Below are 57,671 nucleotides of genomic sequence, written 5' to 3' on the forward strand. Positions count from 1 at the left end.
CTGCCTTCTAGCGAAGGGCCGCCGTAACAATTTACACATTTGCCGCTAAAGAATGTGACCAGAAAAATGGACACTACAAACATAAAGGCGGTGCACCTCCCCCCCCGTTGCGCAGCAACCAGTTACGGACCACAGGCTCCTCGACCTCGCCTCTAATCCGCGAAACAATCTGCGCCCTCCGCGTAATCCGCGGTAAGCCTCCCTCTTTAAATCCGTGAAAATCAGTGGCCATCCGTGGTGAGCCTCGACCCGTTGCGCAGCAACAACTCAGCGTGCAACACCTCGACCTACAACGAGCGCAGCGAGCATCCCCGCAAATTTGAAATTATAAATTCAATAGTGTAAATTATACTTCACAAACTCTCCCGCTCAATCAACCGAAACGGATTCTTCACCTTCTCCACCCGCTTCTCCAAAATCAACTCCGCGGCCGACCGCCCCATCTGATCGAAATCGGTGGAAATAACGGTAATGCCGAGTAAGTCCTTTAGCGGGGTATCGTTGTAGGAGATGATGCCAATGTCCTCACCCAGCACCATGCCCTTGTCGCGCACTTGTTTTACCAGGCTCACCAGATCCGACTCCTCGATGGTAATAAACAGGTCGCCGTCGTGCATCACCGTATCGTCGTAAATCTCGTCGATGACCTCAAAGGGCAATTTGTTCTCCACGCAGAACCGACGGAACCCGTGCAGAATGCGCTTGGGGTAGGGGTAAACCGACCGCGCCGGATAGGCCATGATAATCCTACGGTAGTTTTTTATTTTTTCTAGCCCCTGCGTCAGGGCGGTATAGATGTCTCCCTCAAAATCCTGGTATACCTCGGCGTACGTTCCCGGTAGCTGCTGCAGATCGTTGTCCATAATGATGAGCTTGCTCTCCGGAATTTTCCCCAGCGCCCGCAGCACTTCGTCGGTGGAGCTGATGTGGTGCAGCGCGGAGGTCTTAAAGTGGGGCATGATGACGTAGTAATCGTACGCCATCGAGTTCTTGGTCAGCAGGTTCAGAAACAACGACTCGTCGCAGTGGTAGATGTGCAGGTCGGTATGGGAATTCCCCCCCAGGCGGCTCACGAACGAGTTGTAGATCCGCATCTTGTACGAACTCAACTTGTTGATGAGGAAGAGTACGTTGACCTTCGAGATCAGCTTGGTGCGTGTGATGTAAAATCCCTTTCCTTTAACGGAGGTAATGACCTTGCGGTCCTTCAGGATGTTGTAGGCCTTTTCCACGGTATCCCGCGAGAGCAGAAAGTGCTCGCTGAGCGCATTGATGGAGGGGATCTTATCGTCGATCTTCAGCTGGCCGCTCGAGATGTTTTCGATGATGCCGTCGACGATCTGCTGGTACTTGGGGATGCGTGAATCATCCTTGATGTGAATGTGATCCGTGACTTTCATTGGTTGGTAAGGTAAAACCGGTTTGGGCGGGCGCGCAGGTGCGAAGTAAATTGGGTTAAAGCCACTTTCATTGGTCACTAAAACCTAACCTGACTCCCTTGATCGAGTGGGGGTAAGGTAGCAGAAGTTTGACCAGTTACTATCCTGCCCCAACGGGGTGTACCCAAAATAAAATTTACATATTGCCGGGCCGGACAGTACAGGATAGGGACGATCACTGGGCACGCTACTTTAGCGGCTGTTACCTCAAATACGCTTCGGAACATGAATACCACCGCCACTAAGTTTAACTACGTAGACTACCTATGGGACGAAGAGGAAGCCGGCCGGCTCGGCGACGACCAGGTCTCCCTCTTCCTCTACCGATCCAATATTCTCGGAGCCGACCTCCGCATCACCAATTATGGCGGCGGCAACACCAGTTGTAAAACAATCGAGCGCGACCCCCTCACCGACGAGGAAGTGGAGGTGATGTGGATCAAAGGCTCCGGCGGCGACATCGGTACCCTCACCCGCTCCGGTATTGCCGGTATTTACACCGAACGACTCCGTAACCTGAAGAAGGTATACGGGGGGCTGCAGGACGAAGACCGCATGGTCGGCCTCTTCAATCACGCCATCTACGACCTCGACAGCAAGGCACCCTCCATCGATACGCCCCTGCACGGCCTGCTGCCCTTCAAGCACATCGATCACCTGCACCCCGATGCCGTCATCGCAGTAGCCGCGGCCCAGGACAGCGAAGCAGTGACCAAGGAAATTTGGGGCAACACCATGGGCTGGGTGCCCTGGCAGCGACCGGGTTTCGACCTCGGCCTGCAACTGGAGCGGTGCCTCGCCGAAAATCCGGGTATCCGGGGCATCATCCTGGGTAGCCACGGACTCTTCACCTGGGGCGATACCTCCTACGAGTGCTACCTGAACAGCCTCGAGGTGATCGAAATGGCTTCCGCCTACATCGAGAAGAAAGTAAAGCAGCAGGGCAAAGTATTCGGCGGCGAAAAGGTTAAATCGCTCGCCCCCGCCGACCGCCGTACCAAGGCCGCTCAGTTGATTCCCCTCCTACGCGGACTGGCCTCTTCGGAAAATCGAATGGTCGGACACTTCACCGACAGCGACACCGTCCTCCAGTTCACTAACAGCTACGACCTGGCCCGCCTGGCACCTATGGGCACCTCCTGCCCCGATCACTTTCTGCGCACCAAGATCCAGCCGCTCGTGCTCGAACTTCAGACGCAGGAAGACCTGAGCGACCCGCAGGCAGTCCTCGACAAACTACGTCCGGCCTTTGCCGAGTACCGTACGGGCTACCAGCAGTATTATGACGTGCATAAGCGGGATAATAGTCCGGCCGTCCGTGACCCGAATCCGGTCATCATCATCTACCCCGGGGTAGGCATGTTCAGCTTTGCAAAGAATAAGCAGACCGCCCGGGTGGCCAGCGAGTTTTACGTCAACGCCATCAACGTGATGCGTGGGGCGGAAGCGATCACTTCCTATACCTCCCTGCCCCGCCAGGAAGCCTTCGACATCGAGTACTGGTTGTTGGAAGAAGCCAAGCTCCAGCGCATGCCGAAAGAAAAACCCCTGTCGCGGAAAGTAGCCCTGGTCACGGGGGCCGGCGGCGGCATTGGTAAGGCCATTGCGGATAAATTGGTGGAAGAAGGTGCCGTCGTGGTGCTCTCCGATATTGCCGAGGAACGCCTGAAAGAGGCGCACGCCACCTACGGATCGGATACCGCAACCTACGCGGTGTGCGACGTAACTGATGCAACGTCCGTTGCCGCCGCCTTCGATACGGCCGCCCTTGAATTTGGTGGAGTGGACATCGTAGTGCACAGCGCCGGGCTGGCCATTTCCAAACCACTCGAAGAAACAACCCCGAAGGACTGGGACATCCTACAGAATGTACTCGTCAAGGGGCAGTTCACCCTGGCTCAGGAAGCGGTGCGGGTCATGCGTGCGCAGGGACTGGGCGGCGACTTCATCCCCATCGCCAGCAAGAACGGACTGGTTTCGGGGCCCAACAACGTAGCCTACGGTACCGCAAAGGCGGCCCAGCAACACATGGCCCGCCTGCTGGCCGCCGAATTGGGCAAGGACGGCATCCGGGTGAATACGGTCAATCCCGACGGCGTCATCATCGGATCCAAAATTTGGGAAGGCGACTGGGCCGAAGGCAGGGCCAAAGCCTACGGCATTACGGTCGACGAACTACCGGCCCACTACGCCAAGCGGAATCTCCTGAACGAGATCATCCGCCCCGACGATATTGCCGACGGCGTATTCGCCTTCACCGTGCTCGATAAATCCACGGGTAATATTCTGAATGTCGACGGAGGCATGGCCAACGCATTCGTGCGGTAAACAAGGAAGCATCATGCAACTGAACAAAGAGCAATTACAGTCCGTCAACAGCGGCGGCCTCGATCGTCACGAGGCGGAATTCGATTTCCTGGCGGATAAGTTGACGGCCGCAGGTACCGACGTGGAAGCCCTCGTCGGCGACCTGGCCGATTTTCAGGTGGCCATCCCCAGCTGGGCCCTCGGTGCCGGGGGCACCCGCTTCGGTCGGTTCTCCTTCTACGGGGAGCCCGGCAGCCTGGAACAGAAGATCGACGACGTCGGTATCCTCCACGCCCTGACCCAGACGGCCGGTGCGGTTTCCCTCCACATCCCCTGGGATACCCCGACGGATTATGTCGCCGTAAGGGAACGCGCCGCAGACCACGGCCTAGCCTTCGATGCAATCAATTCCAACACCTTTCAGGACCAGCAAGGCGCTGCCCACAGCTACAAACACGGCTCGCTGAGCGCAACCGACGAAGCCGCCCGCGAGCAGGCCATCGCCCACAACCTGGAGGTGATCGAGGTAGGCAAGAAACTTGGTTCCAAAAGCCTCACGGTGTGGCTGGCCGACGGCACGACCTTTCCCGGACAACGCAATTTTCAGCGCAGCCTCGTACAGACGGAGGATAGCCTGAAGCAGATCTACGCCGGCATGCCCGCCGACTGGAAGCTTTACATTGAGTACAAACCCTACGAACCCAATTTCTACAGCACGGTGATCCAGGACTGGGGCACCTCCTTCATGCTCGCCAATGCCTGCGGCGAACGAGCGTATACCCTGGTCGATCTGGGCCATCACCTCCCCAACAGCAACATCGAACAGATCGTCTCCACCCTGATGCTGAAGGGCAAGCTCGGCGGATTTCACTTCAACGACAGCAAGTACGGCGACGATGATCTCACGGTAGGCAGCATCAAACCCTACGCCCTCTTCCTCATCTTCAATGAGTTGGTGTACGGAATGCGAAATAATCCCCAGAATCCCGACCTCGCCTGGATGATCGACGCCAGCCATAACGTGAAGGATCCGCTGGAAGACCTCATTCAGTCGCTCGAAGCCATTCAGGAAGCCTACGCGAAATCCCTGCTGGTCGATCAGGATAGGCTATCCGCCGCCCAGGCCGCCCACGACGTTGTCGAGTGTCAGGAGATTTTACAGGACGCCTATCGCACCGACGTACGTCCGCTGCTCCAGCGTGCCCGCCTCAACCGCGGTGGCGCCCTGCACCCGTTGCGGGCCTACCGAAAGTTAGACGTTCGCGATGCCCTCGTGCGGGAACGGGGCAGGAATACGGTAGCGACCGGACTGTAGGATGGGCAAACGGCAGGTCACGGCGGTGTTTGATATCGGGCGAACGAATAAGAAGTTCTTCCTCTTCGACGAAGAGTACCGTGAGGTACACCGCGAATACGTGCGCTTTGCCGAGATCGAGGACGAAGACGGATACCCCACGGAAAATATTCAGGCGCTGCAGGACTGGCTCCGCGAGGTATTTCACCGCATACTGGAGGCGCAAATCTTCGACGTACGGGCCATTAATTTTTCGTCCTACGGGGCCAGCTTTGTACACCTTGATGCCGACGGAGAAATCGTCACCCCCCTCTACAATTACACTAAGCCGCTTGACCCCACCCTGGTCGAGGAATTCTACGCAAAGTACGGACCGGAAGAGGACTTTACCCTCCGCACCGGCTCGCCGAATTCCGGCATGCTCAACTCCGGGATGCAGCTGTACTGGCTTAAACACCGCAACGCGGAAGTGTTTGAGCGCATCAAATATTCGCTGCACCTGCCGCAGTTTTTGAGCTACGTATTTACGGGTATCCCCATTAGTGAATACACCAGCATCGGGTGCCACACGGGCTTGTGGGATTACCAAAAAGGGGATTACCACGACTGGGTGTACGCCGAGGATATTCACCGCATTTTGCCGCCGATCGTTTCCACCGAGACGAGCATCAATATGAATTACAACGGGCGCCGGATCAAAATCGGCGTGGGGATTCACGACAGCTCCGCGGCATTGCTGCCCTACATTCGGAGCGAGAAATCACCCTTCGTACTGGTCTCCACCGGTACCTGGAGCGTATCCCTCAACCCCTTCGGATCGGGTGCGCTAACCCCCCGGGATCTTGGCAGCGATTACCTCAACTACATGCGGATCGACGGCAAGCCCGTCAAGGCCGCCCGCCTGTTTCTGGGACAGGCGTATAAGGAGCAGGTCACCAAACTAGCCATGCACTTCGGGGTTCCCGACGACCGGCACCGATCCGTGCGCTTCGATTACGGCATTTACACGGAGATCATGCGCGACTACCGCCCGTGGTTCCACTTCGAGCAACTCGGGAGAAGCGATAATCCTGCCGTCACAACTATCCCGACTGATTCCTACGACTACGCTTACCATCACTTGCTGATCGAACTGGTGGAGTTGCAGGCCGAAAACATCCGTGCCGCCATCGGGGAATCGGAGGTGACCAAGCTTTTTGTGGATGGTGGATTCAGCGACAACGAGGTGTTTATCCACCTGATTTCCGACCGGTTCCGGAACCTGGAGTTGCGCACTACGGATGCCAGTCTCGGATCCGCCCTCGGAGCGGCCATCTGCATTTCCGACAAGGACCTCAACTCCAAGTTCCTCAAGAAAAATTACGGCCTGAAAAAGCACCAGCCCTTCATCATAAAGGAGGCCGACGCCTGATTATATTTTAACTCACCACGACCATGCTACAACAGGAAACCCAGGAACACATCATCGAAGAAATTGCCGGTGGTGAGTACGAACGCGAACCGGTCCCCGCATCCAAATGGAAGGGGTGGGGGAGCTTCCTGGGGATGTACGCCGGTGAGCACGCCGCGGGCACGGAGTTTGTCATCGGTCCACTTTTCCTCACGGCCGGGGTGAGTGCCTTCGACCTGATCATCGGACTGCTGATCGGCAACTTCCTGGCCGTGCTAAGTTGGCGGTTCCTGACGGCCGAGATTGCGGTCAAGTACCGACTGACCCTCTACTACCAACTCGAAAAAATCTGCGGTAAGAGCCTCGTAAAGTTCTATAACGTAGCCAACGGTATTCTTTTCTGCTTCCTGGCGGGTGCCATGATTACGGTATCCGCAACCGCCGTCGGCATCCCGCTCGACATGGAAATGCCCCAACTGACTGATACCCTGCCGACGAGCGGTACCTACATCGTCATCGTGGTGCTGGTGGGTGCGGTCATCTCCCTGATCGCTGCACGGGGCTACGACACCGTCGCCAAGGCCGCCAACCTCATGTCGCCGATCATCGTACTCGCCTTTCTGGCCTGCGGTATCGTTGCGCTTAGTCAACTGGGGGTAGGCAGCCTGCAGGAATTTTGGAACATCTGGGGCGAAGGCTCCGAGCCCTTCCCCGGCCAAATCAAGTACACCTTCTGGCACGTCGTGATCTGGTCGTGGTTCGCCAATGCTGCCATGCACGTCGGTATGTCGGACCTTTCGGTTTTTCGTTTTGCCAAGAAAGCAAGTGCGGGCTGGACGACGGCCGCCGGTATGTACGTGGGTCACTACATGGCTTGGATCGCCGCCGCGCTGCTCTACGCCGTCTACCTGCGTACCCCCGAAGCCCAGGCCTTCCTCGACCAGGGACTGGCTCCCACCGTAGCTCCGGGACCACTCGCCTTCAATGCCATTGGCGTCTTCGGCATCATTGCCGTAGTGCTGGCCGGCTGGACGACCGCCAATCCCACCATCTACCGTGCCGGACTCGCCTTCCAGGCCGTACTACCTAAATTCTCCACCTTCTGGGTTACTATTCTGGCCGGTTCGCTGGCGACCATTGCGGGGCTGTTCCCGGCCTTTGCGATGAAATTGCTCGACTTTGTGGCGCTGTACGGTTTCATTCTGGCGCCCTTCGGCGCAATCATTGTCTTTCAGCACTTTTTTGCGGCGCGCGCGGGAGTAAGGGACAACTACGCGGAGCGAACGGGGCGTGGCTTCAACCCGGCGGTTTTTTGGGCCTGGGCGATCAGCTTCGGTCTGTTTTACCTCATCTCGTGGCAGTTCGACGTCTTCCTTTCCTTCGTTACGCTACCGGCCTGGTTGTTATGCGGGGTGCTCTTTCTGGTTCTGAGTCGCAGGTGGCAGGATCCGGTGCGCGATGTGCGGTAGCCTTCATCCTCTTTTCGGAAGCAGTCCTACCTTCTGCTGTAATTTGATGATCTCCCGGTTTGGTAAGTGTTCGTTGGGTAGAATGTAGCAGTTTCTCAGCGTATCGCCGTGGTCGGGGGTTAGCCCACTAATTGAGGTCAGCTGGTTGCCGGATACGTACAGGGTGTGCAGTTTGGTCAATGCACGAATTGGTTCCAGACTACTCAGTTGATTGTTTTGTGCATACAGGGATTCTAATTCGGTGAGTGCCTCGATTCCACTCAGGGAGGTCAGCTGGTTATCCTGCACGAATAAACTCCGAAGGTTTCGGTGTCTGGCTAGTTCGGCCAGGTCGCGGATGTGACTATCCGTAACGCTGACAAAGGTCAGTTCCTGTAATTCGGCCAGTCCACTCAGGTTAGTCAGAACAACGGATGTGTTGGGGTAGGGAGCGGTCGGACCGGCGCAGCGAAGTACTTGAGCGGACAGAAGGCTTTCCAACTCCGCATCGGTGGGGGTGCCATCTCCCGGCGGCAGATTTAAGTAGGTTTCGCGGAAAACGCGTTGCCACTGGGTTTCTAGCGCCGTCCACCAGGCGCGCGGATCGGTACCGGATTGCATCTAACAGATTTTTGCGCGTAGACCCCGTTCCGTTGTACTGAGCAGGATTTGTTGCCCACCTAAGCTCAGGTAAGCGATGCCTTCTCCGGTGTGGGTGATTCCACCTACGGGAGTTACGAGGGCGGTAATCACCTCTTCCGGGGTGCTGGTCAGCGCCGATTCCCTTAATTGATACCGAAACTGGCTAAGCAACCTCCGTTCGCGTTCGCGCTTGCCGGTCGTGGCAGTTCCGTATCCGGTACCGGAGGCCGCCAGGAACAGAAAGCCGGCCGAAACAAATTTTCTTCTGTGCATTGGTCGAAGCTATTTTATGGTGACCCACTTTCGCCAGCCGCGGTCGGGGGTCACTGCGGTAAGTAGGTAAATGCCCGGTGCCGAATCCACCTTCACTTCGGTCGTGGTAAGCGTAGCGGTAGCCGTGAGGCTGGGTTTGCCCGACCATACCCTCCGCCCGAGCGCATCGTATAATTCCAACAGCGCATGAGTCGGATGATCGACGAAGAATTGCCCGTCGGTCGGGTTCGGATAGATTTCCAGTTGTTGATCGACGTCCGCCTGCCAAAAGTCGAGCGCGGTAGTGGAAAAGGTATCGATCACCAATAACTCGACCGTGCACGATGCGGAGTTGCCGGACGAGTCGGTCCTTACCTGAAGGCTGGTTACCAATCCGGTGTGTTCGCGCGTAAACAGCACGAATGGATTGCCGAGCTCCCGGGCGGGCGGACAATTGTCGGAGACGATGTCAACCAGGTCACCGATCGCATACTGCCCCGTGCCCGTAGAGTCGAGATACAGGGAGTCCCGGTTACAGACCAGTACCGGCGGCCGCGCATCGACGACGGCCAGGATGAAGGTATCCCTGCCGGTGTTCCCACTGCTGTCCGTTACGATGGCTACGGACGGAATCATGGGGGCGGCAAGGTCGTCGCAGCTTGCTTCGATTCGATCGGCAGCGCTAGTATCGCTTAACCTCGCAAACCGTACGCTCAAATTTTCCTCGGAACAGTTATCCCTCAGATCCGCATTCACCGCGTCGGCGGTCAGCATGGTTGTTCCAAGCTCATCCAGGAAAACGGTGATGGTGTCAAAGGGAACCGTGACCGTGGGGGGAAGCGTGTCCCGGATCGCAAGGGGTACGGCGCATTCAACAAAATTTCCTCCCGAGTCCTCCGCCCGGAAGGTGATATCGAACGGAGCGGTGGGGGGGAGGAGCGTATCGGCGGGCAGGGATTGAGTGATATTGGCGTTTACTAGGTTAGTACCGATGTCCACCGTAAGGTCGGGCATAGCTGCCAGGCAATTGTCCGCGACGAATAGTTCCACCGGTGATGGTGGACATTCGATCGTCGGCACCACGGTCTGGGTGCCCGTCCCACTGAATACGGAGGTATTCCCGCAAACTCCGGCGGCCCATTCCTCCAGGGTGGATGCCGGAGGGTTCGGTCTGGTGGAGAGCGTGTTTGAGTAGTATACCTGCGGAGTCAGTACCTGGCTATCCCGCAGTTCCCACCGCGTGGAGGAATCGTTATAGGCGACCATGAGTTTTAGCGGAGCGTTGAGGTAAATGTTTCGCCCGCTGGTATCCTTCCCCACCGGTAGAAATTTGACGGGAGATGCACTTCCGAAGCATTCCGAAACGACCTCTAGCCCGTCGAAGTCAACCGGATTGGCGTCGCAGTCGGTAGGTATGCCGTCGCCGTCCGGATCGTCCTTATCGTCCCCACCGGGGCACTGATCGTTGTCGTCACAAATGCCGTCGTCGTCGGAATCGCCGCCCTCGTTCTGACACAAATCTTCCGATCCGTCGACGGCTTGCGTACCACTTCCTCCGACCTGCGCCGTCCCCGGGCAGCCATTCGTTCCGGTCCATTCGGTGACGGCGCTATCGGGAGGGTTGGGGGCGAAGGTGTTCGTCTCCGTTGCGTAGAAGACGGTCGTGGGGTCATTGACGACCTGTACCTCCCACCGTGTCGCGGCAGGATTGTAGGCTATGCGCAAACTGGGGTCGGTGTTGCTGTCCCCATCATCGTCGATGTACTGGTTGCGGCCATTGACGGTTTTGTCCAGGGAGAAAGCTCCCGTGAAGCAGTCCGAAGTGAAGGTGATGGTTTGCGCACCCGCCAGGACGGATAGGCAGAGCAGCGGAAGCGCGATTAGTGATCTCATGGTGCTCGATGCTTAACTCCGGGACGGGAAAACACCCTGAAGTGCGATGATCATGTTGATCGCGAGGTAGGGATTACGAATCGCGAAGTCCTGCCCACTACCGGTGTCCTCGACCGAAACTGAATCACTGCCGAGTTTTGAATTGTTGTTAGGAACAGTAGACGTGAAAATGGTTTCACCGGCAGCGTTGAAGGCGAGGTACTCTCCGTCACCGGCCGCGGATGTCCCGATACCCTGCCCAAGATTGAAACTCGCGGCGTGGTTATGGGCCGGCATCATTGCAGCCGTAAGCGTCACGGTTTCCCTTCCTCCTTTTTCCCCCAATCTGATGGGAGTCAGCCCCGGGCCGTTTCCGGGATGTATCGGGAAACGACCACGCAGGTCGGGTAGGGCGAAGGTGGTGCGCCCGTCACCGCCGTAGGTAGTACCGAGCAGGGAGAATAGGGCGGTATTCTGGGAGATGGGGAGCAATTGTCCCTCACAAAGGGCCCAGCCGCGGGGCGCGAAGTTGCCGCCGAACCCGACGATCATGGCAATGAATGGCTCCATGGAGTAAACTAACTAAGGTGAATGAGTATCCCTAGTTAACGAATATTCTGCTTAAAGTGAAGCAGGCAATCACCTATATGGCATAATTGCCAAATAACCCGATTATATCTGTTATTCAGTCAAAAAATGAAGGCTTGAACGGATATATTGACACCAGGCTAGCGCAGGTACAGAATGTAAGCCGCAGCGAACGGGATCACGAAGATGAAGGCATCGAAGCGATCGAGCAGGCCCCCGTGTCCCGGCAGCAGGTTGCCGCTGTCCTTTACCCCGACGCTGCGCTTAAGCATACTTTCGACCAGGTCACCGATCCCCCCGAAGATGCCAACGATGGTAGCGAGCACCAGCCACTGGATAAGTCCGATCTCGTCGAAAACCAGGTGAAGTACGTAGCCGAAGAGGATACAGGTAAATGCACCACCAATGGTGCCCTCCCAGGTCTTATTCGGGGAGATGCGGGGAAAGAGCGGGGTCTTGCCGTACTTGCTTCCGACCAGGTACGCCCCCGTATCGTTGACCCAGGTAAGTAGGAGTAGTCCGAATACCACCCGGTAGTAGAAGGTGTTTCCGTCGAAGGCGATGAAGTCGACCAGCGCAAAGGGTATTCCGATGTAGAACATCCCCAGTATGATGTAGGCGATGTTAACGAAGGGCTCCCGGCTGTTGCTGTAAAGTTCGTAAATGAAAATGGTGAAGATGAAGGGGGAAAACATCAGGCTGGAAAGCTGAATAAAGGTCTCGGGATCGCTCACGTAACCCAGCGACAGCGTGCTAACCAGGAAGAAGGGCAGTAGCCCAACCGTTACGCCCAGGGCCTTACGGAAACGGTCCCGACGCGTGTGACGGTCGAGGGTCATGCCGAAGAACTCATACAGGCAGCCGCCGGTAATCACCAGAAAGAGAAGATTGAAGGTATAGGGTCCGGTGTACATCCCCACGACCATGATGATCACAAAAATTACGGCCGTGGTAAGCCTTCTCCAAAGTCCCTGCATCTGATCGTTTGCTCAATGACATCCCCCGGCAAGCCCGGGAAGGGCGTAAGATAGCCCGGCAAAGCAATCGGTCGGTTAGGGCCGCGTCATTTCCCGTTGCCGAAATAATCGTATTTTTCCGCCAATATTTCCACCACCAACACCCGCCCATGGCTCCCCGTAAATCGGACGACGATCTTAAACGCTACTACTCCATCGGTGAAGTAGCCACCAAACTTGGCGTAAACACTTCCCTGATCCGCTTCTGGGAGAATGAGTTCTCCCACATCAAGCCCAATAAAAATAGCCGCGGAGACCGCCGGTTCACCAAGGAGAACATCAGCCAGTTGCAGGAGGTCTTTCACCTGGTACGCGAACGTGGATTCACCCTGGAGGGCGCCCGCAAGGAAATTGCCGCCGGCACGCAACCCCGCCCCGGAAAGCAGGAGATCATCGATCGCCTTACCGAGGTGCGCCGCCGCCTCGAATCCGTCGTAGGCGAGTTCTAGTTGGCTTACCTGCTCTATTATTTGTTGCTCAGGCCGCTGAGTTTTCTGCCGCTGGGATGGCTATACCGCCTGTCGGACCTCCTCTACCTCATCGGCTACCGATGGATCGGCTACCGGCGGGAGGTCGTCCTGGACAACCTGCGGAGGGCCTTTCCGGAGTGGGAGGAAGAAAAAGTACGGACACAGGCCCGCCGATTCTACCACTACTTCTTCGACAGCATCGTAGAGTCGGTAAAGAACTACAGCATGTCGGAAGCGGAGTCCATCCGGCGGCTACGGGTGGTCAACCCGGAAATCGTAGCCCCCCACGCGGCCGCGAACCAAAGCTGCATCCTCTATGGCGCCCATTACAGCAACTGGGAGATTGGCGGGCTCAGCTTTCCCAGCCAGTTCGCCCCCGCCAACGTAGTGGCCATCTATTCTCCGCTGAAGAACGAAACGATGGACCGGCTGACCCGCCACAACCGGGAACGGACCGGGGTCACCATGCTGTCTCGCCGCAAGGTCTATGAATACTTCGCCGGTGACGAACTGCGGCCGGCCGTCGACATTTTCGTGGCCGATCAGTCGCCCAGCAATGCCGTCTGGCAAAAACTCCACTGGACCACCTTCCTAGGGCGCACCACCGCATTCCTCGCCGGCCCGGAACGCTTCGCGGTGCGCTACGACCGTCCCGTCTATTACATCAACCTCCGCCGCAACGCCCGGGGCTACTACAGCAGTAAGATTTATCGGGTCACGGATACCCCACGCGACGAAGCACCCGGCTACATCACCGAGTGCTTCGTGCGTCATCTGGAGCATGAGATCCTGCGTGATCCCACCCCCTGGCTGTGGACCCACCGCCGTTGGAAGCGGGAGGTACCGCAAGAAGTGGAACGGCTACTGAAGACGCGCCCCTACCTTCCGGCGGAGTACGATCCTATTCCGGACCGGCGTTGACGACCGAATCGTTGGCCGCTTCGGCGTAGGGGGCAAAGTTTTTGTGGAACAACTCGGCCAGTTTGTTGGCCGCCTCGTCGTACTTTTCCTCGTTGCGCCAGGTGTCGCGGGGGTTCAGCATCGCGTTCGGTACGTCGGGGCAGCTGGTAGGCCGTTCGAGACCGAACACGGGGTCGGTGACGTAGGGAACCGCATCCAGTTCGCCGGTCAGCGCGGCCTTGATCATGGCACGGGTGAAGGAGAGTTCGATGCGCGAACCTTCGCCGTAGCCGCCGCCGGTCCATCCGGTGTTTACCAGCCAAACGTTGATCTTTTCTCCGTCCGCTTCGGCATCCTTCAGCTTCTGTCCGAGCATATCGGCGTAGTGGGTGGGATGCAGGGGAATGAAGGGCGAACCGAAACAGGCGGAGAAGGTGGCCTGCGGCTCGGTGATGCCGGTTTCGGTACCCGCGATCTTAGCCGTATAGCCGCTGATGAAGTGGTACATTGCCTGCTCGGGCGTCAGTCGGCTGATGGGAGGCAGTACTCCGAAGGCGTCGCAGGTAAGGAAGAAAATGTTCCGCGGCAGATCGCCCCGGCTGTTGTACATGATGTTGTCGATGTGGTAGATCGGGTAGCTCACGCGGGTGTTCTGCGTGATGCTTTCGTCTTCGTAGTCCGGCGTATGGCCGTCCTCCTTCAGGCCGATGTTCTCCAGCAGGGCACCGAATTTAATGGCGCGGTATATCTGCGGCTCCTTCGACTCGCTCAGGTCGATCACCTTGGCGTAGCAGCCTCCTTCGAGATTGAAGACGTTGGCCTGGCTCCAGCCGTGCTCGTCGTCGCCGATGAGGCGTCGGTCCGGATCGTTGCTCAGGGTCGTCTTACCGGTGCCGGAGAGGCCGAAGAAGAGGGCCGTATCGCCCTTCGTGCCTACGTTGGCCGAACAGTGCATGCTGAGTACGTCGCGACGGGTGGGGAGGACGTAGTTGAGGACGGAGAAAATTCCCTTCTTGATCTCACCGGTGTAGGCGGTGCCTCCGATGATGATCATCTTCTTGGTGAAGTTGATGATGCTGAAGTTCTCCTGCCGGGTGCCGTGAATGGCGGGGTCGGCCGTGACTCCGGGGAAGGCGTAGATGGTCCACTCGTCGGTCATCAGGTTGGTGATGCGCTCGTCGTCGGGCCGTAGGAACATGTTGTAGGCGAACATATTCTGCCAGGGGTACTCGGTAAATACCCGGATGTTGATGCGGTACTTGCGGCTGGCGCAGGCGTAAGCATCGCGGACGTAGACCTCATCGAGGCCCTTGGCGTAGTCCAGGGTTTTTTCGAGCAGGAGGTCGAAGCTCTCGGGGGCAATGGGGATATTGATCTTGCCCCAGTCGACGGTACCGCGGGTAACGTCGTCCTCGACGATAAAGCGGTCCTTGGGCGACCGGCCGGTGAAGGTGCCGGTGTTGATGATCAGAGCGCCGGTGTCGCTCAGGTGGCCCTGTCCCTTCGTGATGGTGTCTTCGACGAGGGCGGCGACCTTCAGGTTTTCCCTGAGGTTGTGGTGTTGCATGCGGTTTAAGCTTTAGTTAGGCACGGCAAGGTACAAACATCGCGTCGGTCATACGCCGGAAAACGCACTGAACCCGCCATCCACGGGCACTACGATGCCGGTGACGAAACTACTGCTGTCCGCGCAGAGCCACACGAGGGTCGACATCAGTTCCTCCGCTTCGCCGAAGCGATTCATGGGGGTGCTCTTAATAATGGTGTTGCCGCGGTCGGTGAGGGAACCGTCCTCGTTCAGCAGGAGGCGCCGGTTCTGCTCGCCGATGAAGAAGCCGGGCGCGATGGCGTTCACCCTCACCCTGCCGTCGTATTTCTTGGCCAGTTCCACGGCCAGCCACTTGGTGAAGTTGTCGATGCCGGCCTTGGCCGCGCTGTAACCCACCACCCGGGTGATGGCCCGGTCGGCCGCCATACTAGAGATGTTGACGATACTTCCGCCGCCTTCGGTCATCAGCTTGCCGAAGATGAGGGAGGGGATGACCGTGCCGTCCAGGTTCAACTTACTTACGCCGGCAAAGTCATCCATCTTAAGGTCGAAAAAGGTCTGGTCGGGACCGATCGTCGCGCCGGGACGGTTGCCACCGGCAGCATTGACCAGAATGTCCAACTTACCCCATTTTTCCAGGATTTCGTCGCGGGCGGATTCCAGGCTCCTGGCGTCGGTTACATCGCCCTTCAGTAACAACACCGCACCTGCGTCCCCGCCCAACGCGTCGGCGGCGGATTTAAGGTTCTCCGGATTGCGGCTCAGCAAGGCGACTTTAGCACCGGCGTTCAGCAGGCCCTGGGCCATTGCGGTACCGAGGGCACCCGTACCGCCGGTGAGCAGCGCGGTTTTGCCGGAAAGATCGAATAGATTGGTCATGGGAAGTAGGTATACAGGGTGTGTGGATGAAGGGGCGGGCAAGAAACGCTAAATCTCCCCCACCAGCAAATTACAACCCCGTACGTCGGAAAAGTCCATGCGACCGAGCACTTCGAAGCTGCCGTCGGCGTGCACCCGGCCCAGGTCGTCGCTGGCGATGAAGCTCACCGTATCCAGGTTGGCCAGGTCGGTCAGGTTAAGCGCGGCGGACCTCCCGTGCGGGGCGGCGGCAAAGGGATCGGTAATGTCGCGGCCGCTTACGCTCAGGGTGGGGGCGGGGAGGAAGCGTCCGTCGCGGGGGGCGTAGGCCTGGGACAGAAGCTCCGTCATTCCGTATTCGCTGTGGATATGCGTTAGCCCAAAGGCAGTGGAAAGGGTAGCGTGCAGTTCGGAACGGGTGAGCTCGCGGCGACGGCCCTTCATGCCGCCGGTTTCCATCACGATGGTGTTTCCCAGTAGTTGGGGATGACGTTCCGCCAGGTCGAGCAGGGCAAAGCTGACGCCCAGCAGTAGGGTAGGGGTGCCGGAATCGACGAGGCCACGCAGGATTCGGGCGAGTCCGGGCAGGTCGTCCAGAAAAAACCCAGAGGCGGGGTGGTTGCTTCGCTCGATGAAATCGTTGGCCATAAAGACCAGGCTGGAACCCGTCCGCTCCAGGTAAGCGGGCAGCAGGGCCAGTACGGCTCGTCCCTGCAGGGGTCCGTACTGCTGTTCGAAGGTGGCGCGGGCTCCCCGACGGTACCACTCGGCATCGTACAGCGGGTGGCGGCTGGTGGCGTCTCCGGTCGTTCCGCTGCTGGTGAAGATGCGCTGCGGCTTCCACGCCCCCGACTGCAGCAGATAGGTTTTGAAGAGGGCGATCGGGAGGTGGGGAATATCGGTCAGGCGGCCTACCTCCCGGGGGTTGACGCGCAACAATTCGAGGTATTGCGCGTAGATTGGGTTACTTACCGCCTGATAACGAAAAACGTCCAGGGCCAGCGCCGCGAAGGTTTCGGGAGTTACCGTTCCAATCCGTTCGGCGAGTTGGTCGCGCGACATAAGTAGTAAGATTATCTGCCATGCAATACACCCGCTTCTTCCTTTGGTTGTTGGCCGCCAGTTTCGTGCTGGCCAGCTGCGTCAATCCGCCCGATTACCCGGACGAGCCGGTGATCGTGTACGAGGGAGTGAGCAAGAATACCATCTATCAGTTTACCAACGGGCCGCGGGACAGCATCACGATCCAGTTTTCCTTTACGGACGGCGACGGCGACCTGTCTACCCAGGACAGTGCCGATATTTTCTACCAGGACAGCCGTTTTCCCGGTCTTCCCCCGACGCCACTTGCCTTTCCGGTAATTCCCACTGAGGGCACGGGCAACGGCATCAGCGGCGACGTGTTTTTCACCCTCATCAACACCGCCCAGGTCTGCTGCGTCTTCAACGATCGCTTCTGCGTGGCCGATGAGCGGTACCCCGTCGACACCCTATCTTACCTCATCTACATCCAGGATCGGGCCGGCAACAGGAGCAATACCATCAAGACCGAACAGATCCAAGTGCTCTGTCTGGGGCAGTAACTGCTTTGGGCGGGGCCGCAGGTGCCGTATTTTTTGGAAGGGAAGCCATCTTTTTAGGTCATGCAGTGCTACGAATTTCTCACCCACATTGCCCACCAGCGCAGGCTGAGTGAACACACGGTGACGGCCTACCGCGGCGACCTGCAGCAGTTCGCCGACTACTGCCGAACGACGTACGAAGTAACTGAAGCCGGTGCCGTGAGCCGGGATATGGTCAAAAGTTGGTTGGCTCAGTTGGTCGTGGAGGGCCGCGCTCCCAGCTCGATCCGGCGAAAATTATCTGCCCTAAAGGCCTATTATCTGTTCCGGCAAACGCGGGGGATGCAATCCGATAATCCGACCCAGCGCATTCCGACACCGAAGATCGGTCGCCGACTGCCGGTGACCATTCCGCGCGACGACCTCAAACGGCTGTTTGCCGGCTTCCCCGATCCGGAGGAGAACGAGGATGTTGGCTTGCTGCAGGACCATGCCCTGCTGGCCTTGCTGTACCAGGCCGGACTGCGGAGGGCTGAGCTGATCGGTCTTAGCGACCAGGACATCGATCTCGACCGGCGTCAGTTAAAGGTTAGGGGTAAGGGGGGCAAGGAACGGATTGTTCCGTTCGGTACCGGCTTGGCATTGCTTTTGGAGCGTTTGCTGCTCCTGCGCGCCGCCGCCCGTCCGTTGTTTCAGACCGAGCGGGGTAGGCCGCTCTATCCCAAGTACGTGTACAATAGGGTAGTGAGCTACCTGGGGGGCGTGACGGCGGAGGAGAAAAAAAGTCCCCACGTGCTCCGGCATTCCTTTGCGACCCACCTGACGGAGGGCGGAGCCGACCTGAACGCGGTGAAGGAGCTCCTGGGCCACGCCAGCCTGGCCGCTACCCAGGTGTACACCCACAACAACCTGGAACGGCTGCGGGAAGTGTACCGCCAGGCGCACCCAGAAGGCGATGGGAAAAAATAGCAGATACTTTCTTTGTCAATTGTACGAAAGAACATACCTTTGCAATCGCTTTGGGAAAACGTCCTGTAGCTGACTTGAAAAACGGTTTAGATTCAGGGATTCCGGCCGGTGTAGCTCAGTTGGTAGAGCAGCTGATTTGTAATCAGCTGGTCGGCGGTTCGAGTCCGTCCATCGGCTCCAATCGCTGGAACACGGGTTCTTGAATCATACATAGGGGGGTGCGCCACAGTTGGAGAGGTGGGCTGGACTGTAAATCCAGTGTTTCGACTGAGTAGGTTCGAATCCTACCACCCCCACACCTTACGGATTGATAATTTACAAGGGGTAAATTGTAAGCCGTACATTGTACGTTTTATACCAGTCGCGGAAGTAGCTCAGCTGGTAGAGCATCAGCCTTCCAAGCTGAGGGTCGCGGGTTCGAATCTCGTCTTCCGCTCTAACTGCTCCACAACGGTGGGGTGAACGATTAATCGCAACCGTGTTGCCGACGTAGCTCAGGGGTAGAGCACTTCCATGGTAAGGAAGGGGTCGTGAGTTCAAATCTCACCGTTGGCTCAAGGGTAATTACTTTTTCAATCCACACGGGTTGAGGAAAGGGGCGGCCGGGGTTGCGGTCGGCACCCTGAATTAGCACCATTTTTTTAATACCAAAATAGGTTATCCTCAGATGGCTAAGGAAAAATTTGCAAGAACGAAACCCCACGTGAACGTGGGTACCATTGGTCACGTAGACCACGGTAAGACCACCCTGACCGCAGCTATCACCACCGTACTGGCGGAGACTGGCGGCGCTAAGAAGATGGATTACGACACGATCGACTCGGCTCCCGAGGAGAAAGAGCGTGGTATCACCATCAACACCGCCCACGTCGAGTACGAGACGGCTAACCGTCACTACGCTCACGTCGACTGTCCCGGTCACGCTGACTACGTTAAGAACATGGTTACGGGTGCCGCCCAGATGGACGGAGCTATCCTCGTGGTAGCCGCCACCGACGGCCCCATGCCTCAGACCCGCGAGCACATCCTCCTGGCCCGCCAGGTAGGTGTACCCAACATCGTGGTCTTCATGAACAAAGCCGACCTCGTCGACGACGAAGAGATGCTCGAGCTGGTCGAAATGGAAGTACGCGAACTGCTGAGCCAGTACGAGTACGACGGCGACAACGCCAGCATCATCATCGGTTCGGCCCTTAAGGCCCTCGAAGGTGACGCCGACGGAAAGCAGCAGATCCTCGATCTGATGAATGCCGTTGACTCCGAGATCCCCGAGCCCGAGCGCCTGGTCGATCAGCCCTTCCTGATGCCCGTAGAGGACGTATTCTCGATCACCGGTCGTGGTACCGTTGCTACCGGACGTATCGAGCGTGGCGTGATCAACGTAGGCGACGGTGTCGAAATCCTGGGAATGCAGGCTGCCGACGCGAAGCCCCTCACTTCCACCATCACCGGTGTAGAGATGTTCCGCAAGCTGCTGGATCGTGGTGAAGCCGGTGACAACGCCGGTCTGCTGCTCCGCGGTATCGACAAGGAAGCCATCAAGCGTGGTATGGTAATCTGTAAGCCAGGTAGCGTAAAGCCCCACAGCCACTTTAAGTGTGAGGTATACGTCCTGTCGAAGGAAGAAGGTGGCCGTCACAAGCCCTTCTTCAACGGCTACCGTCCCCAGTTCTACTTCCGCACCACCGACGTAACCGGTGACATCACCCTCCCCGAGAACGTGGAGATGGTAATGCCCGGCGACAACGTCACCCTGGAAGTGAAGCTGCTCAACACCATCGCTATGGAGAAAGGCCTCCGCTTCGCTATCCGCGAAGGTGGCCGCACCGTAGGCGCCGGTCAGGTAACTGAAATTCTCGCCTAAACGACTCCCCTGAGTCATTTTCGCGATTGCATGGAAAGTTAAGCGTCTGAATGCAGGCGCTTAACTTTTCCATTTACCGTTCATCATATACCATTTTCCCTGCGGGTCACCCCAAATCGACAATGGTACATCCCTAAATGGTAAATTGCACATTCAAACGGGTGTAGCTCAATTGGCAGAGCACTGGTCTCCAAAACCAGGGGCTGGGAGTTCGAGTCTCTCCACCCGTGCATTTTGAAGGATTGAAGAAAATAGGGATTGAAGGGGGGAGGGATTGAAGGAGATAGGAACTGAAGGGTAGTGTAAAGCATACCCGGCTGATGTCCACCATCCTTCACCCCCTCACTCCATCACCCCCTCACCCCCTCATTCCTTCACCCCCCCCCTCACTCCTTCAATCCTTTATCAATGGACAAGCTGGGACTATACTTACGGGAAAGCTACAACGAGCTCGTACACAACGTGACCTGGCCTCCGTATTCTACCCTACAGACGAATACCATCCTGGTACTGACCGGCTCGGCAATCTTTGCCCTGCTGATCCTGATGATGGATTTCGTTTGGAAGAACGTAGTAGACTTCATCTACAGCACGGGAGGTTAAGCATAACATCGGCATGGCAGACAACAAATGGTACTCGCTGCGAGTGATCAGCGGCAAGGAAAAAAAGATCAAGGAACGGATCGAAAAGGAGATCGAACGCAACGATTGGGGAAGCCACGTTACGAAGATCGTCGTGCCTACCGAGAAAGTGTATAAGATCCGCAGCGGTAAGAAGGTCATCTCCGACCGCAACATCCTGCCGGGTTACATTCTGGTGGAAGCCGATCCTTACGCACTCAATGCGGAAGTCGTGGATGCCATCACCAGCCTGCCCAACGTCATTCACTTCCTCGGAAAGAGCGAGCCGGTGCCTATGCGGGAATCAGAGGCCAACCGCCTGCTTGGTAAGGTAGACGAAAGCCTCGAAGCCGGAGACACCATGATCGAGCCCTTCATCGAAGGGGAGACCATTAAGATCATCGACGGGCCCTTCAACGAGTTTGTCGGAGACATTCAGGAGGTGAACGAAGAAAAGAAAAAACTGAAAGTGATCGTCAAGATCTTCGGTCGCGGCACGGAAGTCGAACTGAATTTCATGCAGGTCGAAAAGCAGTCATAACCTATTAACAAAATTCCACACGTCGGAGAGGCGGGCGCGGCAGTCCCTGCGGAATGAGCGCCAACTTCGTAAGTACGACACAAATAAGTCAACATGGCTAAGGAAGTAGAAACCTTCATCAAACTACAGGTCCGCGGCGGCGCGGCCAACCCGGCCCCCCCGGTCGGTCCGGCACTCGGTGCCAAGGGCGTCAACATCATGGAGTTCTGTAAGCGCTTCAACGCGGCTACCCAGGACAGCCAGGGAAAAGTTCTTCCGGTAGTTATAACCGTATACAAGGACAAGTCCTTCGATTTCGTCATCAAGACCCCACCGGCCGCCGTCCAGTTGCTCGAGGCCGCAAAGCTGAAGAGTGGTTCGAAGGAGCCCAACCGCAACAAGGTAGCTAAGGTAACCTGGGATCAGGTGCGCGCTATCGCCGAAAGCAAAATGCCCGACCTGAACGCCTTCTCCGTAGAGAGCGGCATGAAGATGGTAGCCGGCACGGCCCGCTCCATGGGCATCGTGGTCGATGGCACCCCCCCCTGGGAAGCGTAGGGCTTAGTACAAATCATTTAATCAAGTAGGGAGCGCACTCCGGTGCGCGCTATAAACCTCAAACTATTCAATCATGGCTAAACTTAGTAAGGCGCGCAAAGCCGCCGCTGAGAAAGTCGATGCAACCAAGCAGTACAGCCTCGAGGAGGCCGTTGCCCTCGTCAAGGAGGTCAACGTTGCGAAGTTCAATGCATCGGTAGACGTACACGTACGTCTGGGGATCGATCCCCGCAAGGCTGACCAGGCGCTCCGGGGCACGGTCACCCTCCCCCACGGTACGGGCAAAACCAAGCGCGTACTGGCCTTCGTAACCCCCGATAAGGAGCAGGAAGCACTGGACGCTGGTGCGGACTTCGCCGGACTGGACGAGCTCGTACAGCGGGTAACCGACGGCTGGACGGACTTCGACGTAGTCGTGGCTATGCCCCAAACGATGGCTAAGGTCGGTCGACTGGGTCGCGTACTCGGACCCCGTGGCCTTATGCCGAACCCCAAGACGGGCACCGTAACGATGGACGTAGCTAAGGCGATTTCCGACGTTAAGGGCGGTAAGATTGCCTTCCGCGTAGACAAGTTCGGTATCGTCCACAGCAGCATCGGCCGGGTGGAATTCACTCCCGACCAACTGAAGGACAACGCCAACGAACTGCTCGGTACCCTGGTGCGCATGAAGCCCAGCAGTGCCAAGGGCAACTACATGAAATCGGTGACCATGGCTTCGACCATGAGCCCCGGTATCAAGATCGATCCGAAGACCATCGCCTAACCGTCCTAAATAATATCAACCATGAATAAGACAGATAAAGCGGCGGCCATTGAATCACTGAAGGAGCGTTTCCAAAACAACGACTACTTCTACATTGCCGACGCCTCCACCCTTTCGGTAGAGCAGGTAAACCGCCTGCGCGGTATCTGCTACCAGCGTGGCGTATCCATGCAGGTTGTCAAGAACACCCTGGCCCGCAAGGCCCTCGAGCAACTGCCCGAAGAGAACAACTATGCTCCCCTGTTCGACGCCCTCAAGGGCCCGACCGCGATCATGTTCTCCGAAGTAGGAAACGCTCCCGCCAAGGTGATCAAGGAGTTCCGCGAGGACAAGGGCGAGCGCCCCATCCTCAAGGCCGCCTACATTGCCTCCTCCGTTTACAGCGGCGACGATCAACTCGACCTCCTGGCCAAGCTCAAGAGCCGCGACGAAGTCCTCGCCGATATCCTCACCCTGCTCCAGAGCCCCATGCAGAACCTGCTCGGCGGCTTGAAGGGACAGGGCAGCAAGCTTGCCGGCGCGCTGAAGACCCTCGAGGAAAGAGAAGCCTAAGCTTCTCCCCATTCAACCACAGCTTCCAAGCTGATTACGCATGAGTGCCGCCGCAGATTTTGTGGCGATGCTCGTAAATCACTATTAAATACATTTTTATTATGGCAGACGTAAAAGCAATTGCCGACCAGCTCGTAGAACTTACCATTAAGGACGTTACCGAGCTCCTGCAGATCCTGAAAGACGAACATGGCATCGAGCCCGCAGCCGCCGCAGTAGCGGTAGGTGGTGGAGGAGGTGGCGAAGCTGGTGGCGAAGCCGCAGCCGAGCAAACCGAGTTCGACGTGATCCTGGAATCTGCCGGTGGCAGCAAGCTGAAGGTCGTGAAGGAAGTGAAGACCCTGCTCGGACTCGGTCTGAAAGACGCTAAGGAAATGGTCGACGGTGCTCCAGCCACGCTCAAGTCCGGTGTCGACAAGGCCGAGGGCGAAAGCATCAAGGCCGCTCTCGAAGAGGCCGGTGCTACGGTGGTACTGAAGTAATTCAGTCGCTCCCTTCGAAAGGATACAAGCGCGGGGGCGCGGCCACAGCAGTGGTGGCGTCCCCCGCTTCTTCCTTATTTTGTTAGGCTTAGCGGACAACGGTCCGGCTGGGCCATTCGCGTATAAGAAATCATCTGTACGCGAAACTATCTAGGGGCAACTTCTGTTGTGTTTCTTCGCAATGCCCCATACTTCCGAAGAATTTCCTTCGGAGCACATACCATACCACCCGGATTTCAGCCACCGCGGAAGGCTACCCGGGTTAAATATAAAGGAAAACTGCTAATGACGTCAAACGGCCAGATCCTTAACGCCGAAGAGCAACGGGTGAGCTTCGGTAAGATTAAGCTAACCGATCATTCCCCCGATCTTCTCGAAATCCAATTAAAATCATTCCAGGAATTCTTCCAGCTGGAGACCACGCCCGAAAATCGGGCACTTGAGGGTCTCTACCGGGTATTCCAGGAAAACTTCCCCATCTCCGATACCAGGAACATCTTCAATCTGGAGTTCCTGGATTACTTCGTTGATCCCCCCCGGTACAGCATCGAGGAATGTATGCAGCGTGGCCTTACCTACAGCGTCCCGCTGAAGGCCAAGCTCCGCCTGTCGTGTAACGACGAGGAGCACGTTGACTTTAAAACGATCGTACAGGATGTATTCCTCGGAAACATCCCCTACATGACCCCCAAGGGCACCTTCGTCATCAACGGCGCCGAGCGGGTTATCGTTTCCCAATTGCACCGTAGCCCCGGTGTATTCTTCGGTCAGAATTTCCACCCCAACGGCACGGCAATCTACTCCGCCCGTGTCATCCCCTTCAAGGGAGCCTGGATGGAATTCGCTACCGACATCAATACGGTGATGTACACCTACATCGACCGGAAGAAGAAATTCCCCGTCACGACGCTTCTCCGCGCCATTGGTTTCGACTCAGATAAGTCGATCCTCGACCTGTTCGATCTGGCCGACGAGGTAGCTAATACCCGCGAAGCCCTGACCGCCGCCATCGGCCGGAAACTCGCCGCCCGCGTACTGCGTGCCTGGACGGAAGATTTCGTCGACGAAGACACGGGCGAGCTCGTCATTCTCGAGCGTAACGAGATCATCCTCGAACGCGACACGGTCCTGACGGAAGACAATATTGAAGAAATCCTGAGTGCCGACGGCATCGAAAACATCATCCTGCAGAAGGAAGATGTCGGCATGGACTACAGCATCATCTACAATACCCTGCAGAAGGATCCTTCGAGCAGTGAAATTGAAGCGGTGCAGTACATCTACCGCCAGCTACGCGGCAGCGATCCCCCCGATGAAGAAACCGCCCGCGGTATCATCGATAAGTTGTTCTTCAGCGACAAGCGCTATAACCTCGGAGAGGTAGGCCGCTACAAGATCAACCGCAAACTCAACGCCGGCACCGACGACGAAATCCTGGTACTCACCAAGGAGGACATCATCGCTATCGTCAAGTACCTGGTCGGGTTGATGAACCAGCGTGCCGAAATCGACGACATCGATCACCTGAGCAACCGCCGCGTTCGCACGGTAGGGGAGCAGTTGTACGCCCAGTTCGGCGTCGGACTGGCCCGTATGGCCCGTACCATCCGGGAACGGATGAACGTAAGGGACAACGAGGTTTTCACCCCGATCGATCTGATCAACGCCCGTACCCTCTCCAGCGTCATCAACTCGTTCTTTGGCACCAGCCAGCTGAGCCAGTTCCTGGACCAGACGAACCCACTTTCGGAGATCACCCACAAGCGGCGGATCTCCGCCCTCGGACCTGGGGGTCTAAGTCGGGAGCGCGCCGGATTCGAAGTTCGTGACGTTCACTACAGCCACTACGGCCGCCTGTGTACCATCGAAACGCCGGAAGGTCCTAACATCGGCCTCATCTCCACCCTCTGCGTTCACGCAAAGGTGAACAAGATGGGCTTCCTCGAAACTCCCTACCGGGCCGTCGCCGACAGCCAAGTGGTGATGGAAGGCGATCCGATCTACCTCAGTGCCGAGGGAGAAGACTTTAAGAAGATCGCTCAGGCCAACGCGACGATCGACGAAAAGGGTGCCTTCACCAGCGACCGCGTAAAGGCGCGTGACCACGGTGACTTCCCCGTTCTTGAGCCGTCGGAGATCGAATTCATGGACGTAGCCCCCAACCAGATTGTGGGCGTATCGGCCTCGATGATTCCCTTCCTCGAAAACGATGACGCCAACCGTGCCCTCATGGGCTCGAACATGCAGCGTCAGGCCGTACCCCTACTTCAGCCCGCCAGCCCCATCGTGGGTACCGGCCTCGAAGCTAAGGTGGCCCGCGACAGCCGCATGCTCATCAATGCCGAAGGCGAAGGAACGGTCGAGTACGTAGATGCTAACGAGATCATCGTTCGCTACGAGCGTTCGGAGGAAGATCGTCAGGTCTCCTTCGACGACGATACCAAGACCTACCGCCTGACCAAGTTCCTGCGGACCAACCAGGGAACCTGCGTAAACCTGAAGCCGATTGTCCGCCGCGGACAGAAGGTCAAGGAAGGCGATATCCTCTGTGACGGCTACGCTACAGAAAAAGGCGAACTGGCCCTCGGTCAGAACCTCAAAGTGGCGTTTATGCCATGGAAGGGGTACAACTTTGAGGATGCCATCGTACTCAGCCAGCGCGTAGTGCGGGAAGACATCTTCACCAGCCTCCACATCGAGCACTTCGAACTCGACGTGCGCGATACCAAACTCGGTGAGGAAGAACTTACCAACGACATCCCAAACGTTAGTGAAGAAGCCACCAAAGACCTGGACGAGAATGGCATCATCCGTGTCGGTGCCTGGGTCAAGGAAGGCGACATCCTGATTGGTAAGATCACTCCGAAGGGAGAAAGCGATCCGACGCCGGAGGAAAAGCTGCTGCGTGCGATCTTCGGCGACAAGGCCGGTGACGTAAAGGATGCCTCGCTGAAGGCCAGCCCCTCGCTGAAGGGTGTGGTCATCGGTAAGGACCTCTTCAGCCGTACCAAGAAGGAGCAGTCCCAGAAAGATGCCGAAAAGATCGAACTTCAGAAATTGGAGGACGAGCACAAAGTGAACCTCAACAACCTGAAGACCCTCCTCGTAGATAAGCTGGACAAGCTCATCCGCGGTCGGGCCAGCCAGGGCGTCAACACCATCTACGGTGAAGTCGTCGTGCCTAAGGGAGAGAAATTCACCCAGAGCCTGCTGCGTGAAGTGGATTACACCACCATCGACTACAGCGGCTGGACCACCAGTGACGAGCTCAACAGCCTCATCGCCCGCCTGCTGCACAACTACAGCATCAAGGTCAACGAGGAAGTGGGTCGCTACAAGCGCGAAACATTTAACATCAGCGTGGGCGATGAACTGCCCGCCGGTGTGCTGAAGCTCGCTAAGGTCTACCTCGCCAAGAAGCGTAAGCTGAAGGTAGGGGATAAGCTCGCCGGCCGTCACGGTAACAAAGGAATTGTGAGCCGCATCGTCCGCGATGAGGACATGCCCTTCCTCGAAGACGGTACCGCGGTCGACATCATCCTCAACCCCCTCGGCGTACCCTCGCGGATGAACCTCGGACAGATCTTCGAGACCGTTCTCGGATGGGCCGGTGAGAAACTGGGAATGAAGTTCGCCACTCCGATCTTCGATGGTGCAAGCCAGGACGAGATCGAGGAGTACATCCAGAAGGCCAAACTGCCGAGTCTCGGTCAGGCATACCTCTACGACGGTGAAACGGGCGACCGCTTCCACCAGCAGGCTACGGTAGGCGTGATCTACATGCTCAAGCTCAGCCACATGGTTGACGATAAGATGCACGCTCGCTCGATCGGACCCTACTCCCTCATTACCCAGCAGCCGCTTGGTGGTAAGGCACAGTTTGGTGGTCAGCGCTTCGGTGAGATGGAAGTTTGGGCGCTTGAAGCGTTCGGTGCCTCCAATATCCTGCAGGAGCTACTCACGATCAAGTCGGACGACATTCAGGGACGTGCCAAGGCCTACGAGGCCATCGTCAAGGGCGATAACCTCCCCGAGCCGAATATCCCCGAGTCGTTCAACGTACTGGTACACGAACTCCGTGGACTGGCGCTGGACGTCAAGTTCGACTAGTCGGATAGCTGAATTTCCGGCTCCAAAGGGAGTCGATAATTTTTGAAAACTAAGGTTAGGCGGGGACGCAGGTGCATTGCTCCCGCGACCCCGCCCGACCTTCTCTATAAAATCAATTATGGCATTTAAGAAGAGTACAAACCTCCAGAAGCAGGACTTCGATGCGATCACCATCAGCCTGTCGAGCCCGGACGATATCCTGGAGCGTAGCTACGGTGAGGTGCTGAAGCCCGAGACCATCAACTACCGTAGCTATAAGCCGGAACGTGATGGACTTTTCTGTGAGCGCATCTTCGGCCCCGTTAAGGACTATGAATGCTACTGTGGCAAGTACAAGCGCATCCGCTATAAGGGGATCGTCTGTGACCGCTGTGGCGTCGAAGTAACGGAAAAGAAAGTGCGGCGCGAACGCATGGGCCACATTCGCTTGGTGGTGCCCGTCGTGCATATCTGGTTCTTCAAATCACTACCTAATAAGATCGCCTACCTGCTCGGATTTAGCTCCAAGCACCTGGAAAGCATCATTTACTACGAGCGCTACGTGGTCATCAATCCCGGTATCCGGGAGAGTGAGGAGATCATGCACAAGACCCTGCTCACGGAGGAGCAGTACCTTGATATTCTCGAGACCCTGCCCCCCGAGAACCAGCAACTGGAAGACGGTCACCCCGACAAGTTTGTCGCCAAGATGGGTGCCGAAGCAGTGCGGGACCTGCTCGAGGGACTGAAGCTCGACGAACTGAGTTTCCAGCTTCGCCACCAGGCCAATACCGAAACCAGCCAGCAACGTAAGAGCGAAGCACTCAAGCGCCTGCGTGTAGTGGAAGCTTTCCGCGATGCCCAGGAAAACGTAACCAACAAGCCGGAATGGACGATCATCCAGTACCTGCCCGTTGTTCCACCGGAACTGCGCCCGCTGGTGCCCCTGGACGGTGGCCGTTTTGCGTCTTCCGACCTCAACGACCTCTACCGCCGGGTAATCATCCGCAACAACCGCCTGAAGCGCCTGCTGGAGATCAAAGCTCCCGAAGTCATCCTGCGCAACGAAAAGCGGATGCTGCAGGAGGCCGTCGATAGCCTCTTCGACAACAGCCGTAAATCCAACGCCGTAAAGGCCGAGGGTGGACGTGCGCTGAAGTCGCTCTCCGACATCCTGAAGGGTAAGCAGGGCCGTTTCCGTCAGAACCTCCTCGGTAAGCGGGTAGACTACTCGGGCCGTTCGGTCATCGTAGTAGGACCTACGCTGAAGCTGCACGAATGTGGTATTCCGAAGGGAATGGCCGCCGAACTCTTCAAGCCGTTCATCATCCGTAAGCTCATCGAGCGCGGTATCGTGAAGACGGTGAAGTCGGCTAAGAAACTTGTTGACCGCAAAGAGCCCGTAATCTGGGAAATCCTGGAAAACATCCTGCGCGGACACCCCGTCATGCTTAACCGGGCACCAACGCTTCACCGTCTTTCGATCCAGGCCTTCCAGCCGAAACTGATCGAAGGAAAGGCGATCCAACTGCACCCCCTCGTCTGTTCGGCCTTCAACGCCGACTTCGACGGTGACCAGATGGCCGTCCACGTGCCGCTGAGCCAGGCTGCTATCCTGGAAGCCCAGGTGCTGATGCTTTCGGCCCACAACATGCTTAACCCGCAGAACGGTACTCCCGTGACCCTTCCTTCTCAGGATATGGTACTGGGTCTGTACTACATCACCAAGCAGCGTCGCAGCGAAGGCGAAGTGAAGGTGAAGGGCGAGGGACGCAAGTTCTACAGCTCGGAAGAGGTGATGATCGCCTACAACGAGGGACAACTGGACCTGCACGCCATCATCCACTGCCGGGTACCCCAGGAAGACGAGAACGGCAAAATGAAACTGAAGCTGATCGAGACCACTACTGGTCGCGTGATGTTCAACAGCGCCGTTCCCAAGGGCATGCCCTTCGTCAATGTACTCCTGACCAAGAAGAACCTGAAGCTGGTCATCGCCGACATCCTCGAGCGGTCCAACTTTGCCATTACGGCTACCTTCCTGGACAAGATCAAGGATATGGGCTTCACCTGGGCATTCAAGGGCGGACTGTCCTTTAACCTCGGTGACCTCATCACCCCATCCGTAAAGCAAGATGTACTTACCCAGGCCCGCGCAGAAGTGGACGAGGTGATGGACAACTTCAACATGGGTCTGATCACCAACAACGAGCGCTACAACCAGATCATCGATAAGTGGACGTACGCCGATAACCAAATCACCAACACCCTCATGCAGGAGTTGGCCGAGCACAAGCAAGGCTTCAACTCCGTGTACATGATGCTGGATAGCGGTGCCCGTGGTTCCACTCAGCAGATTAAGCAGCTGTGTGGTCTGCGTGGACTGATGGCCAAGCCGAAGAAGTCAAACGACAGCGGCCCGGCGGTAATCGAGAACCCGATCCTTTCCAACTTCGTGGACGGACTTTCGGTACTCGAATACTTCATCTCCACTCACGGTGCCCGTAAGGGTCTGGCCGATACGGCCCTCAAGACGGCCGACGCCGGTTACCTGACGCGCCGTCTGGTAGACGTAGCCCAGGACGTAGTCATCATGGAGGAGGATTGCGAAACCCTCCGCGGTATCGATACCTCCGCCCTGAAGGAGAACGACAAGGTCGTGGAAAGTCTGACCAGCCGCATCGCCGGTCGCTACTCCCTCCACGATATCGTACACCCCGTAACCGATGAAGTGATCGTGAAGGCCGATGAATACATCGACGACCGCACGGCCAAGTACATCGAAGACGAGGGCATCGAAGAAGTGACCATCCGCTCCGTTCTCACCTGTGAGGTCAAGCGTGGTGTTTGCGGTAAGTGCTACGGTAAGAACCTCGCTACCGGCCGTAAGGCAGAAATGGGGGATGCCGTCGGTATCATCGCGGCCCAGTCGATCGGTGAACCCGGAACCCAGCTGACCCTGCGTACCTTCCACGTGGGTGGTATTGCCTCGGTAACCCGTGCGGAAAGCGAACTGGTATCGAAGTTCAACGGTAAGGTAGTCTTCGATGGCGTTCGCGTCGTGACCGCCGAAAACGACATGGGCGATAAGCAGGACGTCGTACTGTCCCGCTCCGGCGAGATCAAGATCGTCGATCCGGAAACCAGCAAAGTATACGCTACCCAGCACCTTCCCTACGGTGGTACCATCCACATTAAGGACGGACAGGACATCAAGAAGGGCGACGTCATCGTAGAGTGGGACCCCTACAACGCGGTGATCATCTCCGAATTCAAGGGTATTGCTCGCTTCAGCGACATTGACGAAGGCGTTACCTTCCGCACCGAGCGCGACGACCAGACCGGCTTCGAAGAGAAGGTGGTCATGGAAACCCGCGACCGGAAGAAGATTCCGACCATCTCTATCCTGAGCAAGGACGGAGAGGAACTCCGCAGCTACAACCTGCCCGTCGGCGCCTACATCAGCATCGAAGACGGTGCCGAGGTGGCCATTGGCGAGAAGATCGTCAAGATCCCCCGGAAGCTGGGTAAGATTGCGGATATCACCGGTGGTCTGCCCCGGGTAACGGAGCTTTTCGAGGCCCGTAATCCGAGCAATCCGGCCGTTGTTTCCGAAATCGACGGCGTGGTCACCTTCTCCAAGAAGATCAAGCGCGGTAACCGTGAACTGATCGTAGAGGCGAAGGACGGGCAGAAGCGCAAGTACCTCATCAACCTGAGCAAGCACATCCTCGTACAGGACCAGGATTTCGTGCGCGCCGGCATGCCGCTCTCCGATGGAGCGATCGCGCCACGCGACATTCTCGACATCAAAGGTCCCTTCGCCGTACAGACCCACCTGGTCAACGGTGTACAGGAAGTATACCGCTCGCAGGGTATCACGATCAACAACAAGCACATCGAGTCCATCGTACGGCAGATGATGCGCCGCGTAGAAATCGTGGACAGCGGCGACACCACCTTCCTGGAAGGGGAGGCTGCCGAGCGCTACGAGTTCTTCGAGCAGAACGACTGGATCTTCGACAAGAAGGTCATCACCGACGCCGGTCAGAGCGAGAAGCTTAAGGAAGGTCAGATCGTAACCATGCGCCAGGTGCGTGAGGAGAACAGCTACCTGAAGCGTAACGACCTGAAGGGTGTTGCTTACCGCGATGCCCAGGCCGCTACTTCCTTCCCGCTGCTGCAGGGTATCACGAAGTCCAGCCTCGGTACGCCCAGCTGGATCAGTGCCGCCTCCTTCCAGGAGACGACGAAGGTTCTTTCTACCGCCGCCATTGCCGCCAAGCGCGACTACCTGGAGGGCCTGAAGGAGAACGTCATCGTCGGCAAGCGGATCCCAGCCGGTACCGGTATGCGCAAGTACGACCGCCTGTTCGTCACCACGAAAGAACAGCAGGAAGCCTGGGAAGCACGGCAGGCCGCCTTCGCCGAGGAGGAGGAAGCCGCCCGCGACGCCGAACAAGCCGAACTGGCTTCGGAAGAGCCCGCCGAATAGGCCGCAACCGACTGAATGAACAACGCCCCGCCGGAAGCTTCCGGCGGGGCGTTTTATGTTTGGGGGGGCGTGATCGCTTAGTTGACCCGCGACAAGGTATAGAGGGCCGTCTGTTGTTGGTAACTCTCCGCACCGTTACCGGTTCGCGTTTCCTCGTGGTCGATCTCGACGGCTAATTCGGTTTCGGATAGGGTCAGTATGGTAGCTTTCCCCGTATTGCCCTGGTCGTCGCTGGTGGTTAGGACGTTGCCGTTCAGTTCCCATGCTCCCGTGCCAAGTATGTCGGACAACGTGATGATCCTGGAGGAACTCTGACCGTTCAAAACCGTCGTAACCTCCATGCTGAACGTGCCTTCGCTATCCGCCCTTCCATCGGGATGAAAAGTGATGACGTAATCAGTGGGCTCTACCAATACATTGGTGAAGTCAGCCCGGTACTCGGTCCCCTGGGAGGTGGTCGTGGAGTAACCGATGGCGCTTCCCTCCTCCATTGACCAACTCCCCGCCAGGGAAGCATCGAAGGAGATGTCGTCGTCGGAGCCGCAGGACTGAAAGCCAAAGCCGGCCAGGCATAGGAATAAAAGGGTGGATAGTCTCATAAGAATTGGGGTTGATGAATGTGTAGATGCGATCGCCAACCATTCTCGATGCGGCATAAGCGCGTCAGAATAGGCGATATAAAATTTCGTGCCGTAAAGATAGACCCGGTAATGAAATATCTATGCGTTTGGCAAATAAGGCGGACGTAAACTGTAGAACTAAGAGAACAACGGTATATGGTGGCTCATGCGGCCGGATCACGGACGAAATGTCGCTCGATGTTATAAACTGAAGGGGATAGCTGAAAAGCTGAATAGCCAAGTATCGACGTAACCCTCACATTAGAGAGGTATTAAACGTCGATTCTATGCAACATCAATTCTCGCTCCGTCGGAGCAACCACGACTTCTCGAAGCTGCCGCTTTTAAATCGCTCGTCCGATGTCATATAACCTGAAAACGGGCGACGTCACCGAATGGGAGATCACCCTGGACGACTATTCCAAAACGCCGAAATACCGACAGCTGGTAAACTCGATCTCCCACGCGATCGAGGACGGACTACTTCGGGTCGGCGATAAACTGCCATCCGTCAATCGATTACTGATCGAGCACGACATCTCGCGGGTCACCGTGGTGCGGGCTTACGACCTGCTCAAGAAAAAGGAAGTGATCGAAAGCGTTCCCGGTAAAGGGTACTACGTGAAACTAAGGGAGGAGGGTCGGCGTCCGCGCATCCTGCTTTTGTTCAACAAACTCAGCGCCCACAAAAAGCTGATCTACGACGCATTTTCCAGGACCCTGGGGGAGGAGGCAAGCATCTACTTCTACGTCTACAACAACGACTTCAACCTCTTTAAGAACATCATTCAGACCAGTCTGGGTAAGGATTATACGCACTACGTACTCATTTCACACTTCCTGGAGGGAGGAGAAAATGCCCTGGATGTGATTGGGCAAATCCCTCCGGAAAAGCTGGTCATCCTGGATAAACAAATCGAAGGGATTAGCGGAGAGTTGGCCAGCATTTACCAGGATTTTGAGCGAGACATCTATTGTGCGCTCACGGAGATGAGGGACAAGCTGTCGTCTTATCAGAGACTCAAATTGATTTTTCCGGACGATACCTACCATCCCGTTACCATCAAAGACGGGTTTCTGCGATTCTGCGCCGAGTACGCCTTCAACGGCTGCGTGGTCAGCGATATCGCTACCGGAGACATCCGTGCCGGAGACGCCTTCATCAACCTGATGGAAGACGATCTGGTCACCCTGATCAAGCGGTCGAAGGAGCTGAAACTAAAGATTGGTGAGGAAGTAGGCATTATATCCTACAACGAAACCCTGCTCAAGGAGGTCCTGCTCAACGGAATCACCACGGTATCCACTGATTTTGGCCTACTCGGACAAACGGCGGCCGAATGCATCCTGCACGGTCGCAAGGAACGAATCGCCAATCCCTTCCACGTCAAGTTCCGCAACTCGCTTTAACGTACCGTCGGCCGTTCGGGGGTGGGTGGTTCCGCCTGAGGTACTTCTTTTGTCGGGAACGCAGGTGCAATGATCGCGCGGCCGGATCCACTCCCCGGGCCATAATGCAGCCCAACAACTCCCAGCTTCCTCCCAACTCATACCGGGGTAATAGCTAGCCAAGTCAGGAGTTCGATTCCAATTATTTGCAGAACAGTGCGGAACAGTTAATATCATTTTGCCGAATACCTTGCATGCAAATAATATTTTGACTGCGGCGCATCAATGTAGTTAGGCACCATACCACGTCAATCAAATTCAGGATTATGAAACCGACAATTTTCGCAACTACCAGGTTAAAGCGCATACTTCTTCTGGCACTCATATTGGGTGGGGTACACACCGCCTGGGGCCAGCAAACGCTATCCGGGTCAGTCTACGACGAAGAAAATGGTGAGCCGCTCATCGGAGCCAGCATCATCATTCCGGGCGGTACCGGACTTGGCACGGTCACGGACATAAACGGTGAATTTGCACTCGAACTGCCGGAAGGGGTGGAGGAAGTCGAAATTTCCTATACGGGGTATGCTCCACAGATAATTTCGACGGTCGGCCGTTCCGAGATCACCGTTAACCTGGCGAGTGGAGCCGTACTCGATGAAGTCGTCGTGATCGGCTACGGAACCCAGAAAAAGGCGGACGTGACCGGAGCGATCGCCAGCTTCGATGCCGAAAATCTGGACGAACGGCCCATCGTACGGGTAGATCAGGCACTTGTCGGACAGATGGCCGGTGTCCGGGTTCAGCAGACGAGCGGCCTGCCCGGTGCCGGCTTCAGCATACAGATCCGGGGCACGGGTTCCATCGGGGCGAACAACGAGCCACTCTACGTAGTCGACGGCTTTCCCCTCGAAGTGTCCGGACAAAGCAGCAGTGGCGGTTTCGGACAGGGCAACCCCCTGGACAATATTAGCCCCAACGACATACAGTCGATCGAAGTGCTGAAGGACGCCGCGGCCGCAGCCATTTACGGATCGCGCGCTTCCAACGGGGTCGTCCTCATCACCACCAAGCAGGGCAATCAGGGCCGGGCGCAAATTTCCTTGAATACCAGCTACGGATTCAATAAAACGGCTAAGAAACTCGACGTGCTCTCGGCAGAGGAGTGGGTGGACCGCGCGCAGGAAGTGATCGACTACAACTGGGTGAACTCCGGCGAGGGGCGTACGGCCAGTCAGACATCAGCCGAGCGGCAGGCCATCATCGGAGGCTTCAACAGCAACCTGATCAAGGATGAGCGTTGGGACCCGCCCGGACATCCCGGATTGACTTACGTTGACTGGCAGGACGAAATGTTCCGTACCGGCGCACTACAAAATTACAGTCTTTCTGCCCGGGGGGGCAACGACTTCGTTCGCTACTATGTATCGGGTGACTACCTCGATTCGGAGGGAATCGCAATCGGCGTAGGCTACAAGCAGTATTCGGCCCGTGCGAACCTGGAAGTGACCGCGAACGACCGCCTGACTCTGGGAGTCAATATTGCTCCATCCTATTCGATCGCGAGCGACCCCGGCGTAGAGGGCAAGGATCAGCAGATGCACATTGCGGCGGGTATGGCCCCCGTGGTGGAGGATTCCGTCGGGCTGGATGCCAATACGGGGCGCTTCGGCGTGTACAACTGGGGCAACTCACGCTCCAGCCCCGTACGGGTGATCGAGAATTCGATCGGGGACAGAAAGATTTTCCGGACCCTTAGCACCGTCTACGCCGAATACCAACTGGCCGAGGGCATTAGGTTCCGCTCTTCCTTCAACCTGGATAACGTCGACCAAAACGACAAAAGCTACGTGCCTGCCTTCGTGACCCGCAACCGCACCGCGGGCGGCAGCTACACCGGCTACCGGCGGCAAACCTTCGTAAATGAGAATACGGTATCCATCGACCGTACCCTCGGTACCATCCACAGCCTGTCTGCGGTACTCGGCACCAGCTATAACACCTCCAAATTTGACAACTTCGCGATCCGGGTGTCCGGCGGCTTTAACTCCGATGTCGTTACGACCCTGAATGCCGCTAATATCAACGCGGGAAGCACCTTCACGGCGGAAACGAGGAATACGCTGGTTTCCTTTTTCGGCCGGCTGCAGTACAGCCTAAACGATCGTTACTTACTTACCGGCTCACTGCGCCGGGATGGGTCATCACGTTTCGGTCCCGATACCAAGTGGGGAATCTTCCCCTCGGTATCCGCCGGATGGCGGGTATCGGAGGAGCCCTTCATGCAGAATGTGGGATTGATCAATACGCTGAAACTGCGCGGCAGCTGGGGGATTTCCGGAAACAACGGCATTGGCAATTACTCCCACGTATCGATTCTGGGCTTTGATAATTACTCCTTCGGGGGTTCCCTGGCACCGGGGCAGGTGCCCGGCAACTTCGCCAACTCGGCGCTGAGCTGGGAAAAGTCCGAAACCATAAATTTCGGTCTTGATCTGGGCTTCTTTGAAAACCGGATTTACACTTCGTTCGACTACTACACCAAGCGCAATTCGGACCTCCTGCTGAGTATTCCCGTGCCGACGGCCGTCGGGTTCTCTTCCGCGCTGACCAACATCGGTGAGGTGCTCAATCAGGGGTGGGAGATCGAGCTGACGACGCGTAACCTCACGGGCGGCTTTAAGTGGAATACGAGTATAAACTTCAGCCACAACACCAATGAGGTCGTGCAACTCGGTCCGGAAAACTCGCCCATCCTCGGTGGAGCCTTCGACATCAACCACAATATTCTGAAAGTCGGGGAACCCATGTACAGCCTGTACGTGGTGCAGCAGGACGGCATTCTGAGCCGCGCCGACATCGAGGCTGGCGTGGCCCTCTACGGCAACCAGGTCGAAGGGGATCCCCGCTACGTTGACGCCAACGGCGACGGGGTGATCTCTCCGGAAGACCGTGTGCTTTCCGGTCACCCGAACCCCGATTACGTGTGGGGGATTACCAACAGCTTCAACTTCAAGGGCTTCGACCTCAGTGTGCTGCTGCAGGGACAGTGGGGCGGCAAGATCTACTCCACCTTCGGGCGGGGACTCGATCGCACGGGTATGGGTTTTGCCGAAAACACCCTCGGCCTGCACCGCGATCGCTGGCGTAGTGCCGAAGATCCGGGGGCCGGACAACGGGGCAAAGCCTACTCCTCCTTCGGACGAATCAAGAATACCGATTGGTTGTACCCAAGCGACTACTGGAGGGTAAGGAATATCACGCTGGGCTACGACCTAGGCTCCCTGATTCAAGTGAACGGCATCAGTAAGGCGCGCATCTACGCCAACGTCGAGAACTACTTCGGTGGTGATAAGTACGACGGCGGTTACAACCCCGAGGCGGTCAATAACAGCGGGGACGACTACGGGGCCTTCCCCTTGTCCAAGTCCGTCGTTTTCGGACTCAACCTCACATTCTAACCGCAAAAATCCAACGATATGTACAAGTTTGCAATACTACCTCTACTATTTCTTTCGCTTACTTCGTGTGAGGACGAGCTCAATCTGGCACCCATCTCGGAAGTTGGCAGCAATGGCTTCTTTACCAATGCCGGCGACTTTGAGCAGGCCGTAAACGGCATCTATGCCAGTCTGGGCGTGACGGGCGGCGGTGATTATCCCAGCATGTACGTCATCCTGGATGAGTCCCGATCGGACAATATTTATTCCCCCGGAAACGCCGGCGTGCGTGACTGGAACGCCATCAACAATTTCCTGCCGACCATCGCTACGCTGGGAACCGTAGAGCGCGCCTGGAATATTGGATTCAACGGGATCATGCGGGCCAATACGGTACTGGACGAACTCGCGGCCAACGGCGGGGTGATCGGTGATGGAGGACTCGCCACCCGCTTTGAAGCCGAGGCAAGATTCCTGCGGGCATTCTACTACTTCGATCTGGTGAAATGGTACGGGCGGGTACCCCTCATCGAAACCTTCGTTACTCCCGATGAGGCACTGGAAATTGCCCGCTCACCGGTAGAGGACGTATATGCGCTGATCATCGCCGACCTGGAGTACGCCATCGCCAACTTGCCCGCTGCCCACTCCGGTTTGGACAAGGGACGGGCAACTTCCCTGGCCGCCAGGGGTATCCTAGCCCGGGTCTACCTGACCCGTTCCGGTCCCGTGCTCCATTCGGAAGGACCCTGCCTAGCCTCCGGTGAATACGACAAGGCCGCCGCACTACTCGATGACATCATCAGCAGCAACCAGTTTGGGATGGTGGATGACTACGGGGCGATCTTCGATTACGACAACGAGGGCAATGCCGAGATCGTCTGGGACATCCAGTTCATCTCCGGTGGGGTAGGGGCAGGCGGCTACTATCCGACCGAATACTACGATGAGGGCTGGGCCCGCGTGAACCTCCCCTTCGCCGGTGGCAATCCCGGCGACGGCTCCAAGCGGGTATCACAGGATCTGCTTAATTCCTACGAAGAGGGCGATCTGCGCGTGGCCGAGACCTTCCTCCTGAATTACGTCAACGACAACGGCGAAACCGTAGATGCCCAGTTCTTCGACAAGTACACCGATGTCGCCAAAGCCGGTGGCGATCGCTTCGATTGGTCGCTGAACTACCCCATCATCCGCTACACCGACGTGCTCCTGTTGCGTGCCGAAGCTACCCTACAGGGGGCTTCGGGAACACAGGAAAGTGTGGATGCCGTAGTAAATGCCGTACGTCAGCGTGCCGGCCTCGACGAAATATCCGGTGTTACCCTCGACGTACTGCTCGAAGAACGGCGCCGGGAATTTGCGGGAGAAAACTTGCGGTGGGACGACCTCGTCCGTACGGGCCGGGTAGTCGATGTAATGAATGATTTCATCGCTACGGAAGACGATAACGACAAGATGCAAACCGTAACTACGGATGACATCATTTACCCCGTTCCCCAACAGCAGCTGGACGTAAAGCAGGGACTGTATAGCCAGAATCCCGGATACTAACCGAAGTACCTACGCTTCGCGATAATCTCACTGCTCCCGTACAACTCCTAATTCTACAGTATGCTTCCAACCTCCTGCATAAAGTTTGGCCTGATCATCGCCGTTCTCGCGGCGGTGTGCGGTGATCTTGCCGCAAAGGTCCGGTTGCCCGATATCCTGACGGATCATATGGTGTTGCAGCGGGATCAGGAAGTACCCATCTGGGGATGGGCGGACCCGGGGGTGACCGTCACTGTTACCTTCGCCGGGCAAATACACCGGACCCAGGCTGATGAAGCGGGCAATTGGTCGGTACGCCTTACTCCCCTGCAAGCATCTAATAAGCCGCGGAATTTGATCATTACCGACAGCGACACCCTGACCCTATCGGATATTTTGGTGGGCGAGGTATGGCTGTGTACCGGACAGTCGAATATGCAGTGGCGCCTCCTCGAATCCGCAGGGGGCGAGGAGGCGATCGCGGCCGCTGACCATCCCGAGGTTCGGCTGTACAACGTCAGCCGGAGCGTCGCCTTCGGCCGTGAAGCAGGAAAACTGGGTGAATGGCAACCCTGTACATCCGAATCGGTTGCTTCCTTTTCCGGGGTAGGGTACTTTTTCGGACTCGAACTGTACCGCCGCCTGGGCATTCCGGTAGGACTGATCAACGCCTCCTACGGCGGGTCGCAGGCGGAGGCGTGGACGCCCCGGGATTACCTGGCGGCATCCGCAGATCTGAAGCCTACCATAGAACGGGAGGAAGTGTGGAAAGCGGAACGTCCGCGGGTGCAGGCGGCTTACGACCGGGAGATAGCCGAATGGAAAGCCGCTAATGCAGAAGCGCGGCAACCGCGCGTCCCCGATGCACTGCGCGACTACCGCATTGCAGGATCTATTTACGGCAATATAATTGCCCCCCTGATTCCATATGCCATCCGTGGGGCCGCCTGGTACCAGGGGGAATCGAACGAGGAACGGGCGGAGCAGTACGAGGAGTTACTCGCTACGATGGTCCGGGCCTGGCGCGAGAAATGGGGGCAGGGAGTTTTTCCCTTTGCCGTTATCCAGCTTCCGAATTTTCGGGCCTCTTCCGCAACCCCGGAAGACCTGGCCTGGAGTCACCTGCGCGATCGCCAACGACGGGTAGCGGAGCGGCTGCCCCATATGGGGCTCATCGTAACCATCGACGTCGGTGAGGCAGACGATATTCACCCCACGAATAAGTACGACGTAGGTATGCGGCTGGCCCGGTACGCCCTCAGTAGCGTCTACGGTGAGGAAGGGGTTGCCGGCGGACCCCGGTTTCAACGGGCGGAATTCAGCGAAGGGACGGCTACTCTTTTCTTCGATCGGGTAGGTGAGGGACTGCGTACACGTGACGGCGGTCCGCCGCAGGAGTTTGCCCTGGCCGGTCCCGACGGAACGTGGCACTGGGCACGGGCGGCAATCGAGGGTCCCGATAAGGTGATCGTACGGTCGCATTTGGTCACTGAGCCGCGAGCGGTCCGCTACGCCTTCAGTAACAATCCCGACAATCCGAACCTGACCAACGAGAGCGGAGTCCCCGCCTCGCCCTTCCGTTCCGACGACTGGCCGGGACCAACCCACGGCAAGCGGTGATCTTACCTAGAAACACGACGAAATTCCTCCCAATGCGATACATCCTTACCGGTATGCTTACCCTCTTACTCGGCCCGCCCGGCCTGACTGCCCAGGCGCAACTCCCCGTGCTGATGACCGGCGGACAAAGCAGCATGCCACCGGAATGGGTAGATGAAACCACGGGGCACCGACTGATCAGGCTGACCGAAGCGGGGAACACGCGCAGCTTCTATTTTCACAACGACCCCTTCCTGAAGAGCGCGGACGGGCAGGATGATCTCATGGTTTACTACGGAGACGTGGAGGGAGTGAGTCAGCTCTTTACGATTAACCTTGGCACCCGCGTTCCCCGCCAAATAACCTCCGCCCCCGGCCGCAAACGCGGGGAAATACTGGGAAAAAAACGGCGGGAAGTGTTTTACCAGGTGCAGGATACGGTGTTTGCCACCCACGTAGATAGCCGCGAAACCCGGAAGGTGTTCGTCTTTCCGGAAGACTTCAAGGCATCCATCACTACCCTGAATGCCGACGAGACGAAGCTGGCCGGCACCTGGGCCTCTCCGGAAAAGGACAGCATTCTGGCCAAGCACCCCAGCAAGGGGGAATTTTTCGACCGCATCTTCGATGCTAAACTGCTGCACAAGCTATTCTACATCGATATCGAGACGGGCGAGTTAGAGTCCATTCACGCCGAACGCACCTGGCTCGGGCACATTCAGTTCTCTACTACCGACCCCGATCTGCTGATGTTTTGTCACGAGGGTCCCTGGCATAAGGTGGACCGGATCTGGAACATCGACATCGCCACCAAGGAGGTAAAAAAGATTCACGAGCGAACCTTGCACCGGGAGATTGCCGGACACGAATTCTGGAGCTGGGACGGAGAAACCATCTGGTACGACCTGCAGATACCGCGCGGCGAGACCTTCTACCTCGCGGGATACGATGTAACAGGGGGGGCCATGAAGAAGTATGCCATGGATCGCAACGAGTGGTCCATTCACTTCAATATCTCTCCCGATCAGCGGCTGTTTGCCGGCGATGGCGGCGACCCTTCCCAGGTAGCCCGGGCCGAGGATGCCCAGTACATCTATCTGTTCGAACCCCGGGGCAACCGGCTACAATCTACCCGACTGGTCGATATGCAGCACCACGATTACCAGCTGGAGCCGAACGTACACTTTACCCCCGACCAGCGGTGGATCGTATTCCGCGCTAACTTCGAAGGAAGCAGCCACATCTACGCGGTTGAGATCGAACCCTACCAAAAATAAGCTTACATGCCTCGATATTCTATCAACCTGAGCCTACTCCTTGGCGTGTGCCTGGTGGTATTTACTACCTGTGGCCGGGTCGTCAGTCAGTCCCAGCCCGTCCCCGAATGGCCGGAAGTGACGAGCGACAACCAGATCTGGACCCGCTGGTGGTGGCATGGCAGTTCCGTCACCGAAGCGGGCATCACTGCGGAGTTGCAATCGCTAAGCGAAGCCGGCTTCGGAGGGGTGGAACTCACACCCATTTTCGGCGTCATCGGGGAGGAGGACAGTTTTGTGGATTATCTGTCACCCCGGTGGATGGAACTCCTTGACCACACCCTGACAGAAGCGAAGCGGCTGGGAATGCAGGTCGATATGGCAACCGGTACGGGCTGGCCCTTCGGGGGACCCTGGATCGGACGGGAGAATGCACCTAAGTACCTTGCCCACCGGAGCTTTGAAGTCTCGGAAGGGGAAAGGCTAACGGAAGAAGTGACCTATATGCAGGAACCTATTTTCCGTCGGGTAAATAACGAGGCCTTGCGCCGCTACCGGTCGGCTGAGTCTGCGACCACGACAGCGAATCCGATTACCATCGACGACATTGATCCGGTGATCGGCAACAACGCCGACTTACAGGCGCTCACCCTGGATCAGGTGCGCTTCGCGGAAGAGCTTCCCCTGGTTAGCCTGATGGCGTACGGCGAAGCGGGGGAGGTCGTCGACCTCACGCAACGGGTAGCTCCTTCCGGTACCCTCGACTGGGTGGCCCCCGCCGGCAACTGGAAATTGTACGCCCTCTTTGAGGGACTGCACGGCAAGATGGTTGAGCGGGCCGCCCCCGGGGGAGAGGGCAACGTGATCGATCACTTTTCTGCGGAAGCCATAGACCATTACCTTCAGCGGTTTGACGAAGCCTTTGCGGGTCACGACGTCAGCGGCATCCGGGCCTTCTTCAACGACAGCTACGAGGTGGACGACGCCCGGGGACAGGCCAACTGGACGCCGGCATTCCTCCAACACTTCGAGCAGCAACGCGGGTATGACCTGCGGCACCACCTGCCGGCCCTCTTCGGAGAGGCGGAGGAGGCGGAAAACACGCGCGTCCTTTCCGATTTTCGGGAGACCTTTTCGGAATTGATCCTGGAAACCTTCACAAAAAAATGGGACGGTTGGGCCGACGCCAAACAGGCCATCATTCGCAATCAGGCCCACGGGTCTCCGGCCAACATTTTGGATCTTTACGCGGCCTCGGACATCCCGGAAACGGAAGGCACCCAGAGCCTGAGAATCAAGTTTGCGACCTCGGCGGCCAACGTGACGGGCAAACCATTGGTCAGTGCCGAAGCGGCAACCTGGCTCGACGAGCACTTCGTGGCCACCTGGTCGGACCTGAAGGCGAACCTGGACCAGTACCTGGTCAACGGCGTCAACCACCTGGTGTACCACGGCACCGCCTATTCCCCCGCCGGTGATCCATTCCCGGGGCGACTGTTCTACGCCGCCTTTCACGCCAATAGCCGCCACCCGATGTGGGATGATCTGGAGGCGGTGAATACGTACGTCACGCGTACCCAGTCTTTCCTTCAGCGCGCAAGTAGCGACAACGACATCCTGCTCTACTTCCCCGTTTACGACCGCTTTGCCACGCCGGGGGCGGAACTGCTGCAACACTTCGATGGCCACGGGCCGAATCTGGAGGAAAGCCGGGTCGCACGGCTCGGCGAAGAGCTGCTTGCGGCAGGGCACACCTTTGACTTTGTTTCGGACGCACAGTTGCAGGCTACCTCCTTCGAAGGTGGTGAAATACGGACCGCCGGGGGAACGTACCGTACCGTCCTGGTTCCGGCCACCCGCTACATGCCGGAGGGGACCTGGGAGGCGCTACTGGAGCTGGCCCGCGCCGGGGCTACGATCGTTTTTCAGGAGCAACTGCCGCCGTCCGTACCGGGCTTGAACAATTGGCGGGAACGCGAGGAGCAACGCGGCGACAGGATAGCAGCGGTTGAATTTGCATCCGCGGATGGGGTCTCCACGGCACGTACCGGATCCGGTAAGCTCGTTGTGGCCGATCGGTGGGAAAAGGCCTTATCCGAAACTGGAATTTCACCGGAACCTCTGGTCGCTTCCGGATTAGCTTTCAACCGGAGAAATTACCTGGGGGGCAAGCTGTATTTCATCAGCAACTGGAGTGATTCCGACGTCGATGATTGGGTGCCCCTCGCCACTGCGGGCGCGGCGGCGGTACTCTACGATCCGATGACGGGAGAACGTGGACTAGCCCGTACGGAAACGGTGGACGAAGCGCTCAGCGTACGCTTACAATTACCGCGCGGCTCCTCGATCATGGTCTGGGTTAGTCCCACCTCACTGGGTACTGACCCCTGGCCTTACTTCGAAGCAGCGGGCCGGCCGACGGCACTCGATGGGACCTGGAAACTGGAATTTCTCAAGGGTGGCCCGGAACTGCCGGCAAGCACCGAACTGGCAACGGCAGAGGTATGGACCGCGCAATCGGATGCTACGTACCGCTTCTTTTCCGGGACGGGGCGCTACTCGACCACCTTCGCCCGGCCGGCCGGGGGGAATAGCGATTACCTGCTGGATCTAGGCAGAGTGTACGAAACCGCCCGGGTGAGCCTGAATGGGAATGCCCTGGGAACCCTTACCGGCCCGACGTTCCGCCTCCGCATTCCGGCCAACTTGATCAAAGATCAGAACACCCTGACCGTCGACGTCTCGAACCGCATGATCAACCGAATGATCAAAATGGACCGCGACCAAGTCTTCTGGAAGAAATTCTACAACGTAAACCTACCCGCACGGCTACGGGAAAACACTGGTCCGCTGGGCGTATTCGATGCTTCCAACTGGGAACCGGTACCCTCGGGACTCGCCGGGCCGGTTACCCTGACGGCTGGTACATCAGCGACCGACGATAATTAAACACTAAACCCTTATCGGGATCACAGCTACTTCACCCCATGCGCACTGCAACTATCCAATACTTCCTGCTCCTACTGCTCCCCGTGCTGCTCAGCGCCTGTCGGACCACCGCCGAACTTCCCCCTCCGGAACGGACGCTGGACCAACTTCGACGCGCCAATGCCTACTTTATGGAAAAGTGGCCGGACACCGGTAAGCGCATCGTGACCAATAAGTCACGGGCCAGCAACATCTGGACGCGGGCCGTCTACTACGAAGGCCTGATGGCCCTGCACCGCATCGATCCCCAACCCGAATACTATAAGTACGCCACGGACTGGGCGGATTTTCACGAATGGGACCTGCGCGACGGGGAAACCTATACCCGCAACGCCGACAACCAGGCGGCCGGACAAACCTACATCGAGCTCTACCAGATCGATCCCCAACCGGAGCGAATCACCGCGATCAAAGCTTCCGTGGACAGCATGCTGCGTACCGATCAAGTAGACGACTGGAACTGGATCGACGCCATCCAGATGGGCATGCCCATCTTCGCCCAACTCGGGGTGATGTATGATGAACCGGCCTACTTCGAGCGCATGTACGAGATGTACCGCTTCACTAAGGAGGAGCACGGGGACAACGGACTATACAATCCGGAAGACCACCTCTGGTGGCGCGACGCCGATTTCGACCCCCCCTACACCGAACCCAACGGAGAGGACTCCTACTGGTCGCGGGGCAACGGCTGGGTGATTATGGCGCTGGCGCGGGTGCTGGAGATTCTGCCGGAAAGCGATCCCCACCGGGAGGAATACATCAAGGACTTCCGGGACATGATGGCCGCCATCGCCAAGGTGCAGCGGGAAGACGGCTTCTGGAACGTGAGCCTGCACGATCCCACCCACTTCGGTGGAAAGGAAACCTCCGGTACGGCCATGTTCGTCTACGGAATGGCCTGGGGCATCAACCACAACTTGCTGGATAGATCCACCTACCTGCCGGCCCTCACTAAGGGATGGAACGCCATGGTAAATGATGCACTGCACGACAACGGATTTCTCGGCTACGTCCAGAGCACGGGCAAGGAGCCGAAGGACGGCCAGCCCCTGAGCTACGACAAAATTCCCGACTTCGAAGACTACGGCCTGGGAGCCTTTCTGCTCGCCGGTACCGAGATCTATACCCTTGAGTTGCGTTCCCGATAACCCCCCCTTTTCAGTACCCCAATACACCTGTTATGATTTATTCCGTGTCGCACGCCTTTCGGTTTTCTGTTCTCGCCGTACTCTTTCTCCTCTTCGGTTCCTGCGGTGCGGAAGAGGAGCCAACTGTCGTTTCCGTATCTACTGCTGACGGAGGCTTTCCCCGAATAGCTCTGTACAACCCCGGCGGAGACTCGGTGGTCATCGAGGCCGTATCCGCTACCGTGGGCAGCATCGGGTTTGATCGCGGTGGCACCACCGTGTGGGTAACCGGGGAGCCCCAGCGAAATAGCAATCAGGACGGAGAAACGCTGCAGTGGGACACGGAAGCCGGGCGGGTAAGTCTAGAGATTCTGTCCCGGGAACAGGACGATCTCGCGCTACGCCTGACCGCCGACAGCGACCTGGAGGGGCACCACCAGTGGATGATCAATCTGGCCGCCAAACCGGACGAATACTTCACCGGCATATTCGAACGCGTGGTGGATGGCACCCAGGATGAATCCTGGAAAGACGGCATCACTACCGGCCTGAACCTGCGCGGCGAACGCATCGAAATGCACCTGAAGCCCACCGTGTCCGCCTACGCCCCCTTCTATATTTCCTCGGCGGGCTACGGTTTTTTTGCCCGGGGCACCTGGCCCGGCGTATTCGACTTCGCGAGTTCTGCCCCCAGTACCGTGCAGGTATCGTTCGAGGGACCCGAACTGGAGGTCCAATTGTACCTCGGCAAAACCGTGAAGGATATCGTGCAGCAGCACGCCCTGGAAACCGGTCCCTCCCTTGTCCCACCCGACTGGGCGCTGGGTCCCTGGCGGTGGCGGGACGAGCACTTCAATGAAGCCACCTACTACGACGGTACGCCCCGTACCGCGCCCTTCAACACCGACATCGTAGAGGACGTACTCATGATGAAGGCTTACGATATTCCCACGACCGCCGTCTGGATCGACCGTCCCTGGGGACCCGGGGTGCGCGGCTTTGACGATTACGAATTCGACACCGAGCGGCTACCCGATCCCGAGGGCATGATCGACTGGCTCAACGACAACGGCATCGAGTTGATGCTCTGGATCGGACCCTTCGTGATGGGAGAAATGGCAGACTATGCCGAGGAGCACGATTACGATCTACAGGGGCACCGCTGGAAGGATTCCCGCCAGGTGCTGATGGACTTTACCAATCCCGAGGCCGTCGACTGGTGGGGGGAGCACGGTCCGGGCAAGCTGGCCAAAATGGGCGTGAAGGGATTTAAACTCGACCGTGCCGACGGCGAAAAACTACAGGACTCGCTGCACCTCACCACCCATGCAGGCACTACCTACCGGGAGAACTTCAACGATTACCCCCGGCAGTACGTGGAAGCCACCCACAAAGCCGTTCAGCCGGTGCTCGGTGATGATTTTGTCCTCTTTCCCCGTGCGCAGTACACCGGTAGTGCGAAGTACGGGAGCATGTGGGCCGGCGATACCGACGGCAAGCCGGAGGGCCTGCGCTCGGCGATCATCGGACTCCAACGCTGCGCGGTCATGGGCTACCCCGTTTGGGGCTCGGACGTCGGCGGCTACTGGGGCGATTTTTCCCAGGAGACCACCCAGCGCTGGTTGGGACTGGGCTGCTTCTCACCGATCATGGAGACGGGGCCTACCAACAACGAGGGCCTTTGGAACAATCCCGACGAGCCCGTCTACGATCCCGAACTCATTGCCACCTGGCGACTGTACTCCAAATTGCGGATGCAACTGGTGCCCTACGTGAGCGATCTGGCCGTCGAAGCACGGGAAGAAGGTACGCCGATCGCACGCCCCCTCTTCCTCGAATACCCCAGTCAACCGGAGGCCTGGAACGACTGGCAAACCTATCTGTTCGGGCCCGACCTGCTCGTGTCCATCATTTGGGAGACGGGAAAGACCGAACACCGGCTGTACTTGCCGGAAGGGACCAACTGGGTCGATGCCTGGAATCCCGAAACGAGCTACGCGGGCGGTCAGTACGTCACCGTGGATGCACCGGCCTATAAAACCCCCGTCTTCGTACGGGAAGGTGCCGAACTGGACCTGGGAGATCTGAATGCCCTCTATACGGAGTCGCTGTCGATCGCCTCCCGGGTACCGAACCTGGCCGAATTGGAAGCGGCGGAAACCTGGAAGTGATGCTCTTGCTGCATTCCACGGCACCTGCGTCCCCGCAAATTATCAAGGACACGGAAACCGTGCTGGCCGTCCAGCCGTTATCCTGCCCAACCGACGCCCATGCTATACATCAAGCTGCACCTGAGTCCCGACGAGATCGACTACCTGCGCAGCGCCACCAAAGGTGAGCCCCTTCACCTCGAACAGGACCTACCCGAACCGGAACGGCAGGCGGCCTTCCGGACGGCGGACATCGTACTCGGGAACCCGCCCGTCGACTGGTTGGCTACGAACAAAAAATTGCAGTGGGTGCAGCTGTCTTCCGCCGGATTTCAGGCGTATACGGTACTGCACGACAGGGACTTATCCTTCTCGCTGACGAATTGCGCTGGCATCTTCGGTACCCCAGTTGCCGAGACGGCCGTAGCCGGAATAATGGCACTACTACGGGGCATCCCCACCTTTGTCGACGATAAGCGAGGGAAGCACTGGCGCGGCGCGGCCATCCGCCCGCATCTGGGAAAACTGACCGGAAGTACCGTAATCATTCTGGGCCACGGAGATATTGGGGGCACGATCTGCCAGCTGCTGGGTGGTTTTGGCTGTGAGGTAGCCACCATGGGGCACCGGGAGGGCACCGGCGCGGACTTTTATACCCGGGAAGAACTCGATGCCCGTTTACCTGCGGCGGATATCGTAATCGCCGCACTGCCGGAAACGAAGGAAACCGTGCAATTTTTCGATGCCGATCGATTGTCCTTGCTGTCCAAAGAATGCATTCTGGTTAACGTCGGTCGCGGCAGCCTGATCGATGAGACCTCCCTGTTGAAGTTGTTACGGGCTGGCCGAATTGGCGGGGCGGTACTGGACGTCACCGGCTCGGAACCACTGCCCCCCGACGACCCGCTCTGGGATGCACCACGCACGATCCTCACCCAGCACAGTGCCGGTGGGGCCTCGGACGAAAATCGACGCATCATCGACCGCTTCGTCGGTAATCTAAAGCGGTACCGCAAGGGAGAGCCGCTGGAATACCTCGTCGATCTAAAGCGGGGATACTAAATCGAAGAGTTAGAGGGGAGGGTCAGTACACGGCCACTTTAGACAGTAGCGGAGCCGCCAGTGCATCCGTGATTTCAATGGTCAGCTTATCGGTGGTGACGCGCTCCACGGGTAGGATCCGTTTGTAGCCGATCGTCGTGCCGTTTCCGATTTCCTGAATTTCCCCGTCTACTTCGGCCAGTACCCGGAATCCCGCCACGCGTTGACCGAGTTTGATGGGTTCCTGTAGCATGACGTAGCCGATCTCGACGGGTTCGGCCAGGGTCAGGGTGAGTGAACCGCTGGTGGCCCCGTCGTCCGTAGCCCAGTAGGTTTCCGAATCGTCGTCGAGTGCCTGACCCGGTGCGTACTCCTCGTGCATGCCGCGAAAGGCGTCTCCCGTGGCCTCCGCACCCGCCGCAAGGTCTTCGGCAAAGGTGGAGTCGATCATCCGCCGCCAGGCGCGGAGGGAGGCGACGTCGTTTTCGTGGATCCGTCCGCGGCGGTCGGGGGGAATATTGAGCAGCAGCACGGAACCCCGTCCAACGGAGGTCAGGTAAATTTCGAAGAGCTGTTCGGGCGTTTTGACGAGGCTGTCCTCCTCCGCGTGGTAGAACCAGCCCGGGCGAATGGATACGTCGACCTCGGCCGGGATCCAGGTATCGGCACCGCGGGTTCCAGTATTCAGGAGGTCGGTAATGCCCGCTTTCCCGGCGTAGAGGGTATCGGGGTCAATGGTGTTCCAGTTCGTTTCCCCGGCCACGCCGCGTTCGTTGCCCACCCAGCGAATATCGGGGCCGGCGTCGCTGAATACGATGGTGTAGGGCTCGGGCTGTAGCTCGCGTACCATGTTGATGGTGGTCGGCCAGTCGTAGTAGTGCTCTCCGTCGATCCGGCGAGTCTCGTCCGCACCGCCGTAGTGACCGTCGCCGCCGTTGGCTCCGTCCAGCCACATTTCGAAGATGGGGCCGTAGTTTTCAAAGATCTCCCGCAGCTGATGGCGGTAGTAGGTGACGTAGGTGGAGTCGCCGTAGTCGGCCCGGTTGCGGTCCCAGGGGGAGAGGTAGGCGCCGAATTTCATGCCGTGGCTACGGGCGGATTCCTCGACCAGTTTTACGATGTCGCCCTGTCCGTCCTCCCACGGACTTTGTTTTACCGAGTGATCGGTGTATTCACTTGGCCAGAGCGTGAATCCGTCGTGGTGTTTGGAAGTCAGAATCACCCCCTTAAAGCCGGTTTCCTGCAGGGTTTCCATCCACTGGTCCACGTCCAGGTCGGTGGGGTTGAAGATGGCCGGACTTTCGTCCCCGTAGCCCCATTCCAGGTTCGTGAAGGTATTCGTAGTGAAGTGAATGAAGGCATTGGTCTCCATTTCGTGCCAGTCCAGCTGGGCCTGTGAGGGGACGGCCCCGAAGGCAGCGGGCGGCTCGGGGGGCGGCGGCGCGCAGGAGCCGAGGACTAGCAAAAGAGCAACGAAAGTGGGTAGGGTGGGGGTAAGCTGGCGGATCATAGAATAAAGTGTGCCACCAAGCTAAGGATTGTCGGTTACAACACGGCGCCGGATCGCAGTTCTTCGACCTGCTCTACCGTATACTCGGGTGTGCCACCCGTCTGCGAAGCGGTAAAGGCCCCCGCGGCTACGGCGAAGTCAAGTGCCTCGCTTGCCGGTTCCCCGGCGAGGTAGCGCGTCAGGAAGGCGGCGAGAAAGGTGTCGCCCGCGCCAATGGTATCCGCTACGGTTACGGCATAGCACGGTTGCATACTCAGCCCCGTAGAATCGAGGCAGGCGGCACCGTCGGCGCCCATGGTCAGTACGGCGGCATGCAGGTCATAGCGCCGGTAAAGTTGTTCGAGCTGTTCTTGCCAGGTCCCCTCCAGGTCGAGCCATTCGGCTACCAGCTCCAGTTCTTCGTCGTTTAGCTTCAGGATGTCCGTCCGACTGAGCAAGTCAAGAATCAGGGCCTTGTCGTAGAACGGTTTGCGCAGGTTGATGTCAAAGACGGCACAGTCCGTCCGCGTCAGCAAATCTCTGAGGAGCCGGCGATTTTCTTCGGTGCGACAGGCGAGGCTGCCGAAGACCAGTGCCGAAGCACCGGCCACCGCTACCTCTATCCCGGGGGAGGACTGCAAATGATCCCAGGCCACGCCCTCCACGATTTCGTAGACCGGGGACACCGGAGTGGGAAAGGTGACGCGTACCGTTCCGGTCGGGCGACGCGGGTCGGTCTGAATAAGTTCGGTATTCACCTCGCTGCGCTTGAGGAAGTCAACCAGATCGCGGCCCAGCTTGTCGTCACCGACCCGGCTGACGACCGCGGATTCCGCACCCAGGTGAACGGCGTGGTATGCGACGTTGAGGGGGGCTCCGCCGATGATGTTGCGATCGGGGAGCATATCCCAGAGGACTTCTCCAAAACAGATGATACGTGGGGAGTTCATGCGTGACGACTTGTGACCACCAAAGGTAAGGAATGCAGAAAACAGGGAAGCTTCCGACTTCACCGGCTTGTGTTTACCTTATCGCCCGAAATCACGCCAACGTATGCAACGAATTCTTTTGCTTCTCCCACTCTTCCTGACTCTCTCCGTGCTATCCGCCCAGGGTCCCGCCGATACCTCCGAGGTCACCCGCTTCTTTGCACCCCTGAAGTACCGCAGCATTGGTCCATTCCGCGGCGGTCGATCGGTCACCGCTACCGGTGTCGTGAACGATCCTCTGACTTACTACATGGGCACCACCGGCGGCGGGGTATGGAAAACGGAGGACGCCGGTCAGCACTGGAGCAACATCAGCGACGGCTACTTCGGAACCGGCTCGGTGGGCGCAGTGGCCGTGTCGCGAAGCAACCCGCAGATCGTTTACGTTGGTATGGGGGAGCACGCTCCGCGCGGCGTTATGACCTCCCACGGCGATGGGGTGTACAAATCCACCAACGGCGGCAAAAGCTGGACCCACCTGGGTCTGAAGGAAAGCCAGCACGTCTCCCGCATCATCATTCATCCTACTAACCCGAATTTGGTCTACGTAGCCGCTCAGGGCCAGCTCTACGGGCCGAATGAGGAAAGGGGCGTCTACCGCTCTACGGACGGGGGCGAAAATTGGGAACGGGTGCTCTACGTCAATGACCTCACCGGAGCGGCCGAGCTATCCATGGACCTCTCCAATCCGAACGTGCTTTACGCGGCGATGTGGCACCACCAACGCCTACCCTGGCAGGTCGTGAGCGGCGGCCCGGGCAGCGGTCTCTACAAATCTACCGACGGCGGCACCAGCTGGGAGGAAATGACGGAAGGCCTGCCGGAGGAGAAGGGTAAAATGGCCATCGCGGTGAGCCATTCGAACACCGACAAGGTCTACGCCCTGGTCGAAAGCGATTCCCAGGCGGACAAGGGCGGACTTTTCGTGTCGGGCGACGCGGGAGCAAGGTGGACCCGAGTGAGCGACGACAACCGGCTCACCCAGCGGGCCTGGTACTACACGGAAGTGTTCGTCGATCCCAGCAACGAGAACGTGGTGTACGTACTCAGCGCTCCCGCCCTGCGCTCCATCGACGGCGGCACTACCTGGGAGACCCTCAGCGGCACCCACGGCGATTACCACGACCTGTGGATCAACCCCGACAATCCCCGCAACCTCTGCATCGCCAACGACGGCGGCGCGGCCATCAGTTTCAACTACGGGGAGAGCTGGTCGACCCAGGACAATATGCCCACCGGGCAGTTTTACCGAATCAATGTGGACAACCAGTTCCCGTACCGCATCTATGCCGGGCAGCAGGACAATACCTCCGTATCCATCGCCAGCCGGTCGCCGGGCAGTTCCGGCATCTCGGAATCCGACTGGCACCCTTCCGCCGGTGGAGAAAGCGCCTTCCTGGCCTTCGATCCCGACGATCCTCGCTACGTACTGGGCGGCAGTTACCTGGGCACCATCGAAGTGCTCGACAACGAATCGATGGCCAGCACCAACATCATGGCCGCGCCGATCCAGTACCTGGGCCGCGCCGCCAGCGATATGAAGTACCGCTTCAACTGGAACGCGCCGATCATCCGGTCGCGCCACGAACCCGATACCTACTACCACGCCAGCCAGCACCTGCTGCGCACGCGGGATCTCGGTCAGACCTGGGAAGAGGCCTCCCCCGACCTTACCCGTAACCAGAAGGACAAACAAATCAAGGGCGGCGGACCCTACACGGTGGAGGCCGTCGGTGCCGAGAATTACGGGACCATCAGCTACGTCACCGACTCCCCCCACGAAGCCGGCGTCATCTGGGTGGGGACCGACGACGGCAAGGTGCAACTCACGCGCGACGGGGGTGAAAAGTGGAGCGACGTCACGCCCTCCGGACTGGAGGAATGCCTGGTCAACGCCATCGACGTGTCGCCCCACGACGCCGGTACGGCCTACATCGCCACCACCCGGTACAAATTCAACGATCACACCCCCCGCTTGCTCAAAACCACCAATTACGGGAAGAACTGGACCGACATCACCGGCAACCTGCCCTACGGAGCGTACACCCGGGTCGTCAGGGAAGATACCGAGCGGCGCGATCTGCTCTTCGCGGGTACCGAGACGGGCCTCTATATTTCCTTCGACGGCGGCAAGGATTGGCAGCGCTTCAACCTCAATCTGCCCCTCACTCCCATTACCGACCTGAAGATCGCCCACGATGACCTCATCGTCGCTACCTCCGGCCGTGCCTTCTGGATACTGGATGACCTGGAGCTGGTGCGGCAGTACCAAGGTGGTGAGCCCCGGGCTGGCTTGTTCAAGCCCGCGCCCGCAATGGTATCGAACACGAGGAGCGGTATGGACGGCAACGGATCGGAGTTCGACGGTACGGACCCGCTGCAGGGGGTAAATCCGGCCGGTGGCGTAGTGCTGTATTACAACTTGCCGGAATTACCCGATTCCGCGGATGTTAGTCTGACCATTAAGAATGCCGCGGGAGAAACGGTTCGGGAGATCAATAATCAAAAAGACGAATCGGTCAAACAGTATCCTGGTGGCCCCCCCGCTCCCGATGTCCTTTCCAGCAAGGAAGGGTTGAACCGATTCGTGTGGGACCAGCGGTACGCGCCCCTGCTCGGTGCGCCGACCGCCTACATCGAGGGAAGCTTCCGCGGACACAAAGTGCCCCCCGGAGACTACCAAATCGAATTGCGGACACCAACACAGATCTATACCACGACCGCGACCATTCGGGAAAATCCAAGCTATGCGCTCACTGCAGCGGACTACACTGCATACCACGAATTCATGATGGATGCCGAGCGGAACCTCAACGAGATGCATACCCTGATCAATAACCTGTTGGAGGTACAGACTGACCTGGAGGAAGTAGCAAAGCGGCCCGGGGTTAAGGATTCGCCGGAGTTGAAATCGGAGGTCGCTGCATTGGTAGCCGATCTGGAAGACTGGGACGAGCGCATGGTGCAACGGAAGTCAAAAGCCTACGACGACGTAGAGAACTTCGAGAACAAGTTTACGGCCAACTACCTCTTCGTCCTTAACCACGCCGAGAGCGACCTGCCCCGCGTAAACACGCCTACCCGCGAGCGATTGGCCGAGTTGAACAAGAAGTGGGAATCATTGCGCGCGGAAGCGCAGGAATTACTTGGCTCCCGCGTTCCCGCCCTAAACAAGAAGCTGTGGAACGTGGGGATCGGAGCGATCCGCGACGTGGAAGTAGGTAAGTAACTTTGGGGAGACCGGATGGAGGAATGCGGTCTAAGTAGGGCAGGATATGTTCAATAGCATACTCCTAAAAATAGCGGAGCCGGTGCTCATTCCCACAAAACTAGCTGGGATGAGCACCGACACTGAGAGAGACACTATGAACAAACACTTCTTTGCATCGGCATTAGCCATGCAACACAATTCCAAATTGCTTAGAATCCCTAGTAAAACCCTAAACTCAGCGAAATAGTATAGCGCCGACAGATTTTTTGCTTTTCGGTACAATTCGGATCGGAGGCCAAAATCAAGGGCCCGGAAAACGGGGGTGATATTGGTGTTAAAAATCTATTTCAACCGGCTTAATTTGGAGGTGAACACCGACGAACACCTCCCCAATGAAATGGTATAATTTTTTTATTCTTGCGGCCCTATTCCAGATTGGCCTGCTGTATGCTTGCCAACCCGACGGCGCGGAAGCGTGCAATTCCCCCCGTGAGCTGGCAGTACCCACCGGACTAACGGAACGGCTTACCGAGCAGGTAAGCTGGCTCAACGGCATCCACCGGCACTACGAAGGGGATATTATGGCCCAACTGCCCGTGGATACCCTGAAGCGACTGGGCCGGATAGCGGATAGCCTGGACAACCACCCCGATCCCCGCTTAACGATCTACTACGCCCGCACCCGCCGACTGCAGGCAATCGACCTGCAAAACCGCCTGGCTTGGGACAGCAGTACGGTGGTGATGGGGGCCTCCGCCGAAAAGCTGGAGCGGGAAGTTGCCCCCTCGCCGGAACGCGACTACGAACTGGCCTACCACTACAATCTGTTGGGCATAGCGTACGACATCACCTTCCGCCCGACCCCCGCGATCGCCTTCACCCGCAAATCACTCGATCTCAATCTGGCCAACGGATACCGGGTCGATGCACTGAAGGACCACCTCAATCTCTCGTCAATCTACTCGCGCTTCAACCGTCCGGACTTACGGAACGACGAACTGGCGGCGGCCTATCGACTGATGGAGTCGAGCATGAATTGCCTGCAGACGAACAACGACACGTCCACCGTCGCGGGCTTCCGTTACCTCAACGCCCGCAACGCTTACTTCAACGCCCGAACCGCCCTGTACCAGGGTGATACGGTACGGGCCCTGGCGCTGGCTACCCGGGCCAACAACGAACTGGCCGAAACTTTCACGGCGGTTCGCCGCCTGGGGCTGGAGGGAGAAGAGCGCTACCTCATGTTAATGAACGAACTGGCGCTACGGCTCGGCAGCGACTTCTACTTCGAACCGGAACTGAGCAGCCTAGGAAGCCAATCCGCCCACTGGGTAAGCGAGCTCTCCATGCCGGAAAGCAGTGTGTTTTACGTCATGGCCCTCGCCCTGCGTGTGCAGCGAATGCTCATCGATGCACGTACGCGGGGGGAATGCGGCTGGATTTCCTCACCCGAGTACGCAACGGTACTGAGGTACCTGGAAGAGACCACCGTAGAGGAGAGCATCCCCGGTCTGCGGCAGTACCGCGTACTGCTGCCCCGCACGCTCGCGCTCCTGCAACGGGACTGTGGACGGCTTCTACGGGATACCCAGTTGCTGCGGATGGCGAGGGAGCATGCCGAAATTGCGGTAAACGACTACGAACGGTTCGTGGCGCAGGTGGAGATGGAGCCCCACCTGGAGATACTGGGGGGCAACTACCGCGAGTACTATTCGGATGCGATGAGCGTGATCGGGTCCGTCGGAGCGACCGCTTCCGATACCCTTGGATTTAACGAACAGCTCTTCAGCCTTTCGGACCGTGCTAAGAGCATGGTGCTACGGTTGGCGTACGAAAAGCGGCAGAACCGATTCGCGCACGGTCAGGAATACCAACGGCTGCAGCAGCGGGAGCAGGAAATGGTGCGGGCGCTCCGGGCGGCGGCGGGTGCCGGCGATGCCGACCAGACCATCCGTTCGAGTCTTCGCATTATCGCCTATTACGACAGTCTTCGTAGCCAGTCCACCGGTCCCGCGCGACAATTGTATACGGATATGCGCTACTTCGATCGCCTCACTTCGGCCGAGGTGCAGCAACGACTGCTCGACCGGGAGACGGCTGCCATCGACTATGCTTACGCCCGGGGGGAGATTTTTATCTCGGTGATCGCCCCGGCGGCTAAAACCCAGTTTCGGGTACCTGTTACCGCTGAGCTGAATGCCGCGATCGGGGAGATAAGCCGAGGGGAGGCCTCCGGCTACGACAAGCTGCGGCAGGCGGAAGTAATTTTTCGTCACCTGGTTGCCGGTCCGCTCGACTGGCTCGCACGTGAGGGAGGGCTCAATACCGTGCTGGTC

General features: G+C 57.9%; 40 protein-coding genes and 5 tRNA genes (1 of these 45 running past the window's edge). 33 read left to right on the forward strand and 12 right to left on the reverse strand.

Annotated features, from left to right (window positions below; all coding sequences use genetic code 11):
* Window positions 1-353: 353 nt before the first annotated feature.
* Entirely contained in the window at window positions 354-1,400 is a 1,047-nt protein-coding gene (locus tag GGR28_RS17760) for a GntR family transcriptional regulator (protein ID WP_183497180.1), read from the reverse strand.
* A 264-nt stretch (window positions 1,401-1,664) separates the two neighbouring features.
* Between GGR28_RS17760 and GGR28_RS17765 the strand changes: the two genes are divergently transcribed.
* The 4 genes from GGR28_RS17765 to GGR28_RS17780 are packed head-to-tail and all read left to right on the forward strand — an operon-like array spanning window position 1,665 to window position 7,899.
* A complete protein-coding gene (locus GGR28_RS17765; RefSeq protein WP_183497181.1) occupies window positions 1,665-3,767 on the forward strand; it encodes a bifunctional aldolase/short-chain dehydrogenase in 2,103 nt (700 codons plus the stop codon).
* Window positions 3,768-3,780: 13 nt separating this feature from the next.
* Window positions 3,781-5,061 carry a TIM barrel protein gene (locus GGR28_RS17770; protein ID WP_183497182.1) on the forward strand — a complete coding sequence of 427 codons (1,281 nt, stop codon included), beginning with the start codon at window positions 3,781-3,783 and terminating at the stop codon, window positions 5,059-5,061.
* A gap of 1 nt (window position 5,062) precedes the next feature.
* A complete protein-coding gene (locus GGR28_RS17775) occupies window positions 5,063-6,451 on the forward strand; it encodes an FGGY-family carbohydrate kinase (RefSeq protein ID WP_183497183.1) in 1,389 nt (462 codons plus the stop codon).
* 23 nt (window positions 6,452-6,474) lie between these two features.
* Window positions 6,475-7,899 (forward strand): purine-cytosine permease family protein, encoded by a 1,425-nt coding sequence (locus tag GGR28_RS17780; RefSeq protein WP_183497184.1) that lies wholly within the window; start codon window positions 6,475-6,477, stop codon window positions 7,897-7,899.
* A 3-nt stretch (window positions 7,900-7,902) separates the two neighbouring features.
* Here GGR28_RS17780 and GGR28_RS17785 read toward each other — a convergent pair whose 3' ends face one another.
* The 5 genes from GGR28_RS17785 to GGR28_RS17805 all read right to left on the reverse strand — a co-directional run bounded on the left by GGR28_RS17785 (window position 7,903) and on the right by GGR28_RS17805 (window position 12,209).
* On the reverse strand, window positions 7,903-8,499 hold the full coding sequence (locus GGR28_RS17785) for a leucine-rich repeat domain-containing protein (protein ID WP_183497185.1): 597 nt from the start codon (window positions 8,497-8,499) through the stop codon (window positions 7,903-7,905).
* On the reverse strand, window positions 8,500-8,793 hold the full coding sequence (locus tag GGR28_RS17790; RefSeq protein WP_183497186.1) for a hypothetical protein: 294 nt from the start codon (window positions 8,791-8,793) through the stop codon (window positions 8,500-8,502).
* Between the two features lie 9 nt (window positions 8,794-8,802).
* On the reverse strand, window positions 8,803-10,665 hold the full coding sequence (locus GGR28_RS17795; RefSeq protein ID WP_183497187.1) for a T9SS type A sorting domain-containing protein: 1,863 nt from the start codon (window positions 10,663-10,665) through the stop codon (window positions 8,803-8,805).
* A gap of 12 nt (window positions 10,666-10,677) precedes the next feature.
* Entirely contained in the window at window positions 10,678-11,214 is a 537-nt protein-coding gene (locus GGR28_RS17800) for a phage tail protein (RefSeq protein WP_183497188.1), read from the reverse strand.
* Between the two features lie 158 nt (window positions 11,215-11,372).
* Entirely contained in the window at window positions 11,373-12,209 is an 837-nt protein-coding gene (locus GGR28_RS17805; protein ID WP_183497189.1) for a phosphatidate cytidylyltransferase, read from the reverse strand.
* A 149-nt stretch (window positions 12,210-12,358) separates the two neighbouring features.
* On the opposite strand from GGR28_RS17805, the gene GGR28_RS17810 reads away from it, so the two are divergent.
* Both GGR28_RS17810 and GGR28_RS17815 read left to right on the forward strand, forming a co-directional pair.
* Window positions 12,359-12,697, forward strand: coding sequence for a MerR family transcriptional regulator (locus GGR28_RS17810; RefSeq protein WP_183497190.1), 339 nt, complete (start codon window positions 12,359-12,361; stop codon window positions 12,695-12,697).
* Window positions 12,698-13,639 carry a lysophospholipid acyltransferase family protein gene (locus tag GGR28_RS17815; protein WP_183497191.1) on the forward strand — a complete coding sequence of 314 codons (942 nt, stop codon included), beginning with the start codon at window positions 12,698-12,700 and terminating at the stop codon, window positions 13,637-13,639. It begins immediately after the preceding gene.
* Here GGR28_RS17815 and pckA read toward each other — a convergent pair.
* From pckA to GGR28_RS17830, 3 genes are read right to left on the reverse strand one after another with little or no spacing between them, the layout of a single operon-like run.
* Window positions 13,620-15,185, reverse strand: coding sequence for a phosphoenolpyruvate carboxykinase (ATP) (gene pckA / locus GGR28_RS17820; protein WP_183497192.1), 1,566 nt, complete (start codon window positions 15,183-15,185; stop codon window positions 13,620-13,622). The two genes, GGR28_RS17815 and pckA, sit on opposite strands and share 20 nt — an antisense overlap.
* Window positions 15,186-15,233: 48 nt before the next feature.
* Complete coding sequence (locus GGR28_RS17825; RefSeq protein ID WP_183497193.1) at window positions 15,234-16,046, reverse strand: SDR family oxidoreductase; 813 nt, start codon at window positions 16,044-16,046, stop codon at window positions 15,234-15,236.
* 48 nt (window positions 16,047-16,094) lie between these two features.
* Window positions 16,095-17,087 (reverse strand): long-chain-fatty-acid--protein ligase, encoded by a 993-nt coding sequence (locus tag GGR28_RS17830; RefSeq protein WP_183497194.1) that lies wholly within the window; start codon window positions 17,085-17,087, stop codon window positions 16,095-16,097.
* Between the two features lie 20 nt (window positions 17,088-17,107).
* On the opposite strand from GGR28_RS17830, the gene GGR28_RS17835 reads away from it, so the two are divergent.
* The 16 genes from GGR28_RS17835 to rpoC all read left to right on the forward strand — a co-directional run bounded on the left by GGR28_RS17835 (window position 17,108) and on the right by rpoC (window position 32,503).
* Window positions 17,108-17,608, forward strand: a complete 501-nt coding sequence (locus tag GGR28_RS17835) for a hypothetical protein (protein WP_183497195.1) — start codon at window positions 17,108-17,110, stop codon at window positions 17,606-17,608.
* 60 nt (window positions 17,609-17,668) lie between these two features.
* On the forward strand, window positions 17,669-18,556 hold the full coding sequence (locus tag GGR28_RS17840) for a tyrosine-type recombinase/integrase (RefSeq protein WP_183497196.1): 888 nt from the start codon (window positions 17,669-17,671) through the stop codon (window positions 18,554-18,556).
* Between the two features lie 104 nt (window positions 18,557-18,660).
* Window positions 18,661-18,736 (forward strand) — tRNA-Thr (locus GGR28_RS17845).
* 34 nt (window positions 18,737-18,770) lie between these two features.
* Window positions 18,771-18,852, forward strand: a tRNA-Tyr gene (locus GGR28_RS17850).
* Between the two features lie 67 nt (window positions 18,853-18,919).
* Window positions 18,920-18,992, forward strand: a tRNA-Gly gene (locus GGR28_RS17855).
* 47 nt (window positions 18,993-19,039) lie between these two features.
* Window positions 19,040-19,111 (forward strand) — tRNA-Thr (locus GGR28_RS17860).
* Window positions 19,112-19,223: 112 nt separating this feature from the next.
* Complete coding sequence (tuf, locus tag GGR28_RS17865; RefSeq protein WP_183497197.1) at window positions 19,224-20,420, forward strand: elongation factor Tu; 1,197 nt, start codon at window positions 19,224-19,226, stop codon at window positions 20,418-20,420.
* Window positions 20,421-20,577: 157 nt separating this feature from the next.
* A tRNA-Trp gene (locus tag GGR28_RS17870) sits at window positions 20,578-20,650 on the forward strand.
* 178 nt (window positions 20,651-20,828) lie between these two features.
* Window positions 20,829-21,023, forward strand: a complete 195-nt coding sequence (gene secE / locus GGR28_RS17875) for a preprotein translocase subunit SecE (protein ID WP_183497198.1) — start codon at window positions 20,829-20,831, stop codon at window positions 21,021-21,023.
* A 13-nt stretch (window positions 21,024-21,036) separates the two neighbouring features.
* Complete coding sequence (nusG, locus tag GGR28_RS17880) at window positions 21,037-21,582, forward strand: transcription termination/antitermination protein NusG (protein ID WP_183497199.1); 546 nt, start codon at window positions 21,037-21,039, stop codon at window positions 21,580-21,582.
* Window positions 21,583-21,675: 93 nt separating this feature from the next.
* Entirely contained in the window at window positions 21,676-22,119 is a 444-nt protein-coding gene (gene rplK, locus GGR28_RS17885; protein WP_183497200.1) for a 50S ribosomal protein L11, read from the forward strand.
* A gap of 73 nt (window positions 22,120-22,192) precedes the next feature.
* On the forward strand, window positions 22,193-22,885 hold the full coding sequence (rplA, locus tag GGR28_RS17890) for a 50S ribosomal protein L1 (RefSeq protein ID WP_183497201.1): 693 nt from the start codon (window positions 22,193-22,195) through the stop codon (window positions 22,883-22,885).
* 21 nt (window positions 22,886-22,906) lie between these two features.
* A complete protein-coding gene (gene rplJ, locus GGR28_RS17895) occupies window positions 22,907-23,437 on the forward strand; it encodes a 50S ribosomal protein L10 (RefSeq protein WP_183497202.1) in 531 nt (176 codons plus the stop codon).
* 101 nt (window positions 23,438-23,538) lie between these two features.
* Window positions 23,539-23,919 carry a 50S ribosomal protein L7/L12 gene (rplL, locus tag GGR28_RS17900; RefSeq protein WP_183497203.1) on the forward strand — a complete coding sequence of 127 codons (381 nt, stop codon included), beginning with the start codon at window positions 23,539-23,541 and terminating at the stop codon, window positions 23,917-23,919.
* Window positions 23,920-24,204: 285 nt separating this feature from the next.
* A complete protein-coding gene (gene rpoB / locus GGR28_RS17905; protein ID WP_183497204.1) occupies window positions 24,205-28,029 on the forward strand; it encodes a DNA-directed RNA polymerase subunit beta in 3,825 nt (1,274 codons plus the stop codon).
* 118 nt (window positions 28,030-28,147) lie between these two features.
* Entirely contained in the window at window positions 28,148-32,503 is a 4,356-nt protein-coding gene (rpoC, locus tag GGR28_RS17910; protein ID WP_183497205.1) for a DNA-directed RNA polymerase subunit beta', read from the forward strand.
* Between the two features lie 77 nt (window positions 32,504-32,580).
* Here the strand turns inward: rpoC and GGR28_RS17915 are convergent, their stop codons facing one another.
* On the reverse strand, window positions 32,581-33,102 hold the full coding sequence (locus GGR28_RS17915) for a hypothetical protein (protein ID WP_183497206.1): 522 nt from the start codon (window positions 33,100-33,102) through the stop codon (window positions 32,581-32,583).
* A 381-nt stretch (window positions 33,103-33,483) separates the two neighbouring features.
* Here GGR28_RS17915 and GGR28_RS17920 point away from each other — a divergent pair, with 381 nt between their 5' ends.
* The 9 genes from GGR28_RS17920 to GGR28_RS17960 all read left to right on the forward strand — a co-directional run bounded on the left by GGR28_RS17920 (window position 33,484) and on the right by GGR28_RS17960 (window position 49,667).
* Entirely contained in the window at window positions 33,484-34,533 is a 1,050-nt protein-coding gene (locus tag GGR28_RS17920; protein WP_183497207.1) for a GntR family transcriptional regulator, read from the forward strand.
* 305 nt (window positions 34,534-34,838) lie between these two features.
* Window positions 34,839-37,973, forward strand: a complete 3,135-nt coding sequence (locus GGR28_RS17925; protein WP_183497208.1) for a SusC/RagA family TonB-linked outer membrane protein — start codon at window positions 34,839-34,841, stop codon at window positions 37,971-37,973.
* An 18-nt stretch (window positions 37,974-37,991) separates the two neighbouring features.
* Window positions 37,992-39,503, forward strand: coding sequence for a RagB/SusD family nutrient uptake outer membrane protein (locus GGR28_RS17930; protein WP_183497209.1), 1,512 nt, complete (start codon window positions 37,992-37,994; stop codon window positions 39,501-39,503).
* A 60-nt stretch (window positions 39,504-39,563) separates the two neighbouring features.
* Entirely contained in the window at window positions 39,564-41,102 is a 1,539-nt protein-coding gene (locus GGR28_RS17935; RefSeq protein ID WP_183497210.1) for a sialate O-acetylesterase, read from the forward strand.
* A gap of 32 nt (window positions 41,103-41,134) precedes the next feature.
* Entirely contained in the window at window positions 41,135-42,358 is a 1,224-nt protein-coding gene (locus tag GGR28_RS17940; protein ID WP_221233937.1) for an oligogalacturonate lyase family protein, read from the forward strand.
* A 6-nt stretch (window positions 42,359-42,364) separates the two neighbouring features.
* The gene (locus GGR28_RS17945) at window positions 42,365-45,286 is read left to right on the forward strand and encodes a glycosyl hydrolase (protein ID WP_183497211.1); all 2,922 of its coding nucleotides are present in this window, start codon (window positions 42,365-42,367) and stop codon (window positions 45,284-45,286) included.
* A 38-nt stretch (window positions 45,287-45,324) separates the two neighbouring features.
* Complete coding sequence (locus tag GGR28_RS17950) at window positions 45,325-46,476, forward strand: glycoside hydrolase family 88/105 protein (RefSeq protein WP_183497212.1); 1,152 nt, start codon at window positions 45,325-45,327, stop codon at window positions 46,474-46,476.
* Window positions 46,477-46,508: 32 nt separating this feature from the next.
* Complete coding sequence (locus tag GGR28_RS17955) at window positions 46,509-48,626, forward strand: TIM-barrel domain-containing protein (protein WP_183497213.1); 2,118 nt, start codon at window positions 46,509-46,511, stop codon at window positions 48,624-48,626.
* A gap of 99 nt (window positions 48,627-48,725) precedes the next feature.
* Window positions 48,726-49,667, forward strand: coding sequence for a D-2-hydroxyacid dehydrogenase (locus GGR28_RS17960; protein WP_183497214.1), 942 nt, complete (start codon window positions 48,726-48,728; stop codon window positions 49,665-49,667).
* Window positions 49,668-49,689: 22 nt separating this feature from the next.
* On the opposite strand, the gene GGR28_RS17965 is transcribed toward GGR28_RS17960, so the two are convergent.
* Both GGR28_RS17965 and GGR28_RS17970 read right to left on the reverse strand, forming a co-directional pair.
* Entirely contained in the window at window positions 49,690-51,156 is a 1,467-nt protein-coding gene (locus GGR28_RS17965) for an alpha-L-fucosidase (RefSeq protein WP_183497215.1), read from the reverse strand.
* Between the two features lie 35 nt (window positions 51,157-51,191).
* Window positions 51,192-52,085, reverse strand: coding sequence for a carbohydrate kinase family protein (locus GGR28_RS17970; protein ID WP_183497216.1), 894 nt, complete (start codon window positions 52,083-52,085; stop codon window positions 51,192-51,194).
* Between the two features lie 103 nt (window positions 52,086-52,188).
* On the opposite strand from GGR28_RS17970, the gene GGR28_RS17975 reads away from it, so the two are divergent.
* A complete protein-coding gene (locus GGR28_RS17975) occupies window positions 52,189-55,353 on the forward strand; it encodes a VPS10 domain-containing protein (protein ID WP_183497217.1) in 3,165 nt (1,054 codons plus the stop codon).
* A 374-nt stretch (window positions 55,354-55,727) separates the two neighbouring features.
* Window positions 55,728-57,671: the 5' portion of a CHAT domain-containing protein gene (locus tag GGR28_RS17980; protein ID WP_183497218.1), read on the forward strand. Its footprint extends 834 nt past the window's final position; the window shows 1,944 of its 2,778 coding nt (coding positions 1-1,944); the start codon lies at window positions 55,728-55,730; its stop codon lies off the right edge, out of view.

Origin of the sequence: Neolewinella aquimaris (assembly GCF_014197245.1) — a bacterium.
Lineage (GTDB): Bacteria > Bacteroidota > Bacteroidia > Chitinophagales > Saprospiraceae > Neolewinella > Neolewinella aquimaris.

What these genes read in the sequence shown, in the direction of transcription:
- rplA (WP_183497201.1), top strand. Translation starts at nt 22,193, where the DNA reads ATGGCTAAACTTAGTAAGGCGCGCAAAGCCGCCGCTGAGAAAGTCGAT.
- GGR28_RS17965 (WP_183497215.1), bottom strand. Translation starts at nt 51,156, where the DNA reads ATGATCCGCCAGCTTACCCCCACCCTACCCACTTTCGTTGCTCTTTTG.
- secE (WP_183497198.1), top strand. Translation starts at nt 20,829, where the DNA reads ATGGACAAGCTGGGACTATACTTACGGGAAAGCTACAACGAGCTCGTA.
- GGR28_RS17780 (WP_183497184.1), top strand. Translation starts at nt 6,475, where the DNA reads ATGCTACAACAGGAAACCCAGGAACACATCATCGAAGAAATTGCCGGT.
- GGR28_RS17805 (WP_183497189.1), bottom strand. Translation starts at nt 12,209, where the DNA reads ATGCAGGGACTTTGGAGAAGGCTTACCACGGCCGTAATTTTTGTGATC.
- GGR28_RS17760 (WP_183497180.1), bottom strand. Translation starts at nt 1,400, where the DNA reads ATGAAAGTCACGGATCACATTCACATCAAGGATGATTCACGCATCCCC.
- GGR28_RS17935 (WP_183497210.1), top strand. Translation starts at nt 39,564, where the DNA reads ATGCTTCCAACCTCCTGCATAAAGTTTGGCCTGATCATCGCCGTTCTC.
- GGR28_RS17840 (WP_183497196.1), top strand. Translation starts at nt 17,669, where the DNA reads ATGCAGTGCTACGAATTTCTCACCCACATTGCCCACCAGCGCAGGCTG.
- GGR28_RS17940 (WP_221233937.1), top strand. Translation starts at nt 41,135, where the DNA reads ATGCGATACATCCTTACCGGTATGCTTACCCTCTTACTCGGCCCGCCC.
- GGR28_RS17915 (WP_183497206.1), bottom strand. Translation starts at nt 33,102, where the DNA reads ATGAGACTATCCACCCTTTTATTCCTATGCCTGGCCGGCTTTGGCTTT.
- rplK (WP_183497200.1), top strand. Translation starts at nt 21,676, where the DNA reads ATGGCTAAGGAAGTAGAAACCTTCATCAAACTACAGGTCCGCGGCGGC.
- GGR28_RS17970 (WP_183497216.1), bottom strand. Translation starts at nt 52,085, where the DNA reads ATGAACTCCCCACGTATCATCTGTTTTGGAGAAGTCCTCTGGGATATG.
- GGR28_RS17925 (WP_183497208.1), top strand. Translation starts at nt 34,839, where the DNA reads ATGAAACCGACAATTTTCGCAACTACCAGGTTAAAGCGCATACTTCTT.
- GGR28_RS17975 (WP_183497217.1), top strand. Translation starts at nt 52,189, where the DNA reads ATGCAACGAATTCTTTTGCTTCTCCCACTCTTCCTGACTCTCTCCGTG.
- GGR28_RS17945 (WP_183497211.1), top strand. Translation starts at nt 42,365, where the DNA reads ATGCCTCGATATTCTATCAACCTGAGCCTACTCCTTGGCGTGTGCCTG.
- GGR28_RS17770 (WP_183497182.1), top strand. Translation starts at nt 3,781, where the DNA reads ATGCAACTGAACAAAGAGCAATTACAGTCCGTCAACAGCGGCGGCCTC.
- GGR28_RS17830 (WP_183497194.1), bottom strand. Translation starts at nt 17,087, where the DNA reads ATGTCGCGCGACCAACTCGCCGAACGGATTGGAACGGTAACTCCCGAA.
- GGR28_RS17810 (WP_183497190.1), top strand. Translation starts at nt 12,359, where the DNA reads ATGGCTCCCCGTAAATCGGACGACGATCTTAAACGCTACTACTCCATC.
- nusG (WP_183497199.1), top strand. Translation starts at nt 21,037, where the DNA reads ATGGCAGACAACAAATGGTACTCGCTGCGAGTGATCAGCGGCAAGGAA.
- rpoB (WP_183497204.1), top strand. Translation starts at nt 24,205, where the DNA reads ATGACGTCAAACGGCCAGATCCTTAACGCCGAAGAGCAACGGGTGAGC.
- GGR28_RS17785 (WP_183497185.1), bottom strand. Translation starts at nt 8,499, where the DNA reads ATGCAATCCGGTACCGATCCGCGCGCCTGGTGGACGGCGCTAGAAACC.
- GGR28_RS17795 (WP_183497187.1), bottom strand. Translation starts at nt 10,665, where the DNA reads ATGAGATCACTAATCGCGCTTCCGCTGCTCTGCCTATCCGTCCTGGCG.
- GGR28_RS17775 (WP_183497183.1), top strand. Translation starts at nt 5,063, where the DNA reads ATGGGCAAACGGCAGGTCACGGCGGTGTTTGATATCGGGCGAACGAAT.
- GGR28_RS17825 (WP_183497193.1), bottom strand. Translation starts at nt 16,046, where the DNA reads ATGACCAATCTATTCGATCTTTCCGGCAAAACCGCGCTGCTCACCGGC.
- GGR28_RS17960 (WP_183497214.1), top strand. Translation starts at nt 48,726, where the DNA reads ATGCTATACATCAAGCTGCACCTGAGTCCCGACGAGATCGACTACCTG.
- pckA (WP_183497192.1), bottom strand. Translation starts at nt 15,185, where the DNA reads ATGCAACACCACAACCTCAGGGAAAACCTGAAGGTCGCCGCCCTCGTC.
- rplL (WP_183497203.1), top strand. Translation starts at nt 23,539, where the DNA reads ATGGCAGACGTAAAAGCAATTGCCGACCAGCTCGTAGAACTTACCATT.
- rpoC (WP_183497205.1), top strand. Translation starts at nt 28,148, where the DNA reads ATGGCATTTAAGAAGAGTACAAACCTCCAGAAGCAGGACTTCGATGCG.
- tuf (WP_183497197.1), top strand. Translation starts at nt 19,224, where the DNA reads ATGGCTAAGGAAAAATTTGCAAGAACGAAACCCCACGTGAACGTGGGT.
- rplJ (WP_183497202.1), top strand. Translation starts at nt 22,907, where the DNA reads ATGAATAAGACAGATAAAGCGGCGGCCATTGAATCACTGAAGGAGCGT.
- GGR28_RS17765 (WP_183497181.1), top strand. Translation starts at nt 1,665, where the DNA reads ATGAATACCACCGCCACTAAGTTTAACTACGTAGACTACCTATGGGAC.
- GGR28_RS17920 (WP_183497207.1), top strand. Translation starts at nt 33,484, where the DNA reads ATGTCATATAACCTGAAAACGGGCGACGTCACCGAATGGGAGATCACC.
- GGR28_RS17950 (WP_183497212.1), top strand. Translation starts at nt 45,325, where the DNA reads ATGCGCACTGCAACTATCCAATACTTCCTGCTCCTACTGCTCCCCGTG.
- GGR28_RS17835 (WP_183497195.1), top strand. Translation starts at nt 17,108, where the DNA reads ATGCAATACACCCGCTTCTTCCTTTGGTTGTTGGCCGCCAGTTTCGTG.
- GGR28_RS17790 (WP_183497186.1), bottom strand. Translation starts at nt 8,793, where the DNA reads ATGCACAGAAGAAAATTTGTTTCGGCCGGCTTTCTGTTCCTGGCGGCC.
- GGR28_RS17800 (WP_183497188.1), bottom strand. Translation starts at nt 11,214, where the DNA reads ATGGAGCCATTCATTGCCATGATCGTCGGGTTCGGCGGCAACTTCGCG.
- GGR28_RS17955 (WP_183497213.1), top strand. Translation starts at nt 46,509, where the DNA reads ATGATTTATTCCGTGTCGCACGCCTTTCGGTTTTCTGTTCTCGCCGTA.
- GGR28_RS17930 (WP_183497209.1), top strand. Translation starts at nt 37,992, where the DNA reads ATGTACAAGTTTGCAATACTACCTCTACTATTTCTTTCGCTTACTTCG.